A 57,671-nucleotide genomic window follows, 5' to 3' on the forward strand; every position below is an offset into this window, starting at 1 on the left:
GCGGCTCGGCCGCGGGGAGCATCGTGGCGTTCTGCACGGGCATCACCGACTGCTGCCCCATCAAGTTCGACCTGCTGTTCGAGCGCTTTCTGAACCCCGAGCGCGTGTCGATGCCCGACATCGACGTCGACTTCTGCTTCGAGCGGCGGGGCGAGGTCATCGAGTACGTGCGCGACAAGTACGGCCGCGACGCCGTGGGCCAGATCATCACCTTCGGGACGATGAAGAGCCGCGCCGTGATCAAGGACGTGGGCCGCACCCTGGGCTTCGCGCCGGCCGAGACGGACAAGCTCGCCAAGCTGATCCCCAACGGCCCGGCCTACTCGCTGACCGTCGAAGAGGCACGCGACAAGATTCCCGAGATCAAGGACCTGTACGAGAAGGATGCGCGCTACCGCCAGCTGCTGGACTACTCGTCCACGCTGGAGGGGCTGTCGCGCCACTCGTCCGTCCACGCGGCCGGCGTGGTGATCGCGCCCGGGCCGCTGGACGAGTACGTCCCCGTCTGCACGCAGAGCACCAAGGGCTCGGGGGGCAACGGCGAGTCGGTGATCGTCACCCAGTACGACATGACGTGCCTGGAAAAGGCCGGCATGCTCAAGATGGACTTCCTGGGGCTGAAGACGCTCACGGTGATCTACGACACCGTGGCCGACATCCGCCGCCGCTACGGCGCGCTGAAGCACCCGACAACGGGCGAGGAGTACGCGCGCGCGGAGGACATTCCGCTGGACGACGCTGAGGTGTACGCCATGCTGGCGCGCGGCGGCACCGCGGGCGTGTTCCAGTTCGAATCGGCGCTGGCGACGGAAAAGCTCCGCCAGATGAAGGCCGACCGCTTCGACGACCTCGTCGCCGCGAACGCCCTGCTGCGCCCCGGCCCGCTGGACATGGGGATGGACACCGTGTACATCCGCCGCAAGCTGGGGCAGGAGCCGGTGAAGTACCCCTTCCCCGAGCTGGCGGACGTGCTGCAGCCCACCTACGGCGTGATCGTGTACCAGGAGCAGGTGATGCGCATCGCGCAGATCCTCTCCGGCTTTACGCTCGCCGAGGCCGACGTGCTGCGGAAGGCGGTCGGCAAGAAGGACGCGGAGCTGATCGCCAAGGAACTGGGCAAGTTCGTGGAAAAGGCGGTGGAGAAGGGCCACCCCCGCCAGCAGATCCAGGACTTGTCGGACCAGATCGAGGCGTTCGGACGGTACGGATTCAACAAGTGCCTGCCCGGCGACACGGAGCTGCTGGATTCCTCCACCGGACGCCTGGTGCGCATCGACGACCTGTACCACGGCCGGGCCACCCTGGGCACCGTGGCCACCTGCCACACCGACGTGCTGAAGCTGGGCCACGGCGCCGTGGCGGACGTGGTCGACAACGGGATCAAGCCCGTGTACCGCCTGCGTACGGAGTCCGGCCGGGAGATCGAGGCGACGGACAACCACCCGTTCTTCACCATCGGCGGGTGGAAGGCCCTCGGCGCGCTGGATGCCGGTGAGCACATCGCGGTGCCGCGCTCGCTCCCCGTGGAAGGTTCCGCCTCGTGGCCGGAGCACGAGGTGATCGCACTGGGGCACCTGCTGGCCGAGGGCAACCTGTGCCACCCGCACTCGGTGTACTACTACAACCAGGACCCGGACGAGATCGCGGACTACGTGGCGGCCGCGGAGGCGTTCGGGAATGTTCGCTGCACCTTCGGCGAGAAGGACGGCACCACGCACGTCTACGCGGCGCGCGAGGACCGCGGGCAGGAGCCAGAGATCTTCGCCTGGGCCCGGCGGCTGGGGATGCTGGGCAAGACGGCCACGCAAAAGGAAGTGCCCGCGGAAGCGTTCACGCTAAGGAAGCGGCAGATCGCCCTTCTCCTGAGCCGCATGTGGGCGGGCGACGGCCACATCAACGTGGGCGACCGCAACGTCTACTACGCCACTTCGTCCGCGCGGCTGGCCCGCCAGGTTCAGCACCTGCTCCTTCGCCTGGGGATCCTGGGCAGGGTACGGGAGGTGAGGTTCCCGTATCGCGGCGGGTGGAAGGCCGGCTGGCAGGTGTTCGTCACCGGTAACGAGAACCTTCGCCGCTTTTCGGTGACCGTGGCGGCGAGCTTCCTCAGCGCCGAGCGCAGGCACGCCGTGGAGCAGCTGGTCCTGGCGGAACCGGCGACCGGACCCTCCAAGGACCTGGTGCCCGTCGCAGTCCGTGGCCTGGTGCGCGCCGCAAAGGAGCAGTCGGGGCAGACCTGGGCCCAGGTGGAGAGCGCCGCCGACGTTTCGTCGCGCGACTTCTATCCCGTGGGTACCAACCCGAACAAGATCGGGTTCACGCGCAGGACCATCGGCCAGCTGGCCGACCACTTCGCCGACGTGCAGCTGCGGGCGTACGCCGACAGCGACGTGCTGTGGGACCGCGTGGTGTCCATCGAGTACGTCGCCCACAAGCAGACGTACGACCTGGAGGTGCCGGGCACGCACAACTTCGTGGCGAACGACATCATCGTCCACAACAGCCACTCCGCCGCGTACTCGCTGGTCGCGTACCAGACGGGATGGCTGAAGGTTCACTACCCGGCCGAGTTCATGGCCGCGCTGATGTCGTCCGTGGTCGACAAGATCGACGACGTGGTGTCGTACATCGCGCAGTGCCGCGAGATGGGCCGCTTCATCCCGCGCGTGGGGCGCGAGGGAATCGAGGTGCTGCCGCCCCACGTGAACGAGAGCAACTGGAAGTTCACCGTGGTGGGCGAGGGCGTGGGCAAGATCCGCTTCGGCCTGGGCGCCATCCGCGGCGTGGGCGAGGGCGCGGTACGGTCCATCATCGCCGCGCGGGTGACGGAGGGGCCGTTCACCTCCATGTTCGACCTGCTGAGCCGCATCGATTTGCGCCTGTGCAACAAGCGCGTGCTCGAGGCGCTGATCTGCGCGGGCGCGCTCGACGGCTTCGACGAGGACGGCGGGCGCAACCAGCTGCTGGCCGGGCTGGACTCGGCGTTCGCCAACGCGCAGATGATCCAGAAGGAGCGCGAGAGCGCGCAGGACAGCTTCTTCGACATGCTGCTGGGCGGGGGCGACACCGCCGCCGCCACGCTGGTGCAGGCCCCGCCGCTCCCCAAGGTGGACAAGTGGACCGAGACCGAGCGGCTGGCGCGCGAAAAGGAGATCCTGGGCTTCTTCATCAGCGGCCACCCGCTGAACCGCTATCGAGAGGACGTGGCGCTCTTCGAGGTGCGCAGCAACACGTCGATGCTCAAGAACCAGAAGGACTGCAAGGTGGAGCTGGCCTGCGTGGTCACCGAGGCGGCGCGGCAGATCAGCAAGAAGGATGGCTCGGAGTGGGGCCGCATCACCGTCGAAGACTTCCACGGAACGGCCACGGTGCTTGCGTTCGGCGACTCGTGGGCTAAATACAAGGAAGTCCTCAAGCAGGACGCCCCGGTCGTCATTCGCGGCGCGGTGAGCAACCGTGAGCGCGACGAGGAGGACCCGCCGCTTTTCCTGGACAGCGCCGTGGCCTTGGGCGACATTCGGGAAAGCGGCGACGTGGGCGTGCAGATCGAGCTGGCGTCCGCCGGCATGGACCCCGGCGCCGTCGCGGCGACCAGGGACATCCTGGCGAAGCATGCCGGCGCCGGCGCGCTGTTCGTCGTCTGGAAGAACGGCGGGGGCGAAGGCGAGACGCCGCGGCTGCGGTCGCGGTCGGTTCGCGTGGCCCCGCGCGACGAGTTGCTGATGGAGCTTCGCGAGGCCCTGGGCGACGACCGCGTGCGCCTTCACCGCGACGCAGCGGCCGTGGTCGCCATCCAGCGCGAGGAGCGCTTCCCCCGCCGCGGCGGGGGTGGAGGCGGCGGGTTCAGCATCAACAGCAGCGGCGGGGAGTAGAGGCGCACTTCCCGCACGGGCGAATGAATTCGCTGCAACGACCACACGAAGTCCACCTTCGTGGACTGGCTTGTTTCAGTGTGAGTTCGAGGACGGAGCGCGCCCGGGCGCCGATGCAGTTCTCCCCCTCCCCTGCGTAGCGGGGGACGAGGGCCGGGGGGAGGGGGCTCCCGCCGAGTGATCGGCAACCAGCCCCATCCGGTCTGAAGTTCTCCCCTCTCCCGGCGCAGTTTGCCGGGGGAGGGGCCGGGGGAGGGGCCCGCCGCGGCATGCATCGGCAGCCCGGACAAAACCGAAGTTCCCCCCTCTCCGCACGTAGCTTGTGCGAAGAGGGGCCGGGGGAGGGGGAACCTTCCCGCACGATCGACCCAACAAGGACTCGCGACGTGGCAGTAGCCCACCTGGACTTCGAGCGCGCCATCGCCGACGTGGAGGAGCAGATCGGATCGCTCCGCACGCTGGCCGACGAGCGCGGCGTAGACGTAACCACCGAGCTGGCCGCCCTGGAGCGCAAGCTCAACGGCCTGAAAGCCGACACGTTCGCCAACCTGTCGCCCATCGAGCGCGTGGGGGTGGCCCGGCACCCGCGCCGGCCCTACACGCTGGACTACCTGGAGCTGGTGTTCACCGACTTCGTGGAGCTGCACGGCGACCGGCAGTACCGCGACGACGCCAGCATCGTGGGCGGCTGGGCGCGCTTGGACGGCGAGACGGTGATGGTGCTGGGGCAGCAGAAGGGGCGCGACATGAAGGAGAACGTGCTGCGCAACTTTGGCATGCCGCACCCGGAGGGCTACCGCAAAGCGTTGCGGTTGATGAAATTGGCTGAGAAGTTCAACCGCCCGCTGATCACGCTGATCGACACCATGGGCGCCTACCCGGGGTTGGGCGCCGAGCAGCGCGGGCAGGGCGAGGCCATCGCCCGCAACCTTCGCGAGATGGCGGCGCTCAAGATTCCCAGCATCGCCACGGTCATCGGCGAGGGCGGCTCGGGGGGCGCGCTGGCCATCGCCGTCGCCGACCGCGTGCTGATGCTGGAAAACAGCATCTACTCGGTGATCAGCCCCGAGGGGTGCGCCGCCATCCTGTGGAAGAACGCCTCGGCCCGCGACAAGGCGGCCGAGGCCATGAAGATCACGGCCGTCGACCTGAAGCGGCTGGGGGTGATCGACGAAGTGATCCCCGAGCCGGCTGGCGGGGCGCACGGAAACTGGGAAGACGCGGCGGCGGCGTTCAAGGAGGCCCTGGTGAGGAACCTGAACGAGCTGCGCGCCCTTTCCGCCGACGAGCTGCGGCGGACCCGGTGGCAGAAGTACATGGGGATGGGACGCTGGCGCCACGCCGGCTGAGCCCTACCCACCCAACGTTCCCAACCATGCCCGCCGGCGTCCCCCGTGTGGACGCGCGGCGCGCGCGATAGAAGTGGAGGTACCATGGGCCTGGAACTCCCCGTGTTCCAGCCCGTTGCGTCGCCCCAGGACCAGGCCTTCCTCGTGGAGGTCGGGTTCAAGGGCATGCGAAAGGGCTTTTTCACCTGCACCGATCCTGGAGTGCGGGTAAACGACTGGGTTCTGGTAGAGGTGGAGCGCGGCCACGACGTGGGCCGCGTACGGTCGCTGGGCGGGGTCGCGCAGAAGAAGTGCGGCGACTCGCCGGTATCCGTCATCCTGCGCCACGCCGACGACGAAGAGGTGCGCCAGCTGTACGCCCTTCGCGCCGACGAGGAGCGCGTGCGCCGCGAAACGCGGCAGCGCGTGCAGGAGCACGGGCTTCACATGAAGGTCAGCGACGCCGAGTGGCAGTGGGACCGGAACAAGCTGACCATCTACTTCACGGCCGAGCGGCGGGTAGACTTCCGCCAGCTCGTCCGCGACCTGGCGCGCACCTTCCGCAGCCGCATCGAGCTCAAGCAGATCGGCGTGCGGGACGAGGCGGCGCAGCTGGGCGGCGTGGGGCGCTGCGGCCGGCAGCTCTGCTGCGCCACCTGGCTTCGCGAGATCAAGCCCATCTCGCTGCAGCTGGCCAAGGACCAGAGCCTGTCGCTTAATCCGCAGCAGATCTCCGGCACCTGCGGCCGGCTGATGTGCTGCCTGACGTACGAGCACGACGCGTATCTGCAGGCCCGCAAGCGCTTTCCGCGGGAGGGAAAGACCATCCGCACCACGGTGGGCGCCGAGCGGGTGATCGCCATCGACATCTGGCGGAGCACGGTGACACTGCAGGACGAGCAGCGCCAGCGCCGCACCATCGATCTCGACCAGCTGAAGGAAGAGACGGCGGCCACGCCCGCGGGGCCCGCGCGGATGGAGAAGCCGTCGCACCCCGTTCTTCCCAACCCGGCGCAGCCGCAGCGGCCCCCGCGCCGCCCGCGCCGCCAGACGGAGCAAAAGCCCGAGTGAGCCGGTTCTACATCACCACCGCCATCGACTACGCGAACGGCGACCCCCACCTGGGGCACGCGTTCGAAAAGATCGGCGCCGACGCCATCGCCCGGTACCACCGGCTGATCGGCGACGACGTCCGCTTTTCTATGGGGATGGATGAGCACGGGCAGAAGGTGGCGCAGACGGCCGCCGCACGGGGCGTGGAGCCCCAGGCCCTGGTGGACGAGCTCGCGGGCCGCTTCCGCGCGCTGTGGAGCAGGCTGAACGTCAGCAACACCCGCTGGGTGCGCACCACCGACGCGCACCACCGGCGCGGCGTAAAGGCGTTCATCGAGCAGGCGCTGGAGCGCAACCCCGACGATTTCTACGAGAAGACGTACGAGGGGTGGTATTGCGTCGGCTGCGAGCTCTTCAAGCGCGAGAACGAGATCGCCGACGGGCGGTGCGTGCTCCATCCCACGCGCGACCTGCAGTGGACGGAGGAGCGCAACTGGTTCTTCCGGCTCAGCCGCTACCAGGACTTCCTGCGCGCGCACTTCGAGGCAAACCCCGGCTTCATCCTTCCCGAGTCGCGCCGCAACGAGCTGCTGGCGCTGCTGGACTCGGGGCTGGAAGACATCTCCATCACCCGTGCCCGCCTTTCGTGGGCCATCCCCTTTCCCAAGGCGACGTCGGATGGCGAGACGCAGGGGACGTGGGTGTGGTTCGACGCGCTGCCCAACTACCTCACCGACACGGGTTATCCGGACGACGAGGCGTGGCGGGAGTGGTGGCCGGCGCAGCTTCACGTGGTGGGCAAGGACATCACGCGGCTTCACGCCATCATCTGGCCGGCCATGCTGCAGTCCGCCGGGCTTCCCCTTCCCGAGCGGGTGTGGGGGCACGGCTTCGTCACGCTGGGCGGCGAGCGGTTCAGCAAGTCGTCCGGCGTGACGCTGGACCTGGACGAGGCCATCGACCGTTTCGGCCCCGACGCGTTCCGCTACTACCTGCTGCGCGAGGTGCCGTGGGACAACGACGGCGGGTTCAGTTGGGAGCGCTTCGCCGAGCGGTACACGTCGGAGCTGGCGAACGGGCTGGGCAACCTGGCCAGCCGCAGCACGTCGATGATCGGCAAGTACCGCCAGGGCGCCGTCCCCGCGTCGCCGCTGGAGGCGGATCCGGTGATCGCCGACGCGGTCGCGCGGTACCGGGCGGCGATGGATGCCAACCTCCTTCACGAGGGTGCCGCCGCCGCGTTCGAGGTCGTGCGCCACGCCAACGCCGTCGTCGCCGAGCGCCAGCCCTGGTCCGTCGCCAAGGACCCGTCGCGCGCCGACGAGCTGGACCTGACCCTCGCGGCCATGGTGCGCTACCTGGCGGCCGCCGCCACCATGCTCTCGCCCTTCATGCCGTCGAAGTCCGCGGAGCTGTGGGAGCGCCTGGGCTCCGGGCGTGATGCGCTTCCGTCGCTGGACGAGCTGGCGACGCTGGACGTGTCCGGCTGGAGGGTGCAGTCCGGCGGCATCCTGTTCCCCCGCCCCGAAGTCGCGGCATCCGCGGCGTAAGCCGGTGACCCACGTTCCCGTCGCTGTCGTCCAGGCGGAGGTCGAGCCCACTCTGCAGGGGGGGCTCGTTAACACTCGTGAGCTGGCGATTGAGGCCGCCGCGTCGGGCGCGCGGCTGGTCGTCTTTCCGGAGACGTGGATTCCTGGCTATCCCGCGTGGCTGGACGTGTGCCGCGACGCCGCGCTGTGGAACCATCCGCCGGTGAAGCAGGCGTTCCGGCGGATGGCGGAAAACAGCGTCGTCGTCGCGGGCGAGAGCGGGAGGGCACTGGGCGAGATCGCGCGCGACGCCCGGGTCACGCTGGTCATCGGCGTCAGCGAGCGGGTGGAGCAGGGGCCCGGGCGCGGCACGCTCTTCAACTCCCTGCTGACGTACGGGCCCGACGGCGCGCTGCTGAACCACCATCGCAAGCTCGTGCCCACCTACACCGAGCGCATGGTGTGGGGCACGGGCGACGCCGACGGGCTCACTCCCGCCGAGACCGAGGTGGGGCGCGTGGGCGGGCTGGTGTGCTGGGAGCACTGGATGCCGCTCGCCCGGCAGGCGCTGCACCAGGCGGGCGAGGACATCCACGTGGCGGTCTGGCCCACCGTGATCGAGTCTCACCAGATCGCCAGCCGCCAGTACGCGTTCGAGGGTCGCTGCTACGTGCTCGCCGCCGGCGCGCTGATGCGGGCGACCGCGCTTCCGCCGGAGTTGGAGCCGCACCCGGACCGCGTGGCCTCGCCCGATGCCTGGCTGCTGCGGGGCGGAAGCGCCATCATCGGCCCGGACGGGACGTACATCCGCGAGCCGGTGTACGAGCAGTCGGTGACGCTGTACGCCGAGCTGGACCTGGCCCGCGTGCGCGAGGAATCGATGACGCTGGACGTGGCCGGCCACTATCATCGCCCCGACCTTTTCGACTTCACCATTCACCGCGGACGCCGGGCCTGATGGGCCGGCTGGTGATCCCCGGGTGGACCAACTCCGGCCCGGAGCACTGGCAGAGCCTGTGGGAGCGGGATCATCCCGGCTTCCGGCGGGTGCAGCAGCGCGACTGGGACCATCCCGATCGTGCCCAGTGGGTGCGGACGCTCGACGCCGCCATCCGGGCGGAATCGGAACCGCCGGTCCTGGTGGCGCACAGCCTGGGCTGCATCGCCGTCGCGCACTGGGCCGCGGCCCACGATCGCCCCATCGCGGGTGCGCTGCTGGTGGCCCCCGCGGACGTGGAGCGGGCGGATGCGCCGGAGCCCATCCGCAACTTCGCCCCGGTGCCGCTCGCGGTGCTCCCCTTCCCCGCCATCGTGGTGGCCAGCAGCGACGATCCATACCTGGGCCCCGAGCGCGCGGCGCACTTCGCCCGATGCTGGGGCGCGCGGCTGGTAAACCTGGGGGCTGCGGGGCACATCAACACCGGCGCGGGGTTCGGTCCCTGGCCCCAAGGGCTGGAGCTGCTGGCCGAACTGGATCGCCGCTGAGAAGCGGATCTAGGGCCGGCGCCGGACAGGGGCACGCACCCGAGTCGCGTGATGCCGGACCTTTCCTTGGGCCGCAGGGTCTAAGTCCGAGAATCCATCCACTTCGCCGCGTCAGGACACAGTGGCAGGCAAGACCGTGCTTCTCGTCGAGGACGACGAAGCCAGCATCGACATCTTCACCACCATTCTCCGCCACGGCGGGTACCAGGTGCTGTCGGCCAAGAGCGCGTCCGAAGGCGTGGACATGGCCGTTGCGCACCGCCCCGACATCGTCGTCGTGGACCTGGGCCTTCCCGATGCGCCCGGCTTCGAGGTGCTGAGCGAGCTGACGGACCATCCCGCGACGCAGGACACGCCGCTGATCGTCTGCACGGTGCACATCTTCGCGCACGACATGGTGCGCGCGCACCGCGCGGGTGGCGACGTGTTCCTGCAGAAGCCCATCGCGCCGCAGGACCTCCTGGGCCACGTGGACCGTCTCCTCTCCGGCGCGGCGGCACCCGAGCCTTCGCCCGCGGCCGCATCGTAGCCGCGGACTGCACACTGCCACAGGAGCAGATTCTGCAACGAAGCGGGCAATCTGCGGCGGATGCTCGTCGCGCCCCGTCTTTCGTTTGTGACCCAACCGGTTGTCCCGCAATAAGTTGCGAAACTCGTCCAAACCGGAACGTTTGATGCCCATCCACCTGGCGTAACCCGAAGCATCTACTCACGTTGTGAGGGGTCCGGCAGCGTTTGCTTGACACCCCCGTCCCCCCGGCCTAACTTGGCTGCCTTCGCCATCATTCTGGCCAGATCCTGATCCGGAGCGCGGGTGCCATCTCCCCGCGCCGTTCCGTCACCAGCATATCGCAGCCGCATGCCCCAGTCCCGCTGGACACTGATGCTCGTGCCCCACGACAACGAACGAGTCCGCTCGTTCCAGGTGTCGGCACGAAGCATCCGCAACGCCCTGAGCGGCGCCGCCATCTTCGCCCTGCTCCTGGGCACCTTCGTCATCTCCTTCGCCGTCAAGCAGTCGCACCACTCGCAGAGCGCCGGGCTCAAGCGCGAGAACCAGCTGCTGGCCGCCGAGGTCGACGAGATGCGAAAGCAGATGGAGGCGCTGGACCGCTCCATTGCGGCGCTGGCCAAGAAGGACGAGCAGGTACGGGTGATCGCCGGCCTTCCCGAGGTGAACGCCGACGTGCGCAAGGCGGGCGTGGGCGGTCCGGGAACGGGAAGCATGGGCGCCCGCGCGCTGGCCAAGCTGAACCCCGGCGTGGGCCGTAAGGTCGAGGCGACCTCCGAAGACCTGGACGCGCTGATGCGCCGCGCGTCCCTGCTGCGCGGCAGCATGGACCAGGCGGTCACGCAGATCCGGCGCAACCAGCAGCGCATGGCCTCCACGCCCACCATCCTGCCTACGGACGGCCACCTGTCGTCGCTCTTCAGCGGCAGCCGCTACCATCCCGTGCTGCGCATCTCGCGCCCCCACAAGGGCATCGACATCGCCGCGCGCATCGGAGAGCCCATCCTGGCGCCGGCGCGGGGCCGCGTGGTATTCGCGGGCAATCGCAGCAACGGCTACGGCAACATGGTGGAGATCGACCACGGCTACGGCTACGTCACCCGCTATGCCCACGCCTCGCGGCTTCGCGTGCGCACGGGGCAGATGGTGGACCGCGGCGACCGCATCGCCGACGTGGGCAACACCGGGCTCACCAGCGGGCCTCACCTTCACTACGAGGTCGAGGTCAACGGCAACCAGGTAGACCCGATGAACTTCGTGATCGGCGACGCGCTGCCCTGAGCCGGTCCGCCGTCCGACGGTCGATCCGAGGAGCGCCCCCTTGCCGGGGGCGCTCCTTTTTCGTATCTGACGCAGCATGTTGAGCTTGCTGATCGCCCTGGGGCTGGCCGCGTCCGACTCGGTGCCCCGCCCCGCCGCCGCCCAGCCGGCGGTGGTGGTGCACTACCAGCCCGCGCTGCCCATCGTGGCCCTGCGCCTGTCGCTGCTGGCGGACGACCCGCCCGGGTACGCCGGGGCCGGGCACCTGTTGCAGCACCTGCTCCTTCCGCAGCTGGAGGAGCGGATGGCCCGCGTGGGCGGGCGCGTGCAGGCCGTGCGCACCTCCGACGCAGTGGTCTACACTGTCGTGGGCCCCGCCGTGGAGTTGGAGTACCTTTCCGAAACCCTGCGCCTGACGCTGCGCGCCCCCGCTGCGGGGACGGGAGAAACCCTTCGTGCCCTCGCCGCCTTGGGACAGGAGCGCGGGGCGGAGCGCGAGATCGCCGGCGCCTTCGTGCGCACGGCCCTTCGCGGCGTCCTGTTCCCGGGTGACCTTTCCGCCGCCGGCACCGACGCCGCGGCCGAGCGCCTGGCGACGGCGCGGCTGGCGGACGTGTGGGGCGCCATGTACAGCCCCGAGCGCATCTCCATCGTGGCCGTGGGCGACGTGAGGATGGATGACGTGCGCCGCGCCTTCCGCGACCTTCCCGCGGCGGGCTCCGTGCGCCTGGAGTCCCTTGCCGACACCGTTGGGCCGCTGGCCGGCGCGGCGCCGCAGGCCACGCGCGGGTGGGTGGCCCGGGGGTGGAACGCGTCCCCGCTGGACCCGGCCGCGGTGACCGTCACCGCGCGGCTGCTGCGCAACCAGCTGCGGCGGCGGATGAGCCGCTCGGCGGTGGAGGTGGAGCACTGGTGGACCCACCACGGCCAGGCCGTCGCCCTCGTCGTCGCCACCCCCGACACGCTGATGCCCACGGCGCGGCGGACGGTGGAGGGGGCGTTGGCCGCCGTCGCCACGGCACTGGACGAGGCGCAGGTGCGCGACGCCGCCGCGAGCGTGCGCCGCGAGATGCTGTTCTACGCGCGGACACCGGAGCGCATGGCCGAGGTGCTGGGCGCGTTCGGCGACCGCGGGCTGGATTCCGAGGCGTCACAGCGCTTCTTCGCGGCGGTGGACCGGGTGACCCCGGACGACGTGCGCGCGGTCCTGGCCGCGCTGAGGGAAACGGAGCCCGCCATCATAGAGGTGCCGCCCCAGAAGCTGGAGGCGAATTGATCCGCGCCCGCCATCTGCTCGCCGTCCTCGCCGCCGCCCTGCTGGCGCGTCCCGCCGCGGCGCAGGAGCGCGTGCTCGTCCGCCCCGAGCCGGGAACGCCCGTCGTCGCCACGGAGGTGCTCATCGCCGTCGGTCCGGCGGACGAGGCCGAGGGCAAGGAAGGCATCACCTACCTGACGGCCCGCAGCGTCACCGCGCCCATCCTCCCGGTGCTGGACTCGCTGGCCGCGCATCTTGAAGTGGAGCAGCACCGGGACGCGGTGTCGTTCACCGTGATCGCCGCGCCCGACAACTGGCAGGAGGCCACCCGGACGCTCCTCGTCGCCCTCTTCCGCGACCCGGTGGACAGCGTCGCCACGGTACGCCAGCGCGCCGTAGCCGTAGCCGAGCTGCAGGCCCGCGAGCGCAGCCCGTCGGACGCGCTGGCGCGGGGGGTGGACGCGGCGGTGTACGGCGAGGACCACCCGTGGTCGCGGCCGGCCGCGGGAACGGCCCGCAGCGCGGGGCGCATCACCGTGGCGGAGGTGGACGCCTTTCTCCGCGGCAGCTTCACGGCAGACCGCGCGGTGATCGCCATCGTGGGCCCGGTGGAAAGCGACGCGGGCCAGGCGCTCTCGGCCTTCATGGAGCCCGGCCCCCTGCGCGCCGCAACGGTGGAGACGCCGCGTCCCGCCGACGAGCCGGTGCGCCAGACGTACGAGGCCATCACGGCCTGGGTGGCCGCCGTCTACCCGTTCGGCCCCGACGCCGACGACGAGGCGCTGCGGATGCTTTCGCGGCTGGCGCTGGAGCAGGTGTCGTTCGGCGTGCAGCGCCCGCAGGTGTACGACTCGCGCGCCGAGGTGGTGCGGCACGCCGCCGGGGGCGAGCTGCGCCTGGAGATGGTGGTGCCGCCCGGCGAGGTGGAGCAGTGGGCCGAGCGCCTGGGGCAGGCCCTTTCGCGGTACGCCGACGAGCCCCTGAGCGACGGCCTCTTCGCGCAGCGGCGGCGGCGGTACCGGGGCGAGCGGCTGCTGGCCCTGGAATCGCCCGAGGCCCGCGCCCGGGTGCTGGCCCGCCAAACGCTGCTGGGGCTGCCCACGGTCCCCCTGACGGACGTGGAGGGCCTTACCCCCGAGCGCCTGGAGCAGGCCGCGCGCTCCCTCGGCAAGCCCGTCATCGTCTTCCTGGGACCTTTCGTCGACGAAGACGAGGACGAGTCCTGAGGCGATCGTCTCCAGCGCGGACGGGTCCCACGCGGAGGCGCGGAGAAAAAAGAGAGCCGCGGAGGGGCAGGTGCCCCCTCCGCGGCTCATCCGCTCCTCCGCGTCTCCGCGTGAAACCCCTTCCCCTACCGCTCGCCCTCGGCCTGCGAGGGCTTGTCCTCGGGCCCGTCCTGCCGCCGCTCGGTGGGCGTCACCGGCCGCTCGGGCTCGGGCTGGTCCTGCTCGCCCACGTCGTGCGGGCTCTTGTCTTCGTAGCGCGGGTCCTTCACGGCTGCCTCCCTCGTCTGCGGCTGGAGCCTCGTCCGCCCCGCGAGGGCGGCTTGGCCACGGTGTCGTCGCGGGTGGCCGAGCTGGCCGCCGCCTGGATTCCCCCGCCGGCCCCGTTCACCGGCGGCGTTTCTACCACGCGCTCGGGGGGCGGGTCGTGGCTGCGGGGCGGCAGGCCCATGATCTCGCGCAGCTCCGCCTCGTCCACCACTTCCTTTTCCAGCAGCCGCCGCGCCAGCACCTCCAGCACGTCGCGGTCGGCCGTCAGGATGCGCCTTACCCGCTCGTAGGTTCCCTCGATCAGCCCGCGGATCTCGCCGTCGATCTCGCGCGCCGTTTCTTCCGAGTAGTTGCGCTGCGCCGGCATCCCCCCGTCCTGCTGAAGGAACTGGGTGCGCCGCGGGCCCGCCAGGTTCACCGGCCCCAGCTCGCGCGACATGCCGTACTCGGTCACCATGCTGCGCGCCAGCTCCGTCACCCGCTCCAGGTCGTTCCCCGCGCCGGTGGATATCTCGTTGAAGACGATCTCCTCGGCCACGCGCCCGCCCAGCAGCACGGCGATGCGGTCCATCAGCTCCTGCTTCTGCAGCAGGTAGCGGTCTTCCGTCGGCAGCTGCTGCGTGTAGCCCAGCGCCGCCACCCCCCGCGGGATGATGCTGATCTTGTGCACCGGGTCAGCCGTGGGCACGCGCTCGGCCACGATGGCGTGGCCGGCCTCGTGGTAGGCCACGATGGTGCGCTCCTTGTCGTTGATCAGCCGGTTCCGCTTTTCCAGCCCGGCCACGATGCGGTCTACCGCCTCGTCCACCTCCTGCATGCCCACACTGGCCTTGTCGCGCCGCGCGGCCAGCAGCGCCGCCTCGTTCAGCAGGTTGGCCAGGTCGGCGCCCACGAACCCCGGCGTGCGGCGCGCGATGCGCTCCAGGTCCAGGTCCGGCCCCAGGGTGATGCCCTGCGCGTGAATCTTCAGGATGGCCAGGCGCCCGCCGACGTCGGGGCGGTCCACCAGCACCTGCCGGTCGAAGCGGCCGGGGCGCAGCAGCGCGGGGTCCAGGATTTCCGGGCGGTTGGTGGCGCCCATGATGATCACGCCCAGCCGCGGATCGAACCCGTCCATCTCCACCAGCAGCTGGTTGAGCGTCTGCTCGCGCTCGTCGTTGCCGCCCAGCATGTTCCCCGGCGAGCGCGCCTTGCCCAGCGCGTCGAGCTCGTCGATGAAGATGATGCACGGCGCCTGGCTCTTGGCCTGGGCAAAGAGGTCGCGCACCCGCGCGGCCCCCACCCCCACGAACATCTCCACGAACTCGGCGCCGGAGATGGAAAAGAAGGTGACCCCCGCCTCGCCGGCCACCGCGCGCGCCAGCAGCGTCTTGCCCGTGCCCGGGGGGCCCACCAGCAGCACGCCCTTGGGAATCTTGGCCCCCAGCCGGGCGAACTTGTCGGGCGTCTTCAGGAACTCCACGATTTCCTGGAGCTCCACCTTGGCCTCGTCCACCCCCGCCACGTCGTCGAAGCTGACCCCGGTCCCTTCTTCGCCCACGATGCGGGCCTTGCTCTTTCCCACCGTCAGCACGCCCTGCGTGGGGTTCATCCGCCGGAACATGAACACCCACAGCCCCACCAGCAGCAGCAGGGGGAGCAGCCCCCAGATCACCATTCCCCAGCGCGCCTCGGCCATCCCCTCGTACGGGACGTTGCGAGCCTCCAGCAGGGGCACCAGCTGGTCGTCCTCGACCTTGTCGGCGCGCCAGCGCTCCGGCCCGCCCGCCTTGCGGATGGAGTCGGTGGCGATGGCCTCGATGGTGGTGGCGCCGATCCTCACCTTTTCCGCCTGGCGGGCGGAAATGCGGTTCTTGAGGTCGCTGTAGGGGATCTTGGTGGGCCGGGTGGGGCCCAGGACGTTCGCCAGGATGAGCACCCCGAACAGCGCGAGCAGGGGCCACATGGAAAAACGCGGCGGCTTCATGCCGCCGCCGGGGCGCTGGCGCCGGTCGCCGCGGCGCCTTTCGTTGGGAAATTCGGGCTGGGCCATGCCCGCCGGGGAAGCAAGGACCGGACCAGCCCCCACCCGCCTGGATGCGCCGAAAACGTACGACGAAACGGGCCACCCCGTACCGCGGGTGGCCCGTTCTCGATCATCGGCGAACCGCGCCTCACTGCGGCGGCGTGGTGGTGCCGCCGCCGCCGCCGTCGAACACGCCCACCCCGCTGGCCGCCGTGGCCAGCAGCAACGCGCCCACCACGATGAGCGCCGCCGCCAGCACGCTCTTGCGGGTGCTGAGCTGGCGCTCCCGGAGCGAGCCGATTCCCGACACGGGGATGCGAACCACTTCTCCGTTCCACAGCGACTCGATGTCGCTGCGGTCGATGGTGCGCACCACGCCCAGCTGCAGCGTGTCCGCCGTCATCTGCTGGATCACGCCTTCCACCTCCACGATGCGCGGGCCCACCTGGCTGGCGATGCCCACCGATCCGGCGTCGGTGAGCGTGGCTACCACGCGGGCGCCCACCGAGGCCTCGGGGGTGGCCACCGGATGGATGTTGTAGCACCCGGCTTGCGGCAGCAGAAGGAGCATCGCGGAGCACAGCGCCGCCACGCGGAAGAGCGGGCCCCGCGGGCGCCCGAAAGGTACGAGCTGGTTCATACGCATCTCCAGAGTACGGGGAACGGCCCGGGCAGCAATGCCCGGGCCGTTCGCTGACGTTCTTTTACCGCGTGCTCAGCTCGTGCACGGGTTCGGATCGTTCCAGTTCCGCAGCGGCTGCAAATTGGGAAGCGGAATGTTCGGGTTGCTCTGCCGCTCGGACTGCCCGTACGGAAGCCGTCCGGGGACTTCCTTGGCCACCGGCGCGCCGGCGGGAAGGATCGCGGGGTAGCAGGTGCGCTTGTAGTCGTTCCAGACCTCGATGTTCTGGAACAGCGCGATGTACTTCTCCTCCATGATCATCGGCAGCGTCGCGGGCCCGGCCAGGGCGGGAAGCCCGACGGACGTGCGGACGGCGTTCACGTGGGTGATCGCCGTCGGATCGCCCAGCGCCAGCTTGGCCTCGGCCAGGATCAGCTGGTTCTCTTCCCAGGTGACGATGGGCTGGCGGAAGTTGTAGGGCCGGCGCGCCGGCGCCACGATCGAGGGGGTGGTGCTCGCGGCACCGAAGCGGTTCGCCCCGATGATCGAGTCGGCGATCAGCGTGAAGTACCCCGCCTTGCGCGGGTCGCCGGTGCGGCGGTTGAGGAGGGTGGCGAGCGCCTGCCCCGCCGCCAGGTCCGACCGCGCCACGATGAACTGGCCCCAGAGGTTGCCTTCCTGCTCGGTGGTGCCGTGGAACGTCCGCAGGTTACCCAGTGCCTGCTGGTTTGTCGCAAGCGCCACGCCGTCAGGCGTAGCCATGCCGGTCGCCGGATTACGGGGGTATTCCTCGTTGATGCCGTTCTGCGCGGCCGCCAGCGCGGCCTGGTACGCCGGCGTGCCAAGGCGCTCGGCCGTGTGCATGTGGTAGCGGGCCTTGAGCGTGTAGGCCACGCGAATCCACCGGGCGGTGTTGCCACCGAACACCAGGTCGTTGGCGGCCGGGCCGGGGCCCGTGCCGCCCAGCAGGGTGATGGCTTCGCTGAGCAGGGCCTGGATGTCGGCGTACACCTGCTGCTGCGGGTCCAGCTTGGGAGCCGTCGCCTCGCCGATGGCTTCGCGGTAGGGAATGTCGCCCCACACCGACGCGGCCGTGCCCATCTGCAGCGCCTCCCACACCTTGGCGATCCCCTCGAACTGCTGGTCGCCTGCGGCGCGGGAGTTCGCCTGGATCTTGCGCCAGTCCACCAGCCCGCCGCCGGTGTAGAAGCCCGCGAACATGGTGGTGTAGGCAGTCTCGGTGTTCAGGTACGAGCTGCCGTAGTCCTTCTGCTGGTTGTTGGTGCCCGACAGCTGCTGGATGAACATCGCGGCGCTGCGGGCGATCTGCCCCTCCTGCCGGACGAACGCCTGCGCCTGGGCGGCCACGAACAGCTGCTGCGTGGTGGACGTGACCGGCTGGTTGGGGTTCTCGTCGATCCCCGCGCCGGTAAGGAAATCGCTGCACCCCGACACCGCGAGCGTGGCGGCTACGAGGCCCGCGAGCGTGAATTTCTTGCTCATCAGGTTGCTCCGTTCCTGTTCAGTGGGTGAGGCCCAGAGAGAACACCCACGCGCGCGAGAGGGGGTTGACCATCCAGTCGATGCCGCGGTTCGCCGCGGCGGCGCCGCCGACGTTCACCTCGGGGTCGAAGCCCGTGTACTTGGTCCAGGTCTTCAGGTTGCGGCCCGCCAGGCGCAGGTCGATGGCGGTGAAGCCGAGACGCTGGGCCACCCAGGGCTGCGAGAAGGTGTAGCCGATGGTCACCTCGCGAAGGCGCGTGTACGTGGCGTCTTCCTGGAACTGCGACGCGGGACCGCCGATGCCGCCCAGCGAGGTGTACCAGGTTTCACCGATGGGCACGGCCTTGCCCGCGCCGGGACCGGTCACGGCGCCCGGCAGGATGCCCTGGCCGAACACCTGCTCGTTGCCGGTGCAGGTGGTGACGCCGCCGGCGGTGGTGCAGGTGGCGCGCTGCTCGGTGTCGCCGTGCGTGCCATAGCTGTACATCGAGGCACGGGTCATGTTCTGGTTGCTGCCGCCGGAGCGGTGCTCCACGAACGCGCTCAGGCGCACGCCGCGGAAGTTCACCTCGCCGGTCAGGCCGCCCGTCCAGTCCGGGTTGGGATCGCCGATCACCCGGGTGGTGGGGTCCTGGATGGGGAAGCCCGAGGCATTGATGTACAGCGCGCCGTCCGGCTGGTTCGCGCAGGCCGCCCCGACGTTCTCGCTGCCCACCATCTCCAGGCCGCGGCCGCAGCGGGCGAAGTCGGTGCCCTGGAACACGCCCAGGGGATGGCCCACCACGGCGTCGGTGGAGCGCCCGCCGAACGAGCCACCCAGGAAGGGGCTGGAAAGCTCCTTGCGGGCGGTGTCGCCCAGGCTCAGCAGCTTGTTGCGGTTGCGGGCCCACTGGCCGCCCACGTTCACGCTGAAGTCACGACGCTCCATGACCCGGAAGTTGGCCGTGGCTTCCCAGCCGCGGTTCTGGATCTCGGCGGCGTTCAGCACCCGCTGGCCAAAGCCGGTCGAAGGCGCCAGCTGGATGGGGAAGATCACGTCCGACGCGTTCTGCCGGTAGTGCGTCAGGCTGAAGTCGGTCCGGCCGTTGAAGAAGGCCAGGTCGACGCCCAGCTCCGTCTCGGTCACCCGTTCCGGGCCGATGTCGGGGTTGCCCTGCGTGGCCGAGGTGTACAGGCCGCCAAGCCCGCCCAGCGTGGGCTGCAGCTGCGCACCGGGGCTGAAGTCGGTGATCAGGCTCGCGGAAAATACGTCCTGCAGCTGGTACATGCCGGGAAGCTGCCCGCTCTCGCCGTACGCCAGGCGCAGCTTTCCGAAGCTGAGCAGGTTCTCGGGGATGTTCAGCGGCCGCGTGAACGTCCACGCGGCCTGGGCACGCGGGTACCAGGCACGCTTGCTGTTGTAGCCGAAGCGGGAGGAACCGAAGTTGGTGACACCGGCCGTCAGGAACAGCTGGTCGGCCACGTCCATCGTGCCCGTCAGGTTGTACGACTCGATGCGGCTGGTGGAGTCGGCATCCGTGGGCAGCTGGCGCGAAACCGTGTTCGCCAGCTTGAACGGGCGCGGCGCGATCAGCGTCTGCCCGGTGACGAACACCTGGCGGAAGTACGTCTCGTTCAGGTTCTGTCCGGCGCTCAGCGACCCGGAGATCTGGCGTCCGAGCGAGTAGTCGGCCGTGGCGACCAGGTTGTGGTCGAGGATGCGGTCGTAGAACTGCCAGCGGGTCACCTGGCCCGCCACGGCGGCGCCGGAGCTGCCCACCGGGACGGCTTCCATGCGGTCGTCGCTGGCGTAGTCGATGCCCAGGTTGTGGGTCACCCGCAGCCAGTCGAGCGCCTGCCAGTTGGTGTTGATGTTGCCGTACACGCGGCCGACCTCGGCGGTGTTCTCGCCCTCGAAGGCCGCGAAGAACGGGTTGTCGAAGCCGCGGTTGGTCAGCGCGTCGGCGGGGCCCGGCAGGGGAAGCCGGAAGCTGCGGTGCTGGCCGGTGGCCGGGTCCAGGTAGACGCGGTTGTTGAACTCCGGCGGCGTGCGCACCGCGCCCAAGATCAGGCCGTTCACGCTGTTGCCGCGCTGTACGAATTGTCCGCCCGTCTGCACGTACGAGACGTTGCCGCCCACCGTCAGGTTTTCGCGAAGGCGGTGCGAGGCGTTCAGGCGCGCGGTGCTGCGGTTGTACGTGTCGGCGTCACCCCAGATGAAGCCGTTGTGCCGCACGTCGCCCACCGACAGGTAGAACGTGGTGCGCTCGTTGCCGCCCGACATCGTCAGGGCGTTGTCGAAGATGCGGCCGGTTTCGTACAGGTTGGCGACGTTGTCGTACGTCGGCGTGCCGGCGGCGAGCTGGGCGCCCCACGACTGGAAGCCGCTGCTGATCGAGCAGCCCTTTCCATTGGTGATGGTGGGGTTCAGGGCGCATGCCGGGGTCACGCTCGACGTGCCCATCCCGTACCTCTGCTGGAGGGGGAGGGTCGAGGCGGCTTCGTCCAGCTGAATGGAGCTGCGGAACGAGTAGGTGGTGCGTCCCGCGCGGCCGCGCTTGGTGGTGATCAGGATGGCGCCGGCGGCGCCGGCCTGCGCGCCGTACACCGAGGTGGCCGCGGGACCCTTGAGGATCTCGATGGACTCGATGTCGTCGGGGTTGATGTCCGACGCACGGTTGGGCGCCACGGTGCCCTGCAGCGCGCCCGAGGTGGAGCGCGTGGAGTTGTTCATGGGCACGCCGTCGATCACGAACAGCGGCTGGCCGGTGCCGCTCAGCGTGCTCTGGCCGCGGATGCGGATGGCCGTCGAGGCACCGGCTTCGCCGGACGCCTGGTGCGTGACCACGTTGGCCACGCGGCCCGCGAGGCCCGAGACCACGTTGGTCTCGTTGGTGCGCGAGAGCACCGCCGAGTCGATGCTGGCGCGCGCCGTGCCCAGCCGCTCCACGCGGGTCTGCAGCCCGGCGCCGGTCACCACCACCGCATCCAGCTGCAGCGCGCTGGTCGCCATCTGGAAGTTCTGGGTGAGGGTGGCGCCCGGGTTCAGCGTGATGGTGCGCGTCTGGGTGGCAAGGCCCACGCGCGTGGCGGAGATCTGTACCGCCTGCCCGGCGCGGATGCGCGCCCCGGGGATCACCACCCTGTAGGTGCCGTCAGGCCCTGTGGGGGAACCGACGTTCAGGCTCTCGATGCGCACGAGCACGGCGGCCTCTGGCTGGCCCTGGGCGTTCGTGACGCGCCCGGTAACCGTCGCGGCCTCCTGGGCCAGCAACGAAACCGGTGCGAGTGCCGCCGCGATCACTACCGCGATCAGCCGACGGAAATTTCTCATTCCTCGTCCTCCTGTTTGGTTCGGCGGCCGGGGTGGCGCGCCGGGTGGGGTCCGATGGTTCGCACCGTCGTTCGCGACGGGGCCGCGCGGTGCGAGGGCGCGCCTGCCGCCTTGGGAGAAGGAGGCCGCTGCAGCCCGACGGGTGGTGCCCTGCTTACGTCCGGGAGAATTCGCGTCGGCCCTCCGGGTGCGGGTGGACGGGTGATGGTGCCGAATGAACAAGAGCGCCGGACTGGCGCGGAATGGACGAAAGCTGCCGAAAACCGCCGCGGCGCCGCGTAGATGGTGATGTTGGAAGTGCTGTCCTGCGGAGTGGATACGCCTGTATATAGGACGGGTCTCCGAGGGTGTCAAGGGACACGGCTTCCCCCCGGGGCCAACTGCTACATCCGTTTCCGTCCCCTTTTTCGCCTTCTCACCCGCCCACCATCTTTACCGCGCGTAGCAGCGCGCGGGCCTTGTTGAGCGTTTCGTCGTACTCGTCGGCGGGGCGCGAGTCGGCCACGATGCCGGCTCCCGCCTGTACGTGCGCCCGGCCCCCCTGGGCCACCACGGTTCGGATGGCGATGGCGGTGTCCATCGTGCGACCGCCGTAGCCGAAGTAGCCCACGGCGCCGGCGTAGGGCCCCCGGCGGGCGGGCTCCAGCTCGTCGATGATCTCCATGGCCCTCACCTTGGGGGCGCCGGAGACGGTGCCCGCGGGAAAGGACGCGCGGAACACGTCCATGGCCGACATCCCCTCGCGCAGCTCGCCTTCGACGGTGGAGACCATGTGCAGCACGTGCGAGTACTTTTCGATGGCCATGCGCTGCGGCACCTTCACCGTTCCCCAGCGGGCCACCCGCCCCACGTCGTTGCGCCCCAGGTCCAGCAACATCAGGTGCTCGGCCACCTCCTTGGGGTCTGCCAGGAGGCTGGCGGCCAGCCGCTCGTCCTCGGCGGCGTCGGCGCCGCGGCGGCGGGTGCCCGCGATGGGGCGCACCGTCACCTTTCCGTCTTCCAGCCGCACCATCACCTCGGGTGACGAGCCGATCAACCGCGTTCCGTCCAGGTCCAGGTAGAACAGGTACGGCGACGGGTTCAGCGTGCGCAGGGCGCGGTACAGGTCGAAGGGCTCGGCCGTGAGCGGCACCGTCAGCCGCTGCGAAAGCACCACCTGGAAGGCGTCGCCGGCGCGGATGTACTCCTGCACGCGCCGCACACCGTCTTCGTACCGCTGGCGGCTGCTGGTGCTTTCGAAGTCGGGGTCCGCCTCGCCGCCGGGGTCGCCCAGGGCCAGCGGGGCGGGCCCGGGCGACTCGCGCAGCCGGGCGATCAGCCCGTCGATCTCCAGGGCCGCGGAATGATAGCGCTGCTCCATCTCGGCTCGTGACAAGCCTTCCACCTGCACCGCCACAACCGCGCGCGCGCGGTTGAAAAGGTTGTCGATGACGATCGTCGTCCCCGTGAGCATGAACACGGCGTCCGGCAGGTCCAGCCCCTCGGCCGGCGCGTCGGGAAGGCGCTCGATCAGCCGCACGGTGTCGTAGCCGAAGTAGCCCACCGCGCCGCCCCAGAAGCGGGGGAGCCCGGGCACCTCCGCGGGGCGGAACGACGTCAGGAGGCGGTCGAAGTCGCCGAGCGGGTCGTCGCTTTCACCTTCGTCCACCCATCCGCCCGCGGGCGTCCAGGTATCCACCCGCCGCCCCCGCAGGCGCCAGGCGGAGCGCGGCTCGCTCCCCAGCAGGGTGTAGCGCGCCCACCGCTCGCCGCCGACCACGGATTCCAGCAGGAACCCGAAGGGCGGCCGCGCCAGCTTGTGGAAGGCGGAAACCGCCGTGTCGGTGTCGAACAGGAACTCGCGCCACACCGGCACCACGGTGGCGCCTTCGGCCAGGTCCAGGAACTCGGCGAGGGCGGGCGAGGGGGGCGCTGCAGTCACGAGAGTCACGGATGAGGATCGGAAAGAAGGGCGGTGTCAGTCGGCGGCGAGGGGGGCTTCGAAGTCGTCGCCGCCGGTGACGTTTTCTTCGCGGAGCACCGAGGTGCCCGCGCGCTCGTCGTATTCCACGCGCAGCACCTGGTCCAGGCTTTCGCGGATCCCCTCGATGTGGGTGATCAGGATCACCTGCTCGAAACGGTCTTCCAGGTGGTGGAGCAGCTGCACGACGTTGTCGCGGCGCGCCACGTCGAGCGACCCGAACACCTCGTCCAGGATCAGCAGCGACAGCGGGTGCCCCGCCCGCTCGGCGATCATCTGCGAGAGCGAAAGGCGCAGCACCAGGTTGGCGATGTCTTCTTCGCCGCCGGAGATCACCGGCTTTTCCTCGCCCTCGTCCATCACCATCAGGTTGTACGACTCGTCGATTTCCATCGACGTGTACCGCCCGTCGGTCAGCTGCGAGAGGAAGGCGGAGGCGATCTCCGACAATTCCGGGCGCACCTGGTCGTTCAATTCCTGGCGCAGCTCGCTGTACGCGAGGTCGAGCTCGTCGTGGTAGCGAAGCTCGGCTTCCTGCGCCTCGACTGCCTTCACACGCTGCTGGTACAGCGCCTCGGCGCGGGTGGCGGTCTGCAGCGCCTGCTCGGCGGTGTTCAGGTCGCCCGTGGCCCGGGCCACGCGCAGGTCGGCGGCGCGCACGCCCTCGTCCAGGCGCTTGTGCTCGGCGCGCACCGCCTCGAACGCTTCTTCGCTGAACCCCAGGCCATCGCGCTCGGCCGTGGCGGCGCCGGCCTGCTCCAACGCCGCGGCTTCGCGGGCGCGGGCCTGCGACTGCGCCAGCTCCCAGTCAGCCCCGCGGGCGGCCGTCTCTTCCAGGCGGGCCGCGCGCTTTTCCAGCTCGCGCAACTCGGCGAGGCGCTTTTCGGCCTTGCGGTGCTCCGCGGCGTCGTAGCCGGAGGGGAGCGCGTCCAACTCGCCCTGCAGCTCGCCGCGCCGCGCCTGGCGCTGGGCTAGGTCCGCCGTCAGCTGCTCCAGCTCCTGCAGCGCGCCCTGGCAGCGGGTGAGCTTGCGCGACCGGTCTTCCACCGCTTCCACCAACTGCGGAAGCAGCTTTTCCAGCTCCACGACGTCGTCGGGCTTGGCCTCCAGCTGCTCGTATCGCTTGGCCCGCCACTTTCCGTCCTGCACCAGCATCCGCCACTGGTCTTCCAGCTCTTCCAGCGTGCGCTCGTAGTCGTTTCCGAGCGGGCGCCCGCAGGTGGGGCAGATGCCTTCCGCCCCCAGTGCGCGGATCTGGGTGATCTGGTCCTTGAGCTCGGTGCCGCGCTCGCGGTAGGTGGACAGCTGCGTGAACGCGTCCTGCTTGTCGGCCAGCCAGGTGGACTTCTTTTCGTCCAGCGTGGCGGCGACGGCTTCGCGCTGGGTGCGCAGCTGCTCCAGCTCGGCCGCGTACTTCTTTTCCAGCTCCGGGGCCGTGGCCACCTTTTCCAGCCGCTCGCGCGCACGCACCAGCTCGGCGTCCAGGTCCGCCACCTGCCGCACGAGCGCCTTGCGGCGCTCGTCCTGGCGCGCCAGCTCGCTGAGGCGCGTGCACTGGTCGGTGACGGTGGGAAGGTGCGCGAGCTTTTCGCGCAGGGGGGCCAGCGCGGCCTCGGCCTCGGCGACGGCTTCCAGCTCCGACGCCGCCCGGTTCAGCTCGCGGCGCGCGGCCTCGCGGTCGCGCTCGGCCTGGGCGACCGCGTGGGTGAGCTCGCGGTATCGCTCGCGGGCCTTCTGCGCGTCTTCCCACCGCGGCGTAATCTCCTTCAGCGCGGCGGCGGCATCTTCCGCCGCGCGGATGGACGCTTTCCGCGCCTCGACCGCCTCGGCCACGCCCTTTTCGGCCGCCACGCGCGCGGCCGCGATCTCTTCCGGGTCGCCCAGCGTGGCCCGCAGCCCGCGGATTTCGCTACGCAGCTCGGTCTTGCGCCCCTTCACCAGGTCCTGCGCCCGCCGCAGCCGCTCGTAGCCCAGCACCTGGCTGAGGAAGCGGCCGCGGTCCGCGGGCCCCATGGTGGCCAGGAACGCCAGCTCCTTCTGCCCGGTGAAGTAGGTGTTGAAGAACTCCTCGCGCGTCATCCCCACGCGCTGCTGCAGGTACGCCGTCGCCCCGCCGACGGTGGACGCCACGGGCGAGGCACCGCCGTCCAGGTACACCTCGGCGGTGGTGAGCGTGCGGATCACCCGGAACTCGTGCGCGCCCAAGCCGAAGGCTAGGTCCACCTCCACGCGCGAGCGTGCCCCCGCGCGCGCGAACTTGATGGTGTCGTTGGTCCCCCGCGCCGCCGCGGCGCCGTAGATGGCCCAGGCGATGCCCTCGAGGATGGTGGACTTGCCCGCGCCGTTGGGCCCGATGATGCCCGTGAGCCCGGAGCGGAAGGTGATCTCGGTGTGCGCGTGCTGGCGGAAGTTGCGCATGGACAGGGAGCGGAGGCGCATGGCTCAGCCCTCCCCGGTGCGCTCGACGTACGTCTTGCCCAGTTCCACCAGGTGGTCGCGCTCGCAGCGGTCGTCGCGCAGCACCCAGTCCTTGCGGATGAAGCTTTCCACCTGCTCCTGCAGCGTCTGGCGGCGGACGGGCGCACCGGAGGCGGCGCGGCGGCGGATTTCGGGCGGGCGCGCGTCCAGGTGAAAGTGCAGCGCCTCGGCCTTCCACTCGCGGATCTGCTTGTGGTTCAGCTCGCGGATGCAGGGCCGCTGCACGTCGGTGACCACCATGCGGACGATCTTGCCCTTGATGCCCTCGGGCACCTTTTCGACCAGCGCGCGGATGCGGGCATCCACCTCGGCCGGGCCCAACCCGCGCGCCTCCACCCACGGAAGGTCCACCACCGTGCGGGTGCGGAGGGGCTGGAAGTCGGCCCTGCGCGTTTCGGTGTCGTACAGCAGGAAGCCCTTGTCTTCCTTCTCCATCCAGATGTTGGTGGAGGTGCGCTCGATGCCGCCGGCGTACCACATGTTGGGCGCCATCTCGGTGGCGATGTGGTAGTGGCCCAGCGCCACGTAGTTCCACCGCTCCGGGCCAATGTCGGTGTTCTCGACGATGGCGCCGCCGTATTCCGAGACGTAGCGCAGCTTCTGCTCGGCCGCGGCGCCGCCGATGGTGCCGTGCAGCATCAGCAGGTTGTATTTGACCGCGGGGTCCGGCTCCAGGCGCGCCTGCTCGCCCGCGAACAGCGCCACGTGCGGAAGGCAGAGGATGGAGGTGTCCAGCTGGGGAAGATGCACCGTGCGGCTTTCGTCGCACGCCACCCGCACGCCGTCGATCTCGCGGAACAAGTTGAGGATGTTGCCCGTGTCGGCCGAGCGCGGAGAGTCGTGGTTGCCCGCGATCATCACCACCGGCGTGTCCGGAAGCTCCTCGGAAAGGCGGCAGAACTGCCGGAAGGCCTCGGCGATGGAGGTGTTGGAGGGGCGGACGGTGTGGAACACGTCGCCAGCCACCAGCACCAGGTCCGGGCGCAGCTCCACCACGCGGGCGACGGCCTGGCGAAAGGCGTCGGCCACGTCGGCTTCGCGCGCGTTGGCCCCGCGCTGCGTGACGCGGTGGTAGGCGCGGAAGCCCAGGTGAAGGTCGGCGAGGTGGGCGATTCTCACTGTGGTTCGGTTCTATTGATGCTGATCGTGTGATGCCGGGGCCCTCCCCCGGCCCCTCCCCCGCAAACTGCGCCGGGAGAGGGGGGAACTTCGGTCGGGGCGCGACGGGATGCCTCGCATGCCTCGGGAGGCCCCTCTCCCGGCCTCTCCCCCGCAAACTGCGCGGGAGAGAGGAGAATTCGCACCGGATGGGCCGCCTGCCGGTGAATGCCTTGGGAGCCCCCTCCCCCCGGCCCCCGTCCCCCGCTGCGCAGGGGAGGGGGAGACCTGAACTGCGCTTCGGTCGGCCCCGCGCTCCCGACCGGCTCCCTTCCCCCGCGCAGTTTGCGGGGGAAGGGCTGGGGATGGGGGGCGCCGGCCGTGCGCCGAACCTGCCCCCGCCACCGACTCCCGTCCCTCAGGTGCTGAAGTACTTCGCCGCCGGGTGGTGCACCACCAGCGCGGCGGTGGACTGCTCCGGGTCCAGCTGGAACCCGGCCGTCAGCCCCACGCCGATCGTTTCCTTCACCGGCAGCAGGCGGAACAGCACCTCGTGCTGCTCCACGTCGGGGCACGCGGGGTAGCCCCACGAGTACCGGAGCCCCCGGCTTCCCTCCATCCCCAGCTCCTGCCGCACCAGGCGGTTCACGTACTCGGCCGTGCCCTCGGCCGTCTGCACGCTGAAGCCGTGCAGGAAGTAGCCCTCGCTGTAGTCGCCGCCCTGCGTGCGGCGCTCGATGAACTCGGCGGCCTTGTCGCCGCTGGTCACCACCTGCAGCGGCAGCACGTCCTTGGGGGCCTCGCCGTTCAGCGGGCGGAAGTAGTCGGCCAGGCACAGCTGCTCGCGGTCGTCCTGCCGCGGAAACGAGAAGCGCCCGATCTCCTTCGCCTTGTCCGCCGGGTCGAACACCACCACGTCGTTGCCGTCGCGCCCCGCCGGGAAGTAGCCGTAGATGGCCCGCGGCCGCAGCCACCCCTGCGTGCGCGCCTCGCGGGTGTAGCGCGCCAGGCGCGGCTCGAAATCGTCCTTCACCACGCGGTCCCACTCGTCGCCCTTCAGGTTGCGGGCGCCCCACTGCATGCGGTACAGCGTGTTCCGGTCGATGCACTCCACCACGTCGTCCACGGGGATCTTGTCGAGCACCTTCCATCCCCAGAACGGCGGCGCCGGCACGTCGGCCGCGGGGAGCGCGTTCTCGCGGCTGGCGGGGCGCTGGTCCTTCGCCGAGGCCTTGCGCTCCTCGTACTCGCGCTGGCGCCGCACCATCTCCTCGTTGTGCGCGCTGACGAACTCCCGCCCGTCTTCCGCCATCAGGCGGTCCATCGTCGCCAGCCCCTCGAAGGCGTCCTTGCAGTAGAACATCCCCGACGCGTACGGCTGCTCGCCGATGAGCGACGCGCTGCGCACGAAGCTGGGGTTGATGGCCGCGCCGCCCACCAGCAGCGGGTAGCTCAAGCCACGCTTCGAGAGCTCCTGCGCGGCCAGCGGCATCTGCTTGGAGGTCGACACCAGCAGCGCGGACAGGCCGATGGCGTCGGCGCCCACCTCCTGCGCCTTTTCGATGATGGTGTTCACCGGCACCTGCTTGCCCAGGTCGAACACCGTGTAGCCGTTGTTCGTCAAGATGGTGTTCACCAGCGACTTGCCGATGTCGTGCACGTCGCCGTACACCGTCGCCAGCACCACCTTGCCCTTGGTCTGCCCCTCGGCCTTTTCCAGGTAGTTCTCCAGCCGCGCCACAGCCTTCTTCATCACCTCGGCGCTCTGCAGAACGAAGGGCAGGATCAGCTCGCCCGCGCCGAACTTGTCGCCCACTTCCTTCATCGCGGGGAGGAGGACGTCGTTCAGCACGGGAACAGCGCCCAGCTTCTCGACCGCGCGATCGATCCAGTCTTCTACGCCTTCCTTCTTGCGGTGCAGGATCTTCCAGTGCAGCGCCTCTTCCGGCGTCATCTCCAGCGTAGGATCGCCCACCGCTTCCGTCTCCGCCGACTTCCCCTCGTAGAAGTTGATGAAGTCGGCCAGCGGGTCCTTGCCCTCGGCGCGCCGGTCGAAGATCAGGTCGTCGGCCAGCTGGCGCTCTTCGGGATTGATCTCGAAGTACGGCTTTACGTGCGCCGGGTTGATGATGGCCGTGTCCAGCCCCGCCTGCACGCAGTGGTGAAGGAACACGGAGTTCAGCACCGCGCGCGCGTGCGGCGCCAGCCCGAAGCTGACGTTGGAAACGCCCAGCGTGGTCAGCACCCCCGGAAGCTCGCGCTTGATGGCGCGGATCCCCTCGATGGTTTCCACGGCCGACCGGCGGAACTCCTCGTCGCCCGTCGCCAGGGTGAAGGTCAGCGCGTCGAAGATCAGCGCGTCGGCCGGCAGCCCGAACTCGCCCGTGGCGATGTCGTACATCTTGCGGGCGGCCTGCAGCTTGTGCTCGGCCGTCTTGGCCATGCCGCCCAGGTCGCGGTCGATGGTCAGCGCGATCACCGCCGCCCCGTGCGCCGCCACCAGGGGAAGCACCGCGTCGATGCGCTCGCGCCCGTTCTCCAGGTTGATGGAGTTGACCACGGCGCGCCCGGGCGACTGCTCCAGCGCGGTGCGGATGACGTCGGCCTCGGTGCTGTCGATGCACAGCGGCGCCTCGACCCCCTGCGACAGCAGCTTGACGATGCTGCGCATCTGGTCGCCCTCGTCCTGCCGCTCCGTCAGCGCCACGCACACGTCCAGCACGTGCGCGCCGTTCTCCGTCTGCTCGCGCGCCACGTCCAGAATGCCGTCGTAGTCGTCGCTCAGCAGCAGCCGCTTGACCTTGCGCGACCCCTGCGAGTTCACCCGCTCGCCGATCATCGTGGGCGCGGGCACCTGCACCAGGTCCATGGCGCGGATGCCGGACGACAGCCGCGGCACGTACTCCACTTCGTGGCGCTTGGGCTTTACGTCGCGGATGCGCTCCACCAGCTGGCGGATGTGGTCCGGCGTCGTCCCGCAGCACCCGCCGACGATGCGTACGCCGTGCTCGCCGATGAACTCCGCCATCTGCTCGGCGAAGGGCTGCGCCTGCAGCGGATAGACCGCGCAGCCGCCCTCGTTGTGCGGGATGCCGGCGTTGGGGATGCAGGAGATGGGCAGCCGCGAGTTCTCGCCCAGGTAGCGGATGGCCTGCCGCATGTGCTCGGGCCCCGTCGAGCAGTTGAGGCCGATGACGTCGGCCCGCAGCGACTCCAGCGTCACCATGGCGGCGGCGATGTCGGTGCCCAGCAGCATGCGGCCGGAGGTGTCCAGCGTCACCTGAACCTGCAGGGCGACCGGGCGGTCCGCCTGGGCGATGGCGGCGCGGCAGCCGAAGACGGCGGCCTTCACCTCCAAAATGTCCTGCGACGTCTCGATCAGCAGCACGTCCACGCCGCCCTCGATGAGCGCGGCGGCCTGCTCCTGGAAAACGGGCACCAGCTCGGCGAAGGTGATGTTGCCCAGCGTGGGGTCACTCGCGGAGGGCAGAAACCCCGACGGGCCGATGGAGCCGGCCACGAAGCGCGGGCGCCCGGTCTCCGCCGCAAACCGGTCGGCGACGGAGCGGGCCAGCCCGGCGGCCGCCACGTTGATTTCGCGCACCTGGTCCTGAAGCCCGTACTCGCGCAGGGTCAGCCGGTTGCTGCGGAAGGTATCCGTCTCCAGCACGTCGCTTCCCGCCTCCAGGAACGACGCGTGGATCTCGCCCACCACGTCCGGCCGGGTGATCACCAGGTAGTCGTTGCACCCCTCCAGCGCCTGCCCGCCGAAATCCTCCGGCGTCAGGTCGTAGCCCTGGATGCTGGTGCCCATGGCGCCGTCGAACACCAGGACGCGTTCGTCGAGGGCGGCAAGGTAAGGCGAGCGGCTGCTGTCCATCGATCCAATTCCGTGCATGACAGAAAAACCCCGCGGCTCGTGGTGAGTGCGGGGCGAAATCGCGTCGGACCGGCTGTGTCCTCCGATCCATCCCGACTCTTTAGCGTTTTTTTAACGTGGTACGCAAGCGGTCGCGCAAATCCATCCACGGCACGTATCTCACGTGCAAGGGCCAATCTACGGCGTGCGGGGGCGTCGGCGCAAGGGCTGGGCTGCGCAGCCTTGCGCGGCGGGCAACGCCGGACGACTTTGCCGGGGAGCATCCACTTCCACCGAACGACGGATCGAATGACCGCCGAAACGGCCCACCACAAGGACGAGATCCTGGATCGCCTGGCGAAGAACGCCAACGTGGCGCAGTTCGTCAGCTTCGACCCCGCACTGCAACAGCGGCACGCCTGGGTTCACGGGCACGCGCCGAACGTGCGCTTCGGCTCGGCGGAAGACGCGGCGGGCGCAATGCTGGCCGCGGCTCCCGAGCAGTCGGTCAACATCCGCTCGTTCGAGCCGTACGACCCCAAGAGCCGCGAGTTCGTCTACGGCGTAAAGAACGCCGACGAGGTGGTCGCGCACCTGCGGCGCCTCTCGGCCCAGGGCCTGTACACCATCGTCAACGAGACGGTGGACGTGAACGACGGCGGAGTTTCGGGCGTCGCCTACGGAAACGTGCTCGAGTTCGCCCCCGGCGACACGCCTCGGTGCGTGGAAAAGCCGGGAACGGCGGCGCTTCCCCGAGACCTGGCGTACCAGGCTTTCGAGACGGTGTACGGCTTTCACCCGACGCTCCCGAAGCGGCCGGAACTGCGGGTGGAGTTCAGCATTCATCCCATCCGCCGCGGCGTTCGCCACGACCACACCATCGTCTGGGAAGAGGAGGAGCTGGCGGGTGGGCCGGAGCAGGCCCATGTGGCATGGCCCAACCTCTGGAGCCGCATGCTGGGCGACAAGGCGTACGGGCTGCTGGTGGCTCACCTGCTCGGGTTCGCCGTGCCCTTCACGCAGGTGTTCCCGCGGCGGACGGCCCCGTTCTCGTTCGGCCGCGATACGGGGATTTCGGAGCCGTGGATCCGCACGGCCCCGACCGAGCAGATGCCCGGCAAGTTCACCACCCAGCGCGGCTGGACCGATCCCTTTGCGCTGATGCAGCGCGAAGATCCCGGGGGCACCGCCATCGCGTCGATTCTGGCCCAGCGCGGCGTGGATGCGCGCTACTCCGGCGCGCTGATCTCGCAGCCGGACGGCGGCGTCCTCGTGGAAGGCGTTTCCGGATTCGGCGATCCGTTCATGGTGGGCGAGCGCGCCCCGGAAGCGCTGCCGGACGCCGTGACGGCGGACGTGCGGGCCGTGTACGACCGCGCCCACGCCGTTCTCGGCCCGGTGCGGTTCGAGTGGGTGCATGATGGAACGCAGGTGTGGGTGGTTCAGCTTCACAAGGGACCTAGCGCCTCGCAGGGGCGCGTCATCTTCCCCGGCGAAGCCGCGAGTTGGCGCAGGTTCGACGTGGCAGAGGGCATCGGCGCGCTGCGCGAGTTGATCGCGGGGGTCGATGGCTCCGGCGACGGCGTGGTGCTCGTCGGGCGCGTGGGCGTCACCAGCCACTTCGGCGACCTGCTGCGCCGCGCGCGCGTCCCCTCGCGCATCGAGGAGCCCGGAAGTTAACAAGCGAGGAAATCGACTGGTGGTGTCCATCTGATGATTCAATTCTCCCCCGGCAGGTTCCGGTGGCCGGTGGCCGGGGGCCTTTCACACGTGCCCCCGCTCATTTCCCCATGTCCACACCTGCCGAGCGTTCTTCCGACCTTACGTCACCCCCCTCGGAAACTCGCGTCGAAACCAAACCCCGCGAAAATCCCCAGCCTGATACATCTCCTGCGTGGCTCGCCACCTCGATCGATGTGGCAGGCACTCTGCTGGTGCTGGTGGGCCTCGTCACCTTGGCTTGGTACGCATGGTCTTCTTTTGGCAGCTCCTCCCGCTCGGACAGGCCTCTACCCGTAACAGCAGCGGCGATAATGGCGGACCCTCTCGTCGGGGTTCCGGCAGGGACTGGATCGCCTAATTCCGTGACACTCGCAGAGGCACTGCGGCAGTTGCGCGGGCGCGGCGGATTCGAGGCGCCTTCGGCGCTGGTGCTCTCGGGGGATCTGCTCAGGGTTCGTCCTGCTGTGACTACGTCCGATGCACCTCGAGTGTCAGAATCGGACACCCTGCCCGCCCGTTCCGTAACACAGCAGCCTGCGCCCGACACCGCAGTCATCGATTCGGCAGCGGCAGGGACGGGCAGCGGCACCGGTGGTTCGCCAGCCGCCGACACGGCCACGACTGTGGTAGGGGTGCCGGGAATGACCGACTCGCTTGTCACCCTGCTGCGGGCGTCTCCGGTGGCGGACATCTACGTGGTTCCGCGCGACGATTCCGGGCGTGCTGCGCTGGAGATCGTGCGTGATTCGCTGCGTGTTGCGGGAGTTCGGCTTACCGACCTCACGCTTTGCTACCACTCTGCGGCTTCGGCGCCGGACGGGTGCTGGGCAGAACTTCCGGGCACACGATATTGGCTCGCCGGATTTCCCGCGCTCCCAACGGACAGCGCGGCAGCCATGCGCATGGTAGACCGCCTTGACTCGCTCGTGGCTCGGGCGCGGGCTCAGCAGCGGCAGGTCGTGCTCGTAGTGGCAGCGCTGCCGCCCGCCCCGGCGAACCGGCGCGCGCAGCCAGTGGATAGCGCGCGCGACACCGTACGAGGAGCCGTGCTGCGCTCCGCGCAGCAGCGATGGGCCGACATCGCGAGTTCCGGGACAGTTGCGGCCGTGGTGTCCATGGCGGGGTCGGGCAGGCGCGGGGAGCGTTTCTTCGCCGCACCTTCGTTGGGCGCGCGCGCCGGCATCGCAGCGCCTTCTCGGGGCTTCATGCTCCTCACCCTTGGGCGTAGCGCCCATCCACACGTGGTTCCGTACGACCCTGCCTCGGCATCGTTCCAGACGCCCACGCGCGCGTCGCTCACGCCCGGGGGCGGAGAACGCGGCTCCATCCGGCGCTTCGTGGACTGGGTATGGACGCTGGCGGACAGTGATAGGGACTTGGCCGTCGCCACCGTGTTTGGCATTGCGCTGCTGTTCGCGTTCCTTACCGTAGCGGCCCTCTGGCGAGTACCGGAACCAGGGCGGATTTCCAGCACGACGACAACCACTACCGCAAGCAGTACTACGGTCGGCGGCACTACCACAAATGCGACCACCCAGCCCGGGGGGGCGTTGATGTCCGGTGGCATCTTCGAAGGCAACTTGGCCCGCACCGTCGTCAGCGGGCTCACGGGCATTGCTACCGTCACCATTCTGACGCAGTTCTGGAACCTCTCAGGCGTCAACGCCGAGGCACTGTATGTAGTGGTCTTCGTCGCCGCTTTCCTGCTGCTACTCGTGGTGATCGCGTTGCTGCGTGCCGCCGTAGAGACGCTCCGGAGCCGAATCGCCAGTTCACCGGTGATCCCGCGTTGGGAGCGACCTCGGCGTTCCGATGCAGCTTCGAGCTTCGGGTTCCGGCGGCTCGTGATGCAGCGACTAGGGGCATATTGGGCAAGCCGGGCCTGGCGGTGGCTCCTCACGGTTCGTGAGGGATTTCTCGTGTTCTTCGATACCTTCATGAATGTGGTAATGGGCCGTAGCTACTCCGCGAATGTCGTTTGGGAGGAGCGGATCGTGGATCTCCAGCGCATGCTGCTGCGCGCGACTGACCGCGTGCGGGAGGAAATCACGACGGCGTTGCAGGAAGCAATCGTTCGCCATTACGGCCACCTGCAATCCCCTCCGAACGATCCGGAACTCTCCCTGCTGTCTCTGCAGCAGTCGGTCCGCGTGAGCATCAGCGTTCTATCCGATGATCAGCAATCTGTGTTCTACATCTCGGCGGCGCCGGGGAGCCTCTCCAAAATGTTCACGCAGCAGTCGGTGGCGTGGGTGGCGGCTTATTCGGGCGAGGCGCGCTGGTGGTTCAGCGATTACAACGAGATCCCGGACTTGGTCTTGTTCGACAACAGCTCCAATGCCCTTCCCGGAGTAGGTGCGGTCAAGCTGCGCATGAGCGAGTACCTGCAGGCGCGCCGCCAGTCCGACTACAATGCATTCGTCGTAATTCCCATTCCCTGGCGCCGCCGCCATCTGCGCGACGATACCAGGCGCGGGCTCATTCACATTGCTTTCGGCAAAGCCGAGTGGATGCAGAACCTGTGGGGAGGGCTACTGAACCCCGATCCGTATTCGAACGCCGCCCTCGGGGGATCGACCCAAACCGCGAGCCCACCGGCGCGCGGAGGGGACATCAGCCCATTTACCGATGCGAATTCGGTGCTGGACTCTCGGTTCTTGCAGGACGACGCATTGCGTGCAGTCCTTTTCCAATCAGTGAATGTACTAGCGGAACTCGTCTCCGAGTTCGACCAGACCGTGTACGAGTCACGGCTGCGCAAGCAGCGAGGCAGTTGATCCGTCGTGGTCGCGGGTGCATACTTCGGTCATGCATTGAGGACTGAACCCGCACGCCGGAGCCGATGACCAGCGAGTACGAAGTAGATGTCCGATCCCGGCGATACGACCGCCTGCACAGCGAAGAAGTGGCGATCGCGTTCAGCGCGCTGGATTGTGCGCTTAACGGCGAGAAGGGGATCTACGCCAGCAGCGAGCTGACGACGGGCCGCCGCGCGTACGACCTGGCGCGAGAGCACCGCGCGGGAAGCATGCAGGAGCTTCGCGAGATGCTGGGCGACGAGCCTCATCGAGCCCTGATCTTCGACCGCAACTGCGACGAGGCCAGCGCCTTCGCCCGGCGGCTGCGGGAGGAGCTGGGCGGGGCCGAGATGGTGATCACCCCGGCACCGTTCACGGCGCCCGGGTGGAGCCAGGCGGAGTACCTTCACTTCTGGGAAACCCTGATCCGCACGCGCGTGAAGGCGGTGTACTTCAACCAGGCCTGGCAGTACAGCAACGGCTGCACTTTCGAGTTCGCCGTTGCCTGCGAGGCGGGAGTTGCATGCTTCGACGCCAGCCACCAGCCCCTGCCGCTGGAGCGCGGCATCGAACTGGTTGAGAACGCCATCCGGGAGCTGGAAAGCGTCAGCGTGGAGGTGCCGCGGCTGCGGCTGAACCTGGAGCGCCTGCAAGCCACCGTGGACTACGCACCCGTGACGTAAACGTTCGTCTACGATTCTGGATTCTACACAGCCCCGCCACTCTCATGGAGCGGCGGGGCTGCATTCGTCATTGCCTGAAGGACGGGCTGGGCCGTCCATCTGCGCCTGGGCGGCGGGCTCAGGCGGGGATGCGGCGCTGCTCCTGCTCGCGCTCGCGGCGGTCCTCGCGCCGATCGCGCACGTCTTCCCGGCGGTCGCGGCGGTCCTCCACGCGGTCGCGCACATCCTCGCGGCGGTCGCGGGCGCGGCGCACGGCGCGCTCCCTGTGTGCGCGGGCGGCATCGCCGTGGACTGCGCGCTCCCGGTGGGCGCGCGCATGCTCGCGCTGCCGCACCGCGTGCTCGCGGACGCGGGCCGTGTGCTCACCCCGCCGCGCAGCATGCTCGCGGACGCGGAGGCCGTGTGCACGCTGACGGGCGCCATGCTCGCGCATGCGGACGGCGTGCTCCCGCTGCCGCGCCGCGTGCTCGCGCATTCGATGGGCGTGCTCCCGCTGGCGAACGGCGTGCTCGCGGTGGGCGCGTCCGACCGCGTGGCGCGCTCGTGCGTGCTCCCGGTGAACCGCACGTTCCCGCTCGGCACGCACCTCGGGCGTCTGCGGGGGCGCCACCACCTGCGCGGCGAGGGAGGCCGGCGCCATCGCCAGTGCCAGGGCCAGCAGCCACTTCGTCTTCATGGTTTCCACTCCAGGGAGAGGGAGGTGTCTTGGGGATGCGTTCATGCCCGCATTCCAGAGTACAGCCCCGCACGCCGGAGCGTTGGGCGGCTCTCAGCCGGCGGCCAGCGTGCCCTGCAGCCGCTTGCGCGCGCGCCCTGCGAGCGTGCCGTTGATCCACATCGCCGGGCCGATCAGCCAGTACGCCATCCCCGCCATGAACGGCCCAAACCCGCCCCCGAACAGCGCCAGCATGATCGACGCGCACCCGATCCCCACGTTCAGCATGCTCTCGCGCACCGTGGTGACGGTGTCGAACTGCTCCACCGGATCCAGCTCCAGCGCCTCGCGCATGCGGTACGCGTGAAGGTGAAGCAGGGCGAAGATCAGGAACACCGCCACGTATCCGCCGCTGAACACCACCATCAGCATGGGCCACTGGTCGTGGGTCAGCACAGGATCGCCGCCTGCCGACACGGCCTGCCACGGCGCGGAGCCGGTGAACATCCCGAGGACGATGGTGAAGACGAACTTCAGCGGATACACGAAGAAGACGATGACGAACAGCAGCGCGGCGTTCAGCACCATCGTCACGCCATCGTTCAGGCCGTAGCGGCGAAAGAAGCGGTACTGGTTCCACCACACCAGGAACAACAGCGCGAAGCACGCGGCGAACGAACCGAACCCGCGCATCACCTCGAACAGCTGCGTGGCCGTCCGCGGCACCTCCAGCGACACCACCAGCAGCGTGATGGCGAAGCCGAACACCGCGTCGCTCAGCCCCTCCAGCCGCGACACTTCCCTGCCCCGCGGACGAAATCCGTGAGTTTGGGTCTGCTGCGCGGCCATCAGGCGGGATCGGATCATCGGCGGAGAAGATGTGAGGAGGGATGGGGAGAGACTGGCGGGCGGTCACTCGCCCAGGCAGATGCGCTCCACTTCATCGGCGTCGAGGGGCACGCCGCGGGTAAGGATCTCGTTGCCGTCCACCGTCACCAGCACGTCGTCTTCCAGGCGGATGCCGATGCCGCGCAGCTCTTCCGGGACGTCGTCCGCGTCGGCGGGGATGTAGAGGCCGGGCTCCACGGTCAGCACCATCCCGGGCTGAAGGTCGACGGACTCGCCGGCGCTGTCGCGGTACATGCCCACGTCGTGCACGTCCATCCCCAGCCAGTGCGACGTCTGGTGCATGTAGAATCGCTTGAACGCCTCCGACTCGATCAGCGCGTCCACCTCTCCCGTCAGCAGCCCCAGGTCCACCATCCCCTGCACCAGCACGCGGCGCGCCGCCTCGTGCACGCCGCTGAACGGGGCGCCGGGGTGGATGGCGCCGATCGCCGCATCCAGCGAGGCCCGCACGATGTCGTACACCCGGCGCTGCGGGGCGGAAAAGCGGCCCGACGCGGGAAAGGTGCGGGTGATGTCGGAGCAGTACATTCCCACCTCCGCGCCGGAATCCACCAGCACGAGGTCGCCCTCTTCGATGCGGCGCGAGTTGGCGTGGTAGTGCAGCGTCGTCGCGTTCGCGCCCGAGCCGACGATGGCGGGAAAGGCCGTCCCACACTCCGCACCGGCGGACCGATACGTGTGGTCGAGCAGGGCCTGCAGCTCCCACTCGCCCACGCCGGGGCGCCCGGCCCGCATGACGGCCAGGTGTCCCCGCGCAGCCAGGTCCGCCGCCGTGCGCATCAGCGCGATCTCTTCGGGCTCCTTCACCAGGCGCATGGCGTCCAGGACTGAGCCCGGGTCGCGAACGTCCACTGGGCCCTTGCCGGCGCGCGGGCGCGTGCCTCGGAAGCCGGCGACCAGCCGCAGCACCCGCATCTCCAGGTCGCCGGCCAAGCCCGTGAGCGAGAACCACACGGCGTCCGCGGGCTCCAGCAGCTTCTTCAGGTGCTCGTCCAGCTGCTCGATGGGGTACGCGGCGTCTGCCCCGAAGCGTTCGCGCGCGCCCTCCACGCCGGCGCGGGCGCCGTTCCACACTTCGCGCTCCGGGTCGCGCGGGCGAACGAACAGCGTCAGCCGGTGCTCGGCGTCGTGCGGCGTGAGGACGGCGACGGCCCCGGGCTCCGGAAAGCCGGTCAGGTAGTGGAAGTCGCTGCCCTGGCGATAGGGGATCTCGGTGTCGCGCGACTTCAGCAGCTCGGGGCCGGCGGGCAGCACCGCTACCCCCTCGCCAATGGCGGCCAGGAACCGCTCGCGGCGGTGGCGATACGTGTCGGCGGAAAGGCTGGGCCGGACAGCGGCAGCCGGGTCGCTCATGCGGGAAGGATCCGAGGATGATGGCGGCCGCGGCGGCGGCGCTGGGCCGCACAGCATAGGCCGGGCGCGGGATGCCCGCAACCTCGGCGGGCGGCTCCGGCCGCGGGTCGCCACGCCCTGCGTCCAGCCGTCGTGGCGGATGACGCGATCCCTTGTTTGGGGCCATACCGGAGAGGCAGAAACACCTGACGGCATGCGACGTGCGGCCTCCGCCGCGCCATTCCCATCCGGAGCGCGACGTTTTGTGATCGCGCCATCACGGGCCACGTGGCGAGCGTTTCGCCGCGGAACCATAGCAATCAGGAGAAACTCCATGCAGAAGATCAAGCTCGACATCGAAGCTCTGGACGTGCAGACCTTCCAGGTGACGCCGGACGCCGACACGGGCAGCCGTGGGACCGTGCAGGCGCACCAGGCCCCCACGCTGCCCGTGCAGGACTGCTTCCGTTCCGTCTTCCCCACCTGCGGAATCTACTGCTGACCGTCTGAAGGCGGAGATGGCGGCCCGGGCGCGGAATGCGCCCGGGCCGCCTTTCGTCGCGGGCGGGAGTTGCGCGCGGGCGGCCGCGCGCAGAGCTTTCGTGGACCGCCGACCCGTGATCGCACCGCCGCCCGAAATCGATGCTCCCTCGCAGACAGGCCCTTCTCGCTATCGCAGCCGCGTTCCTCTCGGGCGCGGCGGACGCGCAATCGCCCTCGGGGCTGCGTCCGCCCACCACCTGGGCCGACTGCGGGATTCCGGCGCTGGAATCGCTCCGCCGCGATCCGTCGCCGCTGGAGATGCGCTGCCGGTACGGAGCGCAGGGCCCGGGCAGGTTCGGGCTGCTCTCGTACCTGGACGTGCCCGTCTACCGCCCCGCGACCCCGCTTCCGGGCACGCACGTCGTCGGGGTGCCGGGAATGCCGCATCCCGCACCGGGCGAAAGCTTCGAGGAATGGGAGTGGCGCGTGCTGCGGACGCGCTTTGGGCCGGAGGTGCGGCGGGTGCACAACAACCTGCTGCAGCTGGACCCCGTCTTCATGTCCATGATCCGCCGCTTCGAGCGCGAGCTGGCCAGCCGCGGCATCCGCGCGCGCCGCCGCGAAACGTACCGCACCGCCGAACGGCAGGCGTGGGTGTTCCAGCAGGGGCGCTCGCGGCCGGGCACCTTCGCCACCACCACGCTCACCTCCTGGCACTGCCGCGTAGACCGGCTGGGGCGCCCCGCGGCGCGCGCGGCGGACTACGACGTGGCGTCCGGGCAGCTGGCGCGCTTCCACGAGGTGGCGGCGGCCATCGGCCTGCTGGGGTACGGGGCAGACAGCAACGACCCCGGCCACGTCTTTCTCCCCGACCTGGACGCGGCCACGGGAATGGACCTGGCGGTGCTGCGCCTGCTCCCGCGGGTGATGCACGTCACCCTGGCGACGGGTCGGCCCGAGGGCGAGTGGCAGGCACCGGGCGCCACGGAGCGGTGGCGCCAGCGCACGCTGGACTTCATCCGCAACCCGGTGCCCGTCTGGCCCACGTGGTACCCACCGGCCGCGCGCGTCGACGGATAGAACGAAGAGCGGGTCGGAAAAGCGAAGGGGGAAGAGCACGGTGCGTGCTCCTCCCCCTTCGCATCACCCGGAACCGCCCCGCGCGGGCGGCTCCGCGGGCCCGGTCAGCGGCCGCCGCTGGGAGCGGCCGGCGCCTGGGTTTCCGCGGCGACCACCTCCACCGGGTACGGGAGCTGGCGGAGCGGCGCCTCGACCACCGAACGGTCGCCTACGACCACGATCGCGAAGCGCCCCGGCTGCAGGTACTCGCGGGCGACGCGGTTCACGTCCTCGGCCGTGACCGCGGCGACGCGCTGGTTGTAGCTGTCGAAGTAGTCTTCCGGCAGGTCGTACAGGATCATGTCCTGGATGCGGCCGGCGATCTGGCCGTTGGTTTCCATGGTCAGCGGCTCGCGCCGGATGATGGAAACGCGGGCCAGGTCCAGCTCCTCCTGCGTGACGGGCCGCGAGCCGCGGATGTCCTCCAGCTCGCGCATGAACTCCACCACCGACTCGCGGGTCACCCGCGTCTCCACGCCGCCGCTCGCGACGAAGGGCCCGGCCATGCGGCCCATCTGGAATCCGCTGCCCGCGCCGTACGAGTAGCCCTTGGCCTCGCGCAGGTTCAGGTTGATGCGGCTGGAGAACTGCCCGCCCAGGATGGTGTTCATCACCAGGAGCGGAAAGTAGTCGCGGTGCACGCGGGGCACGCCCACGTGGCCGATGCGGATTTCCGACTGCGCGGCGCCCGGCTTGTCGACCAGGTAGATGCGCGTGGCCTGCAGCGGCGCCGGGTCCGACGGCGGGGTCCAGGCCCCGGGCCCGCCCCGCTCCCAGCGGCCGAACGCACGCTCCAGCTTGGGCAGCACGCTCTCCGCCGCGAGCGGGCCCACCACGATCAGGTGCGCGTTGTCGGGGCGGTAGTAGCGGCGGTGGAACGCACGCAGCGCCTCCGGGGTGGCGGCGCGCACCGAGGCCGGCGTGCCGCTGACCGGGCGCCCCATCGGGTGCCCCTGCCCGTAGACGATGCGCTGGAACTGATTGGTGGCCAGCACCGCCGGCTGGTCCTGCTGCTGAAGGAGCGCGGCCAGGCGCTGCGCCTGCACGCGGGGCCAGGCGCTCTCGGGGAACGAGGCGTTGGCCACCACGTCCGCGAACACGTCCAGCGCCGGGTCGAAGTTGCGCGCCAGCACCGACAGGGTCGCCGCCGCCGCTTCCAGCCCCGCCGCGGCGTTCATCGACGCGGCCAGAAAGCCGAGCTCGTCGGCGATCTGCTCGGCCGTGCGGGTGGCGGTGCCCTCGTTCAGCATCGACGCGGTCAGCGAAGCGATGCCCGGCGTGGTGGCCGGGTCGGCGACGCCGCCGGCGTCGGCGATCAGCTGCACCGTCACCAGCGGAGCGCCCGGGCGCTCCACGAGCCACACGCGCAGCCCGTTGGAAAGCGTCCGGCGCTCCACGTTGGGAAAGTCGTACGTCGGATTGGCCGCCGCCGTGGGCATCGTGGCCCGGTCCAGCGGCTGCGCGGCGGGCTGCACGGCGGGTGCGCACCCGGCCGCCAGGGTTCCCGCGGCCAGCACGGCCGCCGCGAGAAGATGTGCCTTGGTCATGGAAATCGCCCTCGCGTTCATCGGGAAGCCTGGAGCTGCGTCTGCCCCTGCGGCACGACGCTGAGGACAATGCGGCCTGCGCCCAGCCAGTCGAGCGACTGCTTGACGCTGCCGATGGTTACGGTGGCGTAGCGGGCGTAGTCCTGCTGGATGTACGCCGGGTCGCCGTTGAACGTGGCGTAGCTGTTCAGCGCATCGGCGCGCCCAAGCGTCGTCTGCATCCGCTGGACGAACTGCACCTCCAGGTTGTTGCGCGCGCGCTCCACCTCGCGCTGCGTGGGCCCCTCGGTGCGCAGGCGCGCCACCTCTTCGTCGACGATGGCGAGCACGCGGTCCAGGTCGATCCCCGGGCGCGCCTGCACCGTGATGCCGAACTGGCCGGCGAGTGCGCGTCCGCCCTGGTTGGCGGCGACGAACTGGGCCAGCTGGTCGCGAAGCACCAGCCGCTGGTGAAGGCGCGAGCTGCGGTCGCCGGCAAGGATGTAGCCCAGCACGTTCAGGTCGGCGTCACCCGGCTGGAAATGCGCCGGGGAGGGCCAGACGACGTACAGCCGCGGCAGCTGCACGCGGTCTTCCAGCATGTGGCGCACCTCGGACGCCAGGCGCACCGGCTGCGGGGTGGGCCGCGTGATGGGCGGGCCGGACGGGATGGAGCCGAAGTAGCGCTCGATCCACCGCCGGGCCTGCGCCGGGTCGAAGTCGCCCACCACCGCCAGCGAGGCGTTGTTGGGCGCGTAGTACTGGCGGAAGAACCCCGACACGTCCTCCATGGACGCGGCGTTCAGGTCCGTCAGCGAGCCGATGGTGGTCCACGAGTACGGGTGGCCGGCCGGGAACAGCAGCCGCGAGATGGTTTCGCCGGCCAGGCCGTACGGCGCGTTGTCGTAGTTCTGCCGCCGCTCGTTCTGCACCACGCTGCGCTGGTTGTCGAGCTTTTCCTGCGTCATGGCGTTCAGCAGAAAGCCCATGCGGTCGGCCTCCTGCCACAGCACCCGCTCCAGGAAGTTGCTGGGCACCGCCTCGAAGTAGTTGGTGCGGTCGGCGTTGGTGGTGCCGTTCAGCGTGCCGCCCGCCTCGGAGATCAGCTTGAAGTGCTGGTCGTCGCCCACGTTGGCCGACCCCTGGAACATCATGTGCTCGAACAGGTGGGCGAACCCGGTGCGCCCGGCCACCTCGTTGCCGGAGCCCACGTGGTACCACACGTTCACCGCCACGACGGGAACGGAGGTGTCGCGCGACAGGACGACGTTCAGCCCGTTGGCCAGGCGGTACGTTTCCACCGTCAGCGGCACCGGGTTGGCGATGGTGACGGTGCGGGGCGCCGTGGCGGGCTGCGCCGCGGCGGGGGCCGCCAGCCCCAGCGCGAGCGCGGCAGCGGCGGTGGATAACAGGATTGTTCGCTGCATGGGCAGTGGTGGGTTCAGGGTAAACCTCGCCGGCGAATGTGGTCCGATCATAGGACCGACCCGCTTCTCGCCGCAAACGTTGGTCCCGCGCGATTCGCGCCGGTCGATCGGAACGGAAAAGGGACGCCGCCGGCCGCGGGCGTCCCTTTTCTTCGTACCTCGCCACGGCGTCTGCTACGGTTCCATCTTCCACACGTCGATCCCGCCGGCCATCTGGCCCACGTCCACCGCCGCGACCCGCCTCCTGGCCCGGAGGTCGATCACCTCGACCGTTCCCGGCTCGGACCCCACCCCCTCCACGGAGATGAACGCGTACCGGTCGTCGGGCGAGATGGCGGCACCGTGCACCACCCGCCGCAGGGTGGGAATGCGGGCCAGTTCGCGCCCCGTCCGGGCGTCGAAGACCGACACGCTCTGCCCGCGCTTGTTCGTGGCCACCAGCAGGGCCCCGTCGGAGGTGACGGCGAGGTTATAGACCCCGTCGCCCGCAGCGATGCGCCGTACCATGCGCCAGGAGGCGACGTCCACTTCCACGATCTCGCTGCTGCGGTTGCAGGCCACCCACACCCGCGCGCCGTCCGGCGACGGCTGCGCCCAGGTCGGCGAGCAGGCGGCGCCACCCGGGGCCGGCGCGGCCATCCCGTGCCCCCCGTGGTCCGCCGGAGGTCCGCCCGCCGCCCTCGGCGCGACGGGGCCCTGCATCCCCCCCTCCGCGCCGCGGGTCAGCCGGAAATGGCGGGCCACGCCGAGCGTGCGGGTATCCACCTCCACCAGCAGGTCGTCCATCATGCAGGCGGAGTAGTGGCGCGTTCCGTCCGCGCTCAGACGGCTGCCGTGCGGCATGGTGCAGGTGGGAATGCGCGCCACCTCCACCAGCGGATCGGTGCTCACCACGCTCAGCGAGGAGGGAACGTGCTCGCCGTGCAGGTTGAAGTTCACCACGTAGGCGTAGGCGCCGTCCGGGCTCACCTGCAGGGTGGCGGGAAAGTCCCCGAGCGTCACCGAGCCCAGGACGCTGTCGCCCGCGGCGTTGAAAGCCCACAGGTCGCCGAAGGGCGTGCCGTGGCCCGTGGAGACGTACAGCCGCCGCCCGTCGGGCGAAACGTCCACCCCGTGCGGCCCCTCGGGGTCCATGACGTTCCTGCCGATCCCCACCTCCCGCTCCACGCGGGCGCCACCGGGGCCGAAGCGCACCAGCGAAAGCCGGTCGACGGCCTCGGCCGCCACCCACACGTAGTAGGTGCGCTCCGGCCCCGGCTGGGCCGCCAGCGCGGAGGGGGCGCAGACGGTCGCCGCGAGCGCCGCCGCCAGCGCCGTGCGGCGCGTCACCGTACCCCGCTCTCGGGCGCCGTCTCGATGCGGATGATCCACAGCCCGTTGTTGTTGTCGTTCACGTACGCCAGCCCGTCGCGCACCACCACCCCCCAGGTCATGGCGTGGTTCTGCACGTTCCCCTGCATGTCGCCGGTGTGCACGTGCGCGATCTCGCGTTCCTGCGCCCGCAGGTCGCCACGCAGCTCGCCACTCACGTCGAAGGCGCGGAACCCGCCGTTGTAGGCGCCCATGTACAGCGTCTCCCCATCCACCCACACGTTGTGCACGCCGCCGTACTCCGGCTCGTACCAGGCCACGGAGCGCGGGCGGGTGATGTCAGACACGTCGATCACCTGCATCCGCCCGTAGGCGCGGTCGGCCGACGCGTCGCGCGCGCCGCGGGGAGGCGTGGAGGCGAACACCTCGTCGGCGATGAACACGTAGTCGCGGTGGCGCCAGGCCGTGTGCGTGCCGCGGATGAACCCCGGCCCGCCGACCGCCTCCACCTGTCGATACAGGTCGTTCAGGTCGTACCGGTACTGCGACACCAGCTGCGGATTGGAGGGCGTGCCGCCGCGGACGCCGTTCCCCACGTCCAGGATCACCAGCCCGTCGTTCCAGTAGCTCAGGTAGGCCAGCCCGTTCTGCACGTCCACGTCGTGCAGGCTGCGCCCGGCGTTCGGACGCGGCGTGCTCCACCGCGCCACCTCGCGCGGGTTCGCCGGGTCGTCCAGGTTCAGCACGTGCAGCGCGCCCGTGCCGTTGTTGGTGAGATAGACGTGCGTTCCGTGGCGCGGGTCCTGGTAGATGAAGGCGGAGTGCACCCCCGCCGAGACCCCCTCCTTGAACTCCGAGATCACCCGCGGGTGGGCCGGGTCCTCCAACGACGCGATCACGAGCCCATCGCGGCGGTCCGACGAGCCTTCGCGCGTGTGGACCATGTAGCGCCCGTCCGGCGTGGTCATCACGTCGTTCACGCGGCGTGTGTTCGACACCATCGAGTCGGTGACCACGGGTTGCGCGGGATTGCTCACGTCGAGCACGTACAGCACGTCTCCCCCCGCGCCGGAGCCCAGGTAGGCGTTGCGGCCGTTGGGGTGCAGCCACACCTCCTCCGTCTTGAAGCGGGTGCGCGGAAGGCGCCCCACCACGGTGGCGGGGCGGCGCACGTCGCGGTGCCGCAGCGTGACCGCGGCGTCCGCCGAGTGCCGGCCCAGCAGCGCCGTCACCGTGTACGCCCGCGCCTCGTAGCCCACGAAGGCGCCGTCCGCGCCGATCGCCCCCTCCCCCGGCGAAACGCTGAAGACCGGCGTCAGCCCGGGGATCTCCCGCCCCTGCGCGTCGCGGGCCGTCACCCGGAAGCGCACCACGTCGCCGGTACGTGCCGCGTGCGTGGCGGGGGTGATCTCCAGCCGCGCCACGTTGTCGGCCACCACCTCTACCTCCACCACGCCGGATGCCGCGCCCGCGCCTGCGGTGACGCGTGCGCGGCCGGGCGCCACGGCCTGCACGACGCCGGCCTCGTTCACCCGCGCCACCGAAGGGAGGGAGCTGGCCCAGTTGAAGGCGTCCTCGCGGGAGTGGCCCGCCACGGAGAAGGACGTGGCCGACAGGCGCAGCCGCTGCCCCACCACCAGCCGCGTGCTTCCCGGGGTCACCTCCACGCGCGCCGCGGGGCCGGGAACCATCCGCACCTCCACCCGGTGCAGTGCCGGGCGGCTCCCCGGCACCAGCACCACCACCGAAACCGGCAGCGTCCCGGTGCCGCCGGAGCGCACCATCCCGATGCTGTCGACCTTCCCCTCGAACCGGCCGCCGGCGGGGCGGAACACGATGCGCGCCCCCGGCACCGGACGGCCCTGCGCGTCCAGCGCTTCGGCCCGGAGCTGCAGGGAATCGTATGCGGCGATCACCGGGGCGGCGGGGGTCACGCGGATCTGCGCGACCGGGGAGGGCGGCGCCGCCGGCTGCTGCTGGAACGCGGCGGCCAGCACGAACATCTTCAGGAGCATGGAAGGGTCTCCACGGCGGGGGGGCGGGTACACGCGAAAGGGACAGGATAAGCGGAAATCCGGCGCCCCGGCAACGGTCCCGGTTTCTCGAAGGCAAACGGGGACGCCCTCCGGCTGGAGAGCGTCCCCGTCATGTTTCCACCGAAACTATGTCTCAGCCCACCAGCTCGGTGCCGCTGAAGAAGAAGGCGATCTCGATGGCGGCGTTCTCGTCGCTGTCGGAGCCGTGCACCGCGTTGCGGCCCTTGTTCTCCGCGTACAGCTTGCGGATGGTGCCCTCCGCAGCCTCGGCCGGGTCGGTGCTGCCGATGGTCTCGCGCCACAGGGCCACCGCGTTGTCGGCCTCCAGCGCCAGGACCACGGACGGGCCGCTGGACATGAACTCCACGAGCTCGCCGTAGAACCCGCGCTCCGCGTGCACCTCGTAGAACTTCTGCGCCTGCGGAAGGCTGATCTGCGTGAGCTTCATGCCCAAAATGCGGAAGCCCGCCTTCTGGACGTGGGCGATGATGTTGCCGGCATGGCCGTTCTGCACGGCGTCGGGCTTGATGATGGCGAAAGTACGTGCCATGAGAGATCTATCCTTCGTGGTCAGGGTCTACGGGAGCCGCGGCGAACCCGAACACCTTGCGCAGGATGTCGCCGCGGGTCAAAAAGCCGGTCAGCTGCCCATCGTGCACCACCGGCAGGCGCTCGATGTCCTTGCTCACCAGCATGCCGGTCACTTCGGCCAGCGCCTGGTCTTCGGAAACGCAGATCACGGAGCGCGACATCACCTCGCGCACCCGCGTTTCCTGCCACACCAGCGCGTTGGCGTCCGCCGGGCGCTGCACGCCGGGAAGAAAGTGCCGCAGCAGGTCGCGGTCGCTCACCATCCCCAGCACCTCGCGGTTCTCGCCCACGACGGGCACCGCGCGCAGCTTGTGCTCGGCGATCATCTCCAGCACCTCCTGCACCGGCGAGTCGGGCGTGGTGCGAAAGACGCGCTGCGTCATCACGTCCCTCACCAGCAGCCGCGGCTGGATGGTGATCTCGCGGACGGACGGGATGGCCAGCACCTCGGCCGCGCTGCGCGACGCCACCAGGCGGTCGACGACGTCGTCGTGCCGAAGCACGCGCGCCAGCGCCGCCACCGTCTGCAGGTACAGCCCCGCGGCGGAAAGTGGGGCCAGCACCAGCACCACCACCTGCGCCACGGCGCCCGCGTCGCCCGGCGCCTCGGGCAGGGGCCGCGGCGCAATGCCGACGGCCACCACCAGCTCCTCCACCGCGTCGGTACGCAGGTGGGGCATCACCACGCGGTCGCCCACGTGGATCAGGTCGCGGACGCGAGTTGCGGTGAGCAGCTTGCGCAGCTTTTCGCGGTCGGGCACCGCGCCCGAGGCGACCAGCGTGCGCGCCAGCTGCGTGACGGCCTCGGGAATCGTGGCCGCCGAGAGCGGGGCGACGACGTGCTCGGGACGAAGGATCTCCGTCAGCCGAACCGCGCGCCCCGCCCGCGAGGGGGCCTCGCTCAGAGAACCTCCTGGATGAGCCCCACCACGTCCAGCGGCCGCTGGGCGACGGCGATCCCGTTGTCGCGGAAGGCCTGCAGCTTCTCCTCGGCCGTTCCCGCGCTCCCGGAGATGATGGCGCCCGCGTGGCCCATCCGCCGCCCCGGGGGCGCCGTCTGCCCCGCGATGAAGCCCACGACCGGCTTCGTCACGTGCTGCTTGATGTAGGCGGCCGCGTCCTGCTCGTCCGTTCCGCCGATCTCGCCCAGCATCACGATGGCCTTCGTCTCCGGGTCGGCCTCGAACGCCGCCAGGCAGTCGATGAACGACGTGCCGTTGATGGGGTCGCCGCCGATGCCCACGCACGTCGTCGTGCCGATCCCCGCGCCCTTGAGCTTGTAGACCACCTCGTAGGTCAGCGTGCCGGACTTCGACACCAGCCCCACCGGCCCTGGCTGCGTGATGTGGCCGGGGATGATCCCCACCTTGCTCTTGCCGGCCGAAAGCAGCCCCGGGCAGTTGGGCCCCAGGAGCCGCGCGCCCTTGTCCAGCACGTACGGACGGACGCGGGTCATGTCGAGCACCGGCACGCCCTCGGTGATGCAGACGATGAACGAGATGCCGGCGTCGGCGGCCTCGAACATGGCGTCGGAGGCGAAGGCCGGCGGCACGTAGATGACCGACGAGTTGGCGCCCGTCTCCTTCATCGCCTCTTCGACGGTGTTGAAGATGGGCACGCTCCCCTCGAACGTCTGCCCGCCCTTCCCCGGCGTGACGCCCGCGACCACGTTGGTGCCGTACTCCATCATCTGCTTGGCGTGGAACGAGCCGTCACGCCCGGTGATGCCCTGTACGATGAGTTGGGTGCTCTGATCGATGAAGATGCTCACTGGGCCTCCCCCTTGGCCAAAGCGACGGCCTTCTGCACGGCCTCGTCCATGTCGGTCATCGCGGCGAAGCCGTTCTCGGCCAGGATCTTCACGGCGATCTCCTCGTTGGTGCCGGTAAGGCGAATGACGATGGGCACCTTGATGTCGATCATCTTCGTCGCCGTCACGATGCCGTTCGCCACGTCGTCGGTGCGCGTGATGCCGCCGAAGATGTTGAACAGGATGGCCTTCACCTGCGGGTCGGTGGTGATGATCTTGAGCGCGTTCACCACCTTCTCGGGGTTCGACGAGCCGCCGATGTCCAGGAAGTTGGCGGGCTCGCCGCCGTAGTACTTCACCAGGTCCATGGTGGCCATGGCCAGCCCGGCGCCGTTCACCACGCAGCCGACGTCGCCGTCGAGCTTGATGAAGGTGAGGTTCGCCTCGCGCGCCAGCACCTCGGCCGGGTCCTCGGACGATTCATCGCGCAGCGCCTCGATCTCGGGCAGCCGGAAGAGCTCGTTGTCGTCGATGTTGAACTTGGCGTCGATGGCCTTCACCTCGCCCGAGGGCGTGGTGATCAGCGGGTTGATCTCGGCCAGCGAGGCGCCCGCCTCGATGAAGGCCTTGTACAGCTGCTGGAGGATCCTGGCCGTGGCGCGAACCTGCTTGGGATCGCTGTACAGCTTGGTCGCCAGCAGGTGGGCCTGGTGGGGAAGGAACCCGTAGCGCGGGTCCACCGCCATCTTGGTGATCTTCTCGGGATCGGTGGCGGCCACCTCTTCGATGTCGATGCCGCCGGCGGCGGAAACCATCCACACCGGCGCCTTGCTGGCGCGGTCCAGGATGATGCCCACGTAGGCCTCGGTGGCGATGTCCTCGGCGGGGGCGATCAGCACCTTCTCCACCGTGAGGCCCTTGATGTCCATCCCCAGGATGGCCGCGGCCTTGTCGCGCGCCTCTTCGGGGGTGCTGGCGAGCTTCACGCCGCCGGCCTTGCCCCGGCCGCCCACGTGCACCTGCGCCTTCACCACCACGGCGCCGCCCAGCCGCCGGGCGATCGCTTCTGCCTGCTCGGGCGTGGTGGCCACCTCGCCCATGGGGACGGGAACCCCCTGTGCGGCGAGCAGCTCCTTCGCCTGGTATTCGTGGATGTTCACGGACGATCCCTGTTCGGGTTTAACAACAAGTGCGTGAGTGCGTGAGTGCGTGAGTGCGTTTCGACGCGGTGTTCACTCCCGCACTAACGCACTACCTCTGTTCCCGCCTGCCCCGCCACCGCTTCCCTGCCCTGGTCCAGCCGCGCGATGATGGCGCGGGTGCCTCCCCGGCGCACGAATTCGGCCGCGGCTTCCAGCTTGGGCGCCATGCTGCCGCTTCCCAGCCCACCGCCGGCCAAAAGCTCGTCCGCCTCGTCCACCGTCAGCCGCTCGATGGCACGCTGCTCCGGCGTGCCGAAGTCGCGGTACACGCGGTCGACGTCGGTCAGGATCACCAGCACGTCGGCGCCGATGTCGCGGCCCAGGATGGCGGCGGCGCGGTCCTTGTCCACCACCGCGTCCACCCCCTCCAGCCCGTACCGCGGATGCTCGTACACGGGGCACCCGCCGCCGCCCGCCGCGATCACCAGGTGCCCTTGGGCCACGAGGGAGCGGATCATCTCGCGCTCCACGATGGCCGTCGGCCGGGGGCTGGGGACCACGCGGCGCCATCCGCCCTTCGCCTCGGCCACCGCCCCGCCCAGCTCGGCGGCCAAGCCGCGGGCCGTCTCCTCGTCCATCGTGCGGCCGATGGGCTTGGTGGGCCGCCGCAGCTCCGGGTCGTCCGGATCCACCAGCACCTGCGTGACCATCGTCACCACCTGCCGGTCCACGCCGCCCGCGCGGAGCGCGTTCTGCAGCGACTGCTGGATCATGTAGCCGATCCACCCCTCCGTCCCCGCCACCAGCACGCCCAGGGGAAGCGGGGGAACCAGGTGCCGCGACTGCTCGTTGCGGATGAGCTCGTTGCCCACCTGCGGCCCGTTGCCGTGCACGATGGCGATCTGCCATCCCTCGCGCGCCAGCTCCACCACGGCATGCAGCGACTCGCGCGTGTGCCGGAACTGCTGGGCGATCGTCCCTTCTTCGTCCGGCTGGGCCAGCGCGTTGCCGCCCAGCGCGATCACCACGGTCTTCTGCGCCACGAACCCTCTGCAGCGGGGCGACATTCTACGCCTGCCGCAAAGGGGCGGCAAGCTGGGGTTTACGCCGTGGCGGGCGGGCTCGACGCGTCCACCCGGCCGCCGAGCGCGGCCACCACCTCCCGGGCCTCCGCGTCGCGCCCGGCGGGCACGGGAACGCGGATCTTCTCCCCCGAATGCCCCTTGCGCGTGCTCCAGCTGATGCTGAACTCCAGCAGGGGCGGCTTGGCCTCGGTGTCGTACCGCACGCCCTGGAAGCTGTACGTGTCATTCGAGAGCACGTGGTACTTGCCGTTGAGCAGGATGGCCGAGCCCGTGATCACCGCCTCGCCCGGCGCGGACTCGTTCGCCTTGCGGGCCAGGTAGGCCCTGCCCAGCAACCCGCCCGCGACGGCGACGCCCACCAGCCCGGCGGCGGCCATCATGGCATTCCCCTCGTCGCCGCCGCCCCTGCCGCTGCAGTAGCCCACCAGCAGGAGCAAGGTGCCGACGACGATCGCCTCCAGCCGTCGGCGCTTCCACTCGGCTTGCGTGTACTCGCGCCACTCGTCGGCGGTGTACGTCCATCGCGCCAGCACCAGCTCGCCGGACTGCAGGGCGACGCCCGGGCCGGACGGGATGGGCGATCCGTGCTCCATCGGCGGCGCGCCGACGGCGTCGCGCATGTCGCGCTGGTGCTCGCGCTCCACCAGCACGGCGCGGCGCCACTGCTTCCACATCTTCACGCCGCCGTACAGCATGCCCGCGCCACCCGCCGCCATGGCGACGAACACCATGCGCATGGGCCCGGTGTCCGACAGCGAGCCCACGACGCCCAGCGGCAGCGTGATGACGGCGCCCCACAGCACCAGCAGGGCCGCCACCGCGTTCAACGGACTGGACGAGTTCACCGCCATGCCGCGCGCTCCTGCTCAGGAGGAACGGGTTCGCACTGATACTTGAAGTGTACCCCCTCTCCCACGCTGTTTGTGGGAGAGGGTGGCACGCATGTCAGCGCGGCCGGGTGAGGGCCCCCGCGGAGCCGAGGCCCAGGCATCCGTAACCGCTGCCGCGCCCGACCGAGTACGCACCCGCGGCTAGATCCTTCGGCCCGCGAGGCTCGGCATGCGGGTCAGTACGGCGCGCCTGGGCCTCAGGATGACAGGGCTTGGAGGCGCCACCCGGACACCCGGGAACGCCCCACACTGGCTCCCTTCCCCCGCGCAGTTTGCGGGGGAAGGGTTGGGGATGGGGGGCGCCGGCCCGAACACCGAACCTGGCCCGATGCACCACCCCCGAAGTGTACCCCCTCTCCCACGCTGTTTGTGGGAGAGGGTGGCACGCGTGTCAGCGCGGCCGGGTGAGGGCCCCCGCGGAGCCGAGGCCTCGGCTTCAGTGATCGCTGCCGCGCCCAACCGAGTACGCATCCGCGGCTGGATCCTTCGGCCCGCGAGGCCCGGCGTGCGGGCGAGTACCCTGCGCCTGGGCCTCAGGATGACAGGGCCTGGATCGCGCACCCGACCTCTGGGACGCCCCACACTGGCTCCCTTCCCCCGCGCAGTTTGCGGGGGAAGGGTTGGGGATGGGGGGCGCCGGCCCGAGCACCGAACCTGGCCCGACGCCCCCAAACCCGGTGAGGCCCCCGTCAGTGCCCGACCGACGGCCCCCCGATGCCCTCGCCCTGCAGCCAGCCTTCCATCGTGGAGCGGATCTCCTGCAGCCGCTCGGCGGAGCGCGCCTCGTAGCGCGCCACCAGCACCGGCTCGGTGTTCGAGGCGCGGATCAGCCCCCAGCCGTCGCCGAACAGCACGCGCGCGCCATCCACGTCGATCACGTCGTGGTCCTTGCGGAAGTGTTCCGTCGCGCGGCCCACGATCTCGAACTTGGTCTCTTCCGTGGCCGGGTAGCGCAGCTCGGCGGTGGAAACGAACTGCGGGAACTCGGCCAGCCAGGCGCTGAGCGGGCGGCCGCTGCGCGCCACGATGTCGATCAGCAGCAGCGCGCCGTACAGCGCGTCGTCGAAGCCGTAGTAGTCGTCGCCGAACATGATGTGGCCCGACAGCTCGCCGGCCAGGAGCGCGTGCTCCTCCTTCATCCGCTCCTTGATCAGCGAGTGGCCGGTGGCGTTCATGAGCGCCACGCCGCCGTTGCTTTCCAGCACCTCGGTCAGCTGCTGCGAGCACTTGACGTCGAGCACCACCTTCTGCCCCGGCCCGTGCTTCTGGAGCAGGTCCAGCCCGTACAGCAGCAGCAGCGTGTCGCCCCGGACGATGCCGCCCTGGTCGTCGATGGCGCCGATGCGGTCGGCGTCGCCGTCGAAGGCCACGCCCAGGTCCGCCCCCGTCTCCTTCACCTTGGCGATGATGTCGACCAGGTTCTTGTCGACCACCGGATCCGGGTGGTGGTTCGGAAAGGTGCCGTCCGACTCGCAGAAGATGGGGATCACCTCCACGTTCGGCCCCAGCGCGCGCAGCAGCTCCACCGCCACGATGGAGCCGGTGCCGTTGCCGCAGTCCACGACCACCTTGATCGGCCGGTCGATGGTGAACTTGGCCGCCAGCACCTGCACGTACTCGCCCAGCACCTCGCGGTTCTCCACCGCGCCCTCGCCAGACTCGTAGTCGCTTTCGGCGATCATCCGGCGGATCTCCTGGATGGAGTCGCCGAAGATGGAGCGCCCGCCCAGCGTCATCTTGAAGCCGTTGTACTGGGGCGGGTTGTGCGAGCCCGTCACCTGCAGCCCGCCGTCCAGCCCCCAGTGCGCCACGCTGAAGCTGTGCGCCGGCGTGGGCACCAGCCCCACGTCCACCACGCGCGCGCCCGCGGCCACCATGCCGCGCGAAACGGCGTCGGCCAGCTCGTTGCTGGTCAGGCGGTTGTCGCGGCCCAGGGCCAGCACCGGCTGGTCCTTGCCCAGGCGGCGGCGCGCCAGCGAGGCGTAGGCGCGGCCGATCTGCTCGGCCACCTGCGCGGTGACGTCGGGTCCCACCACGCCACGGATGTCGTACTGACGGAAGATATGCGGATTGACGGTCGTCATCGGTGCCGGCTCAGGCTTTGGGTCCAGGAAAAAACACGGCGCCCCCCGCCGCCGGGGGGCGCCCGTTCACTGCTACAATTAGCGGTCCAGCAGAACGGCGACGGCCTCGATCTCCACCGCCACGTCGCGCGGAAGCCGCGCCACCTGCACGGTGCTGCGCGCCGGCTTGTGCTCGCCGAAATGCCGCTCGTACACCTCGTTCATCCCCACGAAGTCGTTCATGTCGCGCAGGAACACCGTCGTCTTCACCACGGTGGAAAGGTCGGCGCCGGCCTCGCGCAGGATGGCGCCCAGGTTCTTCATCACCTGGTCGGTCTGCGTACCGATGTCGCCTTCCACCAGCTGCATGGACGCGGGATCGAACGGCACCTGCCCCGCGGTGAAGACGAAGCCGCTGGCGATGATCCCCTGGCTGTACGGGCCGATGGCGGCCGGTGCCTGGTCGGTCTGAACTCGTTGCATGGCAGTGCGTGAGTGCGTTTGTGCGTAAGTGCGAAAGAACGCGTCAGCGGTCTTCCGTGCGGCGGCCGTCGGGCAGCATGGCGCGAAGCTCGTCCGGCGTCACCACGGCCACGCCGTCCTTTCCCACCTCGATGCCGGCCGCCAGGTTCGCCAGCACGGCGGCTTCCTCGATCGTGGCGCCCGCCGCCAGGCCCACGGCGACGAACGCCGTCACCGTGTCGCCTGCGCCGGATACGTCGTACACCTGCCGCGCGACGGTCGGAATGCGGAGCGTTTCGCCCTGCTCGGAGCGCAGCGCCATGCCGTGCTCGCCCAGCGTCAGCAGCAGGTGCCGGGCGCCGACCCGAACGCGGGCTTCCTCCAGCCAGGCGTCGTCATCCGCCTTCAGCGGCTGCCCCAGGGCGGCGCTCAGCTCCACCGCGTTGGGCTTGAACACCGTCGCCCCGCCGAACTCGAAGAAGTTGCGGAACTTGGGGTCCACCACGCTGGGGATGCCCGCCTGGGCCGCGGCCTCGAGGGCGGCGCGGATCACCGAGGGCACCAGCACGCCCTTGTTGTAGTCTTCCAGCACCAGCGCGTCGCACTCCGCCACCGCCTCGCGCACGGCGCGCGCCAGCTCGGCCGCGCAGTCGCCGCCCACGTCGTCGTCGCGCTCGCGGTCGAACCTCACCACCTGCTGGTGCCGCGCAACGACGCGCGTCTTGGTGGTCGTCGGGCGGCTGGCGTGCTCCACCAGCAGGGGGCGCACGGTGCCGCCGTGCAGCTCCGTCAGCGCGGCGCGCACCTGCAGCCCCGCCGCGTCCGCGCCCACCATGCCGATGAGCGCGCAGTCCACGCCGAGCGCCACGACGTTGGCCGCCACGTTCGCGGCACCCCCGAGCGCCAGGCGCTCTTCGGTGACCTGGACCACGGGCACGGGCGCTTCGGGGGAGATGCGCGACACGGCGCCGACGAGATAGACGTCTAGCATCAGGTCGCCTACCACCGCCACGCGCAGCCCCCTGCACCGCTCCAGGATCTCTTCCAGCCGCGCGCGTGTCAGCCGCTCCATCCCGCCCTCGTTCAGCCCCCGTGCAGCACCCGGCCACGGCCAGGAAAAGAGGCGGGCAATTTAGACACTCGGCGGAACGGTGTCAAAGGTGGCCCGGCAGACGGCACAGGCGATATTATCGGCCGAGTCCCCGGTCCTCCCCTGCCCTGACGCCGCCGCCGACGTGAATCCCGATCGCGCATTCGTCCCGCTGAACTTCGAGAGCCGTCCCGAGGACGAGATGCTTCGCCGTGCGGGCGAGTTCTACGCGGAGATGAACCGGCGGCGCACGACTCGCCACTTCGCGGACCGGGCGGTGCCGCGCGAGCTGATCGAGTACGCGATCCGCACGGCAGGCACGGCTCCGTCCGGCGCGCACCAGCAGCCGTGGACCTTCGTGGTGGTGGGCGACGCGGAGATGAAGCGGCAGATGCGCGAGGCGGCCGAAGAGGAGGAGCGCGTCAACTACCGCGGACGAATGCCGCCCGAGTGGCTGCAGGCCCTGGCGCCGCTGGGGACGGACGCGCTGAAGGAGCACATTACCACCGCGCCCTGGGTGGTGGTCCTTTTCCGCCAGCGACATGGGGTGAATGCGGACGGGAGCCAGCGCACCCACTACTATTCCACGGAAAGCTGCGGGATCGCGGCGGGGCTGTTCATTGCCGCCGTGCACCAGATGGGGCTGGCGACGCTCACCCACACGCCGTCGCCGATGGGCTTCCTCTCCGAACTGCTGGAACGGCCGGCGAACGAGAAGCCCTTCCTGCTGATGCCCGTGGGCTATCCCGCCGCCGACGCGCGCGTGCCGGACCTGTTGCGCAAGCCGCTGGACGAGATTTCCGCCTGGTTCGAGTAGCGCGAGAAGCCGGGACGAACAAAGACGCGGGGCCGGACCCACGGTGAGGTTCGACCCCGCATGTCGTTGCGCCGTCAGCAGATCACTCGCGGGCCTTGTCGCGCTTCGACAGCTTGCCGATCTCGATGTGCACGGCCGTGATGTCGCCCGCCAGCTCCGACATCTCTTCGGTAATGTCGAGAATGGCGCGCACCCCGTCGCCCCACACCTGGCCCACGTAGCAGTCGCCCGCCTTGAAGAGCACCCGCTGCGCCTCTTCGAGCATGTCGACGGCTTCCCAGATGATTTCCCGGGCCTTTTCCAGGTGGTCCGGCGCGGTGAGGTCGTCGCTCATTGTGGCGTGGGGCGGGTTCGATAGCGGGGATGCCCGTCTGTGGAGCTATACGATAGCACGGCGGAACGCGGCGCGCGACTCCCGCACGTGACGAGGAACGAAAGGGGCGCGGCCAGGCCGCGCCCCTCGCGTTCGTCATCACCCGCTGCGACGGCTCACGCCATCATCTTGCGGACCTCTTCCGTCATCCGCGGAAGGATCTCGTTCAGGTCGCCGACGATGCCGTAGTCGGCCACCTTGAAGATGGGCGCCTCGGGGTCCTTGTTGATGGCGACGATGTAGCGCGACGTGCGCATCCCCGCCAGGTGCTGCACGGCCCCGCTGATGCCCACGGCGATGTACAGCGTGGGCGACACCGTCTTGCCCGTCTGCCCCACCTGCTCGGCGTGCGGGCGCCAGCCGGCGTCCACCACCGCGCGCGACGCGCCGACGGCGCACTTGCCCCCGAACGCGGCGGCCAGGTCGTCGAGCAGCTTGAAGTTCTCGGGCGAGCCCAAGCCGCGGCCGCCGGAGACGATGATGGGCGCCTCGCCCACGTCCAGCTTCTCCGCGGCGCCCGCCTTGATCTCGCGGACGATGGCGCCGAAGTCGGCCGTGTTGATGGAAACGTCCAGCGCCTGCACCTCGCCCGCCTTGGCGTTGTCGCCGGGCAGGAACACGTTCGGGCGCAGCGACAGCACGGCGGGCTTGCCCGTGCACGCCACCTGGGCGTTCAGCTTGCCGGCGTACTCGGGGCGCGTGGCCACGATGTCGCCGCCCTGCACCTCGAGCGCGGTGCAGTCGCTGGCGTAGCCCACGCCCAGCCGGGCGGCCACGCGCGGCGCC

The 57,671-nt window shown here is 70.0% G+C and carries 43 protein-coding genes and 1 riboswitch (2 of these 44 cut by a window edge); of the genes, 16 read left to right on the plus strand and 27 right to left on the minus strand.

Going from position 1 to position 57,671, the window contains the following annotated elements; genetic code table 11:
- The 10 genes from dnaE to VF632_RS21310 all read left to right on the plus strand — a co-directional run.
- A protein-coding gene (gene dnaE, locus VF632_RS21265) for a DNA polymerase III subunit alpha (RefSeq protein ID WP_331024933.1) crosses the window boundary here: on the plus strand, positions 1-3,869 show its 3' portion. It extends 1,108 nt beyond the left edge of the window; 3,869 of the gene's 4,977 nt are visible here — the last part of the coding sequence; the start codon falls outside the window, past its left edge; the stop codon is at positions 3,867-3,869.
- A 386-nt stretch (positions 3,870-4,255) separates the two neighbouring features.
- A complete protein-coding gene (locus VF632_RS21270; RefSeq protein ID WP_331024934.1) occupies positions 4,256-5,218 on the plus strand; it encodes an acetyl-CoA carboxylase carboxyltransferase subunit alpha in 963 nt (320 codons plus the stop codon).
- A gap of 84 nt (positions 5,219-5,302) precedes the next feature.
- Positions 5,303-6,268: a regulatory iron-sulfur-containing complex subunit RicT gene (locus tag VF632_RS21275; protein WP_331024935.1), complete on the plus strand. Its 966-nt coding sequence runs from the start codon at positions 5,303-5,305 to the stop codon at positions 6,266-6,268.
- Positions 6,265-7,800: a methionine--tRNA ligase gene (gene metG / locus VF632_RS21280; protein ID WP_331024936.1), complete on the plus strand. Its 1,536-nt coding sequence runs from the start codon at positions 6,265-6,267 to the stop codon at positions 7,798-7,800. Before VF632_RS21275 ends, metG begins: the two co-directional genes overlap by 4 nt.
- Before the next feature lie 4 nt (positions 7,801-7,804).
- Positions 7,805-8,737: a carbon-nitrogen hydrolase family protein gene (locus VF632_RS21285; protein ID WP_331024937.1), complete on the plus strand. Its 933-nt coding sequence runs from the start codon at positions 7,805-7,807 to the stop codon at positions 8,735-8,737.
- On the plus strand, positions 8,737-9,264 hold the full coding sequence (locus VF632_RS21290) for an alpha/beta hydrolase (RefSeq protein WP_331024938.1): 528 nt from the start codon (positions 8,737-8,739) through the stop codon (positions 9,262-9,264). Before VF632_RS21285 ends, VF632_RS21290 begins: the two co-directional genes overlap by 1 nt.
- Before the next feature lie 121 nt (positions 9,265-9,385).
- Entirely contained in the window at positions 9,386-9,793 is a 408-nt protein-coding gene (locus tag VF632_RS21295) for a response regulator (RefSeq protein WP_331024939.1), read from the plus strand.
- A 354-nt stretch (positions 9,794-10,147) separates the two neighbouring features.
- Positions 10,148-11,056: a M23 family metallopeptidase gene (locus VF632_RS21300; RefSeq protein ID WP_331024940.1), complete on the plus strand. Its 909-nt coding sequence runs from the start codon at positions 10,148-10,150 to the stop codon at positions 11,054-11,056.
- A 76-nt stretch (positions 11,057-11,132) separates the two neighbouring features.
- Positions 11,133-12,311: a hypothetical protein gene (locus tag VF632_RS21305; RefSeq protein ID WP_331024941.1), complete on the plus strand. Its 1,179-nt coding sequence runs from the start codon at positions 11,133-11,135 to the stop codon at positions 12,309-12,311.
- Positions 12,308-13,516, plus strand: a complete 1,209-nt coding sequence (locus VF632_RS21310; protein ID WP_331024942.1) for a hypothetical protein — start codon at positions 12,308-12,310, stop codon at positions 13,514-13,516. The genes VF632_RS21305 and VF632_RS21310 overlap by 4 nt, the downstream gene beginning before the upstream one ends.
- A 125-nt stretch (positions 13,517-13,641) precedes the next feature.
- Here the strand turns inward: VF632_RS21310 and VF632_RS21315 are convergent, their stop codons facing one another.
- The 9 genes from VF632_RS21315 to metH form a co-directional block, all read right to left on the minus strand.
- On the minus strand, positions 13,642-13,785 hold the full coding sequence (locus VF632_RS21315) for a hypothetical protein (RefSeq protein WP_331024943.1): 144 nt from the start codon (positions 13,783-13,785) through the stop codon (positions 13,642-13,644).
- Positions 13,782-15,749 carry an ATP-dependent zinc metalloprotease FtsH gene (ftsH, locus tag VF632_RS21320; protein ID WP_414682910.1) on the minus strand — a complete coding sequence of 656 codons (1,968 nt, stop codon included), beginning with the start codon at positions 15,747-15,749 and terminating at the stop codon, positions 13,782-13,784. Before ftsH ends, VF632_RS21315 begins: the two co-directional genes overlap by 4 nt.
- Before the next feature lie 187 nt (positions 15,750-15,936).
- Positions 15,937-16,428 carry a hypothetical protein gene (locus VF632_RS21325; RefSeq protein WP_331024945.1) on the minus strand — a complete coding sequence of 164 codons (492 nt, stop codon included), beginning with the start codon at positions 16,426-16,428 and terminating at the stop codon, positions 15,937-15,939.
- Positions 16,429-16,503: 75 nt separating this feature from the next.
- On the minus strand, positions 16,504-17,913 hold the full coding sequence (locus tag VF632_RS21330; protein WP_331024946.1) for a SusD/RagB family nutrient-binding outer membrane lipoprotein: 1,410 nt from the start codon (positions 17,911-17,913) through the stop codon (positions 16,504-16,506).
- A gap of 19 nt (positions 17,914-17,932) precedes the next feature.
- Positions 17,933-21,226 (minus strand): SusC/RagA family TonB-linked outer membrane protein, encoded by a 3,294-nt coding sequence (locus VF632_RS21335; RefSeq protein ID WP_331024947.1) that lies wholly within the window; start codon positions 21,224-21,226, stop codon positions 17,933-17,935.
- 415 nt (positions 21,227-21,641) lie between these two features.
- Positions 21,642-23,147: an anthranilate synthase component I gene (gene trpE, locus VF632_RS21340; protein ID WP_331024948.1), complete on the minus strand. Its 1,506-nt coding sequence runs from the start codon at positions 23,145-23,147 to the stop codon at positions 21,642-21,644.
- 36 nt (positions 23,148-23,183) lie between these two features.
- On the minus strand, positions 23,184-25,625 hold the full coding sequence (locus VF632_RS21345) for an SMC family ATPase (protein ID WP_331024949.1): 2,442 nt from the start codon (positions 25,623-25,625) through the stop codon (positions 23,184-23,186).
- Positions 25,626-25,628: 3 nt separating this feature from the next.
- On the minus strand, positions 25,629-26,783 hold the full coding sequence (locus VF632_RS21350; RefSeq protein WP_331024950.1) for a DNA repair exonuclease: 1,155 nt from the start codon (positions 26,781-26,783) through the stop codon (positions 25,629-25,631).
- Positions 26,784-27,180: 397 nt separating this feature from the next.
- Entirely contained in the window at positions 27,181-30,642 is a 3,462-nt protein-coding gene (metH, locus tag VF632_RS21355; RefSeq protein WP_331024951.1) for a methionine synthase, read from the minus strand.
- Between the two features lie 80 nt (positions 30,643-30,722).
- A riboswitch (SAM riboswitch) is annotated at positions 30,723-30,801 on the minus strand.
- A 129-nt stretch (positions 30,802-30,930) separates the two neighbouring features.
- Here metH and VF632_RS21360 point away from each other — a divergent pair.
- The 3 genes from VF632_RS21360 to VF632_RS21370 all read left to right on the plus strand — a co-directional run bounded on the left by VF632_RS21360 (position 30,931) and on the right by VF632_RS21370 (position 35,824).
- Positions 30,931-32,301 (plus strand): hypothetical protein, encoded by a 1,371-nt coding sequence (locus VF632_RS21360; RefSeq protein WP_331024952.1) that lies wholly within the window; start codon positions 30,931-30,933, stop codon positions 32,299-32,301.
- Between the two features lie 683 nt (positions 32,302-32,984).
- On the plus strand, positions 32,985-35,120 hold the full coding sequence (locus tag VF632_RS21365; RefSeq protein ID WP_331024953.1) for a hypothetical protein: 2,136 nt from the start codon (positions 32,985-32,987) through the stop codon (positions 35,118-35,120).
- Positions 35,121-35,185: 65 nt separating this feature from the next.
- A complete protein-coding gene (locus tag VF632_RS21370; protein WP_331024954.1) occupies positions 35,186-35,824 on the plus strand; it encodes a hypothetical protein in 639 nt (212 codons plus the stop codon).
- Between the two features lie 118 nt (positions 35,825-35,942).
- Here VF632_RS21370 and VF632_RS21375 read toward each other — a convergent pair whose 3' ends face one another.
- The 3 genes from VF632_RS21375 to VF632_RS21385 all read right to left on the minus strand — a co-directional run bounded on the left by VF632_RS21375 (position 35,943) and on the right by VF632_RS21385 (position 38,741).
- Positions 35,943-36,500, minus strand: a complete 558-nt coding sequence (locus VF632_RS21375) for a hypothetical protein (protein ID WP_331024955.1) — start codon at positions 36,498-36,500, stop codon at positions 35,943-35,945.
- Positions 36,501-36,593: 93 nt separating this feature from the next.
- Positions 36,594-37,346 carry a TMEM175 family protein gene (locus tag VF632_RS21380; RefSeq protein ID WP_331024956.1) on the minus strand — a complete coding sequence of 251 codons (753 nt, stop codon included), beginning with the start codon at positions 37,344-37,346 and terminating at the stop codon, positions 36,594-36,596.
- A 45-nt stretch (positions 37,347-37,391) separates the two neighbouring features.
- Positions 37,392-38,741 (minus strand): aminopeptidase P N-terminal domain-containing protein, encoded by a 1,350-nt coding sequence (locus tag VF632_RS21385; protein ID WP_331024957.1) that lies wholly within the window; start codon positions 38,739-38,741, stop codon positions 37,392-37,394.
- A gap of 313 nt (positions 38,742-39,054) precedes the next feature.
- Here VF632_RS21385 and VF632_RS21390 point away from each other — a divergent pair, with 313 nt between their 5' ends.
- Entirely contained in the window at positions 39,055-39,222 is a 168-nt protein-coding gene (locus tag VF632_RS21390) for a hypothetical protein (protein WP_331024958.1), read from the plus strand.
- Between the two features lie 140 nt (positions 39,223-39,362).
- On the plus strand, positions 39,363-40,283 hold the full coding sequence (locus VF632_RS21395) for a hypothetical protein (protein ID WP_331024959.1): 921 nt from the start codon (positions 39,363-39,365) through the stop codon (positions 40,281-40,283).
- 104 nt (positions 40,284-40,387) lie between these two features.
- Here the strand turns inward: VF632_RS21395 and VF632_RS21400 are convergent, their stop codons facing one another.
- From VF632_RS21400 to VF632_RS21460, 13 genes are all read right to left on the minus strand, one after another.
- Positions 40,388-41,869 carry a pitrilysin family protein gene (locus tag VF632_RS21400; RefSeq protein ID WP_331024960.1) on the minus strand — a complete coding sequence of 494 codons (1,482 nt, stop codon included), beginning with the start codon at positions 41,867-41,869 and terminating at the stop codon, positions 40,388-40,390.
- 17 nt (positions 41,870-41,886) lie between these two features.
- Positions 41,887-43,275 (minus strand): pitrilysin family protein, encoded by a 1,389-nt coding sequence (locus VF632_RS21405; protein ID WP_331024961.1) that lies wholly within the window; start codon positions 43,273-43,275, stop codon positions 41,887-41,889.
- 174 nt (positions 43,276-43,449) lie between these two features.
- On the minus strand, positions 43,450-44,604 hold the full coding sequence (locus tag VF632_RS21410; RefSeq protein WP_331024962.1) for a YncE family protein: 1,155 nt from the start codon (positions 44,602-44,604) through the stop codon (positions 43,450-43,452).
- Positions 44,601-46,601: an Ig-like domain-containing protein gene (locus VF632_RS21415; protein WP_331024963.1), complete on the minus strand. Its 2,001-nt coding sequence runs from the start codon at positions 46,599-46,601 to the stop codon at positions 44,601-44,603. The genes VF632_RS21410 and VF632_RS21415 overlap by 4 nt, the downstream gene beginning before the upstream one ends.
- Before the next feature lie 154 nt (positions 46,602-46,755).
- A complete protein-coding gene (ndk, locus tag VF632_RS21420) occupies positions 46,756-47,172 on the minus strand; it encodes a nucleoside-diphosphate kinase (RefSeq protein ID WP_331024964.1) in 417 nt (138 codons plus the stop codon).
- 7 nt (positions 47,173-47,179) lie between these two features.
- The gene (locus VF632_RS21425) at positions 47,180-48,118 is read right to left on the minus strand and encodes a CBS domain-containing protein (RefSeq protein WP_331025141.1); all 939 of its coding nucleotides are present in this window, start codon (positions 48,116-48,118) and stop codon (positions 47,180-47,182) included.
- Positions 48,115-48,984, minus strand: a complete 870-nt coding sequence (gene sucD, locus VF632_RS21430; RefSeq protein WP_331024965.1) for a succinate--CoA ligase subunit alpha — start codon at positions 48,982-48,984, stop codon at positions 48,115-48,117. Before sucD ends, VF632_RS21425 begins: the two co-directional genes overlap by 4 nt.
- A complete protein-coding gene (sucC, locus tag VF632_RS21435; RefSeq protein ID WP_331024966.1) occupies positions 48,981-50,123 on the minus strand; it encodes an ADP-forming succinate--CoA ligase subunit beta in 1,143 nt (380 codons plus the stop codon). The genes sucD and sucC overlap by 4 nt, the downstream gene beginning before the upstream one ends.
- Before the next feature lie 83 nt (positions 50,124-50,206).
- A complete protein-coding gene (locus VF632_RS21440) occupies positions 50,207-51,148 on the minus strand; it encodes a carbamate kinase (RefSeq protein ID WP_331024967.1) in 942 nt (313 codons plus the stop codon).
- Positions 51,149-51,207: 59 nt separating this feature from the next.
- Positions 51,208-52,041 carry a hypothetical protein gene (locus tag VF632_RS21445; RefSeq protein ID WP_331024968.1) on the minus strand — a complete coding sequence of 278 codons (834 nt, stop codon included), beginning with the start codon at positions 52,039-52,041 and terminating at the stop codon, positions 51,208-51,210.
- A 728-nt stretch (positions 52,042-52,769) separates the two neighbouring features.
- Positions 52,770-54,164 carry a phosphomannomutase/phosphoglucomutase gene (locus VF632_RS21450; protein WP_331024969.1) on the minus strand — a complete coding sequence of 465 codons (1,395 nt, stop codon included), beginning with the start codon at positions 54,162-54,164 and terminating at the stop codon, positions 52,770-52,772.
- A gap of 78 nt (positions 54,165-54,242) precedes the next feature.
- A complete protein-coding gene (locus VF632_RS21455; protein ID WP_331024970.1) occupies positions 54,243-54,626 on the minus strand; it encodes a RidA family protein in 384 nt (127 codons plus the stop codon).
- Positions 54,627-54,669: 43 nt separating this feature from the next.
- On the minus strand, positions 54,670-55,677 hold the full coding sequence (locus tag VF632_RS21460) for a bifunctional heptose 7-phosphate kinase/heptose 1-phosphate adenyltransferase (protein ID WP_331024971.1): 1,008 nt from the start codon (positions 55,675-55,677) through the stop codon (positions 54,670-54,672).
- Positions 55,678-55,840: 163 nt separating this feature from the next.
- Between VF632_RS21460 and VF632_RS21465 the strand changes: the two genes are divergently transcribed.
- Complete coding sequence (locus VF632_RS21465; protein WP_331024972.1) at positions 55,841-56,512, plus strand: nitroreductase family protein; 672 nt, start codon at positions 55,841-55,843, stop codon at positions 56,510-56,512.
- Positions 56,513-56,594: 82 nt separating this feature from the next.
- Here the strand turns inward: VF632_RS21465 and VF632_RS21470 are convergent, their stop codons facing one another.
- The gene (locus tag VF632_RS21470) at positions 56,595-56,846 is read right to left on the minus strand and encodes a hypothetical protein (protein WP_331024973.1); all 252 of its coding nucleotides are present in this window, start codon (positions 56,844-56,846) and stop codon (positions 56,595-56,597) included.
- Positions 56,847-57,001: 155 nt separating this feature from the next.
- Positions 57,002-57,671: the 3' portion of an electron transfer flavoprotein subunit alpha/FixB family protein gene (locus VF632_RS21475; protein WP_331024974.1), read on the minus strand. Its footprint extends 314 nt past the window's final position; 670 of the gene's 984 nt are visible here — the last part of the coding sequence; its start codon lies off the right edge, out of view; its stop codon occupies positions 57,002-57,004.

This window comes from Longimicrobium sp., assembly GCF_036388275.1.
In the GTDB taxonomy this organism is placed as follows: Bacteria; Gemmatimonadota; Gemmatimonadetes; order Longimicrobiales; family Longimicrobiaceae; genus Longimicrobium.

Excerpts from the sequence above, each read along its gene's own strand:
- VF632_RS21460 (WP_331024971.1), bottom strand. The coding sequence starts at position 55,677 with ATGGAGCGGCTGACACGCGCGCGGCTGGAAGAGATCCTGGAGCGGTGC.
- VF632_RS21300 (WP_331024940.1), top strand. The coding sequence starts at position 10,148 with ATGCTCGTGCCCCACGACAACGAACGAGTCCGCTCGTTCCAGGTGTCG.
- VF632_RS21415 (WP_331024963.1), bottom strand. The coding sequence starts at position 46,601 with ATGCTCCTGAAGATGTTCGTGCTGGCCGCCGCGTTCCAGCAGCAGCCG.
- ndk (WP_331024964.1), bottom strand. The coding sequence starts at position 47,172 with ATGGCACGTACTTTCGCCATCATCAAGCCCGACGCCGTGCAGAACGGC.
- VF632_RS21305 (WP_331024941.1), top strand. The coding sequence starts at position 11,133 with ATGTTGAGCTTGCTGATCGCCCTGGGGCTGGCCGCGTCCGACTCGGTG.
- VF632_RS21385 (WP_331024957.1), bottom strand. The coding sequence starts at position 38,741 with ATGAGCGACCCGGCTGCCGCTGTCCGGCCCAGCCTTTCCGCCGACACG.
- VF632_RS21330 (WP_331024946.1), bottom strand. The coding sequence starts at position 17,913 with ATGAGCAAGAAATTCACGCTCGCGGGCCTCGTAGCCGCCACGCTCGCG.
- VF632_RS21275 (WP_331024935.1), top strand. The coding sequence starts at position 5,303 with ATGGGCCTGGAACTCCCCGTGTTCCAGCCCGTTGCGTCGCCCCAGGAC.
- metH (WP_331024951.1), bottom strand. The coding sequence starts at position 30,642 with ATGGACAGCAGCCGCTCGCCTTACCTTGCCGCCCTCGACGAACGCGTC.
- VF632_RS21450 (WP_331024969.1), bottom strand. The coding sequence starts at position 54,164 with ATGACGACCGTCAATCCGCATATCTTCCGTCAGTACGACATCCGTGGC.
- VF632_RS21380 (WP_331024956.1), bottom strand. The coding sequence starts at position 37,346 with ATGATCCGATCCCGCCTGATGGCCGCGCAGCAGACCCAAACTCACGGA.
- VF632_RS21375 (WP_331024955.1), bottom strand. The coding sequence starts at position 36,500 with ATGAAGACGAAGTGGCTGCTGGCCCTGGCACTGGCGATGGCGCCGGCC.
- VF632_RS21335 (WP_331024947.1), bottom strand. The coding sequence starts at position 21,226 with ATGAGAAATTTCCGTCGGCTGATCGCGGTAGTGATCGCGGCGGCACTC.
- VF632_RS21405 (WP_331024961.1), bottom strand. The coding sequence starts at position 43,275 with ATGCAGCGAACAATCCTGTTATCCACCGCCGCTGCCGCGCTCGCGCTG.
- VF632_RS21290 (WP_331024938.1), top strand. The coding sequence starts at position 8,737 with ATGGGCCGGCTGGTGATCCCCGGGTGGACCAACTCCGGCCCGGAGCAC.
- VF632_RS21370 (WP_331024954.1), top strand. The coding sequence starts at position 35,186 with ATGACCAGCGAGTACGAAGTAGATGTCCGATCCCGGCGATACGACCGC.
- VF632_RS21400 (WP_331024960.1), bottom strand. The coding sequence starts at position 41,869 with ATGACCAAGGCACATCTTCTCGCGGCGGCCGTGCTGGCCGCGGGAACC.
- VF632_RS21390 (WP_331024958.1), top strand. The coding sequence starts at position 39,055 with ATGCAGAAGATCAAGCTCGACATCGAAGCTCTGGACGTGCAGACCTTC.
- VF632_RS21345 (WP_331024949.1), bottom strand. The coding sequence starts at position 25,625 with ATGCGCCTCCGCTCCCTGTCCATGCGCAACTTCCGCCAGCACGCGCAC.
- VF632_RS21360 (WP_331024952.1), top strand. The coding sequence starts at position 30,931 with ATGACCGCCGAAACGGCCCACCACAAGGACGAGATCCTGGATCGCCTG.
- VF632_RS21455 (WP_331024970.1), bottom strand. The coding sequence starts at position 54,626 with ATGCAACGAGTTCAGACCGACCAGGCACCGGCCGCCATCGGCCCGTAC.
- VF632_RS21325 (WP_331024945.1), bottom strand. The coding sequence starts at position 16,428 with ATGAACCAGCTCGTACCTTTCGGGCGCCCGCGGGGCCCGCTCTTCCGC.
- VF632_RS21470 (WP_331024973.1), bottom strand. The coding sequence starts at position 56,846 with ATGAGCGACGACCTCACCGCGCCGGACCACCTGGAAAAGGCCCGGGAA.
- ftsH (WP_414682910.1), bottom strand. The coding sequence starts at position 15,749 with ATGAAGCCGCCGCGTTTTTCCATGTGGCCCCTGCTCGCGCTGTTCGGG.
- VF632_RS21445 (WP_331024968.1), bottom strand. The coding sequence starts at position 52,041 with ATGGCGGTGAACTCGTCCAGTCCGTTGAACGCGGTGGCGGCCCTGCTG.
- VF632_RS21365 (WP_331024953.1), top strand. The coding sequence starts at position 32,985 with ATGACCGACTCGCTTGTCACCCTGCTGCGGGCGTCTCCGGTGGCGGAC.
- VF632_RS21395 (WP_331024959.1), top strand. The coding sequence starts at position 39,363 with ATGCTCCCTCGCAGACAGGCCCTTCTCGCTATCGCAGCCGCGTTCCTC.